Origin of the sequence: Psychrobacillus sp. INOP01, assembly GCF_018140925.1 — a bacterium.
Taxonomy (GTDB): Bacteria; Bacillota; Bacilli; order Bacillales_A; family Planococcaceae; genus Psychrobacillus.
This window is the reverse complement of record NZ_CP073315.1, coordinates 4,093,897-4,151,567: the sequence shown is the minus strand read 5'-3', so window position 1 is coordinate 4,151,567 and position 57,671 is coordinate 4,093,897. Positions and strand designations below refer to the sequence as shown.

Here is a 57,671-nt window from a genome sequence, read left to right as displayed (position 1 = left end):
CCATACCAATATTTACTTGTTTTGTTTTTGTTTTGTCTGATTGACGAACTAACTCATCCATTAATACAACTAAAGAATCTAAACCTTCAATTGAGAAGCGTTTTGCTCCCACAAAAGTACGATGAATGAATTTCTCAAATCCTTCTACTTGCGTTAAACGTTTAAGTAATTGTTTTTTGTCTTCGGCAGATAGTTTTTCCTTCACAGCACCTTTTTCAATCTTTTCTTGTAACCAAGCACGTTCTTCTGAATTGACAATATGAGCAATTTCAAATGCAATTTTATCAGTATACATCGAACGTAAATGTTCGATTGCTTGTAAACCATTCGCAATATTTGCTGGTGCATTGCTAATTAGGAAAGAAACAGGTACTTCTTTCAAATCTTGCTCTGTTAAACCATAAGTATCAAGATTTATCTTAGAATCTTCTTTTGGACCATCATTTAATGGATAAATATTAGCAGTTAAGTGACCATGAGTACGAATAGCATCTGCAAGCTGAATTGCATGAAGCACTTTCTCAAAATTATTCGGCTCTACTACAGGTGTATCAGAGCTGTAAGATGAGACTGAAGCCGGAATCTTAGGTGCCCCGTACTGCTGAAATAACGTTACTAATTCAGGATCCACATCGTCAGGAGTCTGTAAAAACACATCATACTGCTCCATCACATAACCAAGGTTAGGACCAGAAAAAGCTGACCAAGGTGTTCGATTGTTCGACATTTAGAAAAACCTCCAACATTTTGTGCCTTCTAGGCATTTATCAAAAATACAAATTAATGGATAAAAAAGTTCCAGTTATACATGAAAAAAATACACGCAGATACATATATAGTTTACCACTCTTTTATATAGTCTCAAACTATCCTTATATAAGAACAATTTTTCCATCTCAATCTTACTACTATAGGAAAAAAATACAATGGTTTTTTTCAAAAAAAATAGGAAATTATCTAATTTATTATACTTTTACACTGAATGATTATTCACTTGTTAATTTAGGGAATAAAATGTAAAATTTTGTCCATTCTCCTTTTTCACTTGCTACAGAAATAGTACCACCGTATTCAACTACCAAGCTTTTGACTATACTTAATCCCAAACCTGAACCGCCTTTATTTTTAGTTCTAGCTTCATCAACAACAAAAAAGCGTTCGAAAATTTTGGGAAACATGGATTCTTTGATGCCAACTCCATTATCTTCCAATGTAATCTGCACTTGATCTGCGTTATTTACGACTGTCGCTTTAATATACGGTCTTTTATCATTATATTTTATCGCATTTTCTATTAGATTACGCAGTATTTGTTCTAGGGCTGTAGGCGGAACAAGTACTTTTGCTTCTTCATCTCCTTGAATTACGATTGTTGTCTCTGGTGATAGTTGTAAATAATTTTGCTGTAGCTGATGAAAGATAGATATGACAGAAGTAGCTTCTCTCATATTATTATGCTCATTTTTAGCTAGTTTTAACATTTCTTCGATTAATAACTTCATTTTTTGTATTTCCGTGAGGGATATTTCCAGAGACTCATCTAATATGGAGCGATCCTCTTTTCCCCAGCGATTCAATAGCGATAAATGCCCCTCCACTACCTGCACAGGGGTACGCAATTCATGAGATACATTATGGATAAAGTCGTCTTGTCTCGTAATCGTTTTGGATACTTCACCCATCAATTCCTTGTAAATTTTTAGTAGCTCTCCGATTTCATCTTCATTATCATATTGAAAACTCACTTTTTTAGAAAACTTAGTCTGTTTTGCAAGCTGCATCTCATCCCTCAGTTCTTTAATAGGTTTCAGTAAAATAGAGGATAACATAAAGGCTATTAACGCCGATAGAACAAGAGCTATGAGTGCGAATATGCCCATGGCTATTAATATATAATTCATGAGCTGAGTAAAGCTTTCTAAACTGTGCGAGATTTGTACATATCCTTTAAACAAACCAAAGTCTATTTCCGCTACCTTATGAAAAACTACTTTTCCATCTATTTCTTCTCTAACAAATTCATCCGTTTGAAGTGAAAAGGATTTTGGGAAATCGCTAGCATCATTGATTCTAAGAATTTCGATACCATCTTCATTCAATACACGAATTGATTGTTTTTGATTGACCAATTGATTGAGTAGTGTTCTATTTTTTTGAATATCCTGAATTGAGATGATGGGACCATTAGATTTGAAAAAATGAGTTACCTCATCCAAAGTATTTTGAGCAGTTTTTTTCTCGGAAATTTGCAGCCAATTGAAGAGCGAAAAATATAATATAATACACATCATAAGGAAACTTAAAAATATGGAAATCGCTGAAGCATACGTCCATTTACGTTGTAAAGTCCATTTTTTGATCATCTCATCACATACCCTACGCCTCTAACTGTCTCAATAATGGCTGCAATTTCCGCAGGAAGTTTTTTTCTAAGATGCCTTATGTATACATCTACTACATTTGTTTCAACCTCTACATCATATCCCCAAACTTTTTCCAAAATGGCATCTCTAGACAACACCATATTATAATTTTCCATTAAATAGACAAGCATATCGTATTCAGTTTTCGTTAGTTCAATCTCTTTCCCTTTATAGAAAACCTGATGAGCTTTCTGTTCAACTGTTAACCCTTGGATAGTCAATTCACTTTTTACGTTTTCTAAAGAGGGCTCTACCCTTCTTAGAACTGCTCGTATTCTTGCTAACAACTCCTCAATAGCAAAAGGTTTCACTACGTAGTCATCAGCCCCTGACTCAAGACCTGATACGCGATCTATAATCGCATCTCTTGCAGTAATTAGAATAATTGGTGTATTTTTCTTTTTGCGTACTCTTCGACATATTTCCAGTCCGTTTAGATTTGGCAACATGACATCGATTAGCATCAGGTCATAAGCATGATTTAATGCTAAATCTGCTCCTTCGCGTCCATCATGAGAAACGGAAACTTGAAAGTTTTCATGCTTTAACTCTAACTCCACAAACTTCGCAATATTTACTTCATCTTCTATTAGTAGAATATGCTGCATCATCTCTTCCATCCTTTCCATTATGGTCCCAACAATAAAATATAGCATAGCCTAAATGAAAGAAAAAGCCGTTCCATTAAGTATGAACGGCATTGGAATATATGTAATTGTTCTTTCCATTTTTCTTAGCCGTATAAAGCGCTTGATCTGCATTATCTAATAGCTCGTCGATAGAAGACCCATCATTCGGGAACATAGCAATCCCAATAGACGAAGTTGGCGAAAAGTAAAATTCATCTATGGCCCAACCTTTACGTAAATTTCGCTGAATTGTTTGAACGATCCCTTCAACTGTATTGCTCCTACCATTCACATAATCTGCAATTTGATCAATGATTATGACAAATTCATCGCCACCAATACGGTATACATTATACTTATAGTGTAAACTAATCTGAAGCGTTTCAGCAAAATGGGTTAAAAATTGATCTCCAACATCATGTCCATATCGATCATTAATCGCTTTAAAATTATCGCCATCAATATACAATAAGCCAACATTTGGAAAAGCTGAACTAACAGAAGAAATATAATCTAGAAAATCTTCATTAAAGGAACGACGATTAGGTAGGCTAGTTAAGCTATCATGAAAAGCCATAAACTTCAGCTGATCTTCTAAAGCTCTTTTTTCTGTAATTTCACGAGATACAATAACGAACCATTTTTCTTCCTCATCATCTACTGTGCTCTTTACTGTAGTAACAGACGTATCTGTCCAAATAGAGTTTCCATCCTTTGTTTGTAGGGGAAGTTCTACTCGGAACTTATCTAACATTTTTAACTTAGAGAAACTTACTAGGTCAGTTTGATCAGTTATCAATTTAAAATAATAACTACCAAGCAACTCTTCTTTATCATATTTTAATATTGTTTCGTGACTTGGTGATGAATAGAGTAAGTAACCTTCTGCATCAGTTATCGCTATTAAATCATTTGAATGTTCCGTTATCAAATTAAAGGAGCGTTCAATATTTCGTAGCTCGTTCAACATACGTTTCTTTTCCGTGTCATCAAATTGTATTGTTAAAAATTTTTCAATTTGCCCTAAATCATTTTTAATAGGCACAATAGTTGCGCTTACCCAAAAAAAGGAGCCATCTTTAGTTCGATTACGCATTTGACCATTCCAAATATCCCCATTATATATCGTTTCCCACATATTGGAGAAAAAGGTTTCATCATGATAATTCGAATTTATCATATGAAATGTTTTTCCTATTACTTCCTCCTTTAAAAACTTGGTTGTAGTTTCAAATAATTCGTTTACTACTTCAATTATTCCATCTTGATTTGTCATTGCAACCAATGCAACTTCATTAATAGCTTTACGATAATTTTCTAAAACATAGGTAGATTCTTTCAAATGCTGTGAACGAGAAACTTCTTTAGTTGTAGCTAAAATATAAGTAGATCCATTTTCATAAATGGGGATAGCAATTGTTTCATTAATAAGTGTTTCACTTTGTACACAATAATGATCCTGGTAGCAAATAGATTTTTTTTGCAAGCATGCACGATTATAATTTTGAATAATAGTTTTATTATGAAATTCACTGAAGCATTCTTCCAATGATTTCCCTATAGGATTTTCCGAGAAAAGCTCCTCGGCTTTTTTGTTGATAAACTCATACACATAAGAAGAATCTTCTTTACGCATAAAGAACACATATTCATCAGCTAAATCATATAATAAGTGGAATTGATTATGGTTTAAGAAGGATTGAGACATCTATTTAAAAACTCCTGTCAAGTTCTATACTAAGTTAATTTAATCATATGTATTTAAGGAGAAACATACAAGCATTTAACATTTATATTTTGAAATATCTTTTAAAAAAGTTTAATAATTTTTAAAAAACTTTCTACTATGCAAAACAGAAAAAACGAAGTATATTATTAATGCAAATAATTTTATAAGGCAAAGTTCGCTTTGCCGAGGGAAGGCAAATGGTGCGCCACCAGTTTTGAGCTGGTCCTAGTAGGTTCGATTCCTACCCCGAAATTTTTTATGCACTATGAAGTGAAAAATTTCAGGGGAACTAGGATGACTCAGCTCATTTATTGGTTCTTTTTAGGGGGCGCTTTTTTTGATAAAAAAACGAGATTTATTCGAATGTACATCTCTTTATGAACTAATGTCTGAACCAACTATTTTGCCTTTTGTACGTCAAAAAGCAAGTTCGGCTGATGAGTATTGGTTTATTACGAAACAGTTAATGGAAGAAGAAGAAAAAGGAACCGTTATTTCTCGAACAATTGTTAGCGACTTTGGGCAACCAATCGGAACAATTAATCTGTTTGATGTAGAAGATGGAGCAGGATTTTTAGGCACTTGGATCGGCTGTCCATTTCAAGGTCTAGGATACAATAAAAAGGCAAAAGAACAATTTTTGCAGGAACTTTTCTTTGAATTAGATATTCATACTGTATTTTTACGAATTCGCAAAAACAATAGTAAAAGTATTCGTGCCACGGAAAAACTTAGATATGCATTGAAAGCTAATGAATCACATCCTTCTATCTACGCAGAAATCAATGCTGCAAATGAAGTATTTGATCTATACTATATACCAAAAGACTTGTTCCACTTAGTACTGATGCAACAAGAGAACGAAGAGGAACAGGCAATGTAAAAAAACTCCCGTCACAACGCAATAGTGACGGGAGTTTGTTATTTTTGGTAGGTTAATAATAGATCTACAAACTGCTCTGGCGTTCTAGAAGAGTTAGCCTCGAACATACGATCGATCATTTCTTCCTTTTCCCCAACAATGCGATTTAAAGAATCCATAAAAGTAGTAGCAGTAAGGTTTTCTTCTTCAAGTACATATGCAAATCCTTTTTTCTCAAAGTATTTTGCGTTCAACACCTGATCCCCTCTACTTGCGTGGATTGATAACGGAATAAGTAACATGGGTTTTTTTAATTCGAGAAACTCGAAAATAGAGTTTGAGCCAGCTCGGCTAATTACATAATCAGACATTTTCATCAAATGAGGTAATTCATTTGTAACATATTCAAATGCTATATAATTTGGTTTCCCAACTAATGATTCATCTTTGTTTCCCTTACCACATAGATGAATCAGTTGAAATCTGCGTGTAAGTTGCTCGATATTTTCTTTGATGACATCATTTATCTTCGCAGAGCCTTGACTTCCACCCATAATGATAATCGTTTCTTTCATTGCATCAAAACCGGTTAATTGTTCTGCAATTTTTTCATCACCATGAAATAAATCTGGGCGTAATATCGCTCCAATAGATGAGGCCTTATTATCCGGTAAGTGTCTTAATGTCTCCTCAAAAACAGTAAAAATATGCTCAGCAAACGACGAGGCAATTTTGTTAGCTAGACCAGGCGTTAAATCTGATTCATGAATCACTACTGGTATATTCGAAAGTTTTGCTGCAAGCACTACAGGAACAGAGACAAAACCTCCTTTTGAAAATACGATAGAAGGTTTCACTTTTTTCAGTACGGATAAAGCTTGTAATGTACCATACAATACTTTAAATGGATCGGAAAGGTTTTTCAGTGAAAAGTATCTTCTTAACTTCCCATTTGAAATAGGATGATAAGGAATTTCAGGAAATCTCTCCCCAATGATTGTTTTTTCTATACCATTATACGATCCAATATAATGGATATTATATTTTTTCTCTATTAACTCGGGTATTATAGCTTCGTTTAACGAAACATGACCAGCCGTTCCCCCACCAGTTAATACAATTGTGTTATTATTCATTAATAATCTCCTAACTAATTTTATAACTTTAAAGGATGTATGCCAACATGCACGAAATGAGAACTCTACCAGAAAAAAGTAAGTATATGATTAAAATCGTATTGCCCATATTAATCACACAAATTGCACTCTATTTAATGACCTTCTTTGATATTTTAATGACAAGTAAATATAGTATTAACCATTTAGCTGGTGTTTCTATAGGTTCTTCTTTATGGGTACCTGTATATACCGCCTTAACCGGTATATTAATAGGCATTACGCCCATTGTAGCACAATTAATAGGAGCAAAAAAGAAGAAAGATGTACGTACCTTTGTACAACAGGGATTTTATATTGGAATTGTACTAGCTATAATTGTTTTTTTAGGAATTTTCCTGCTCATTGACCCAGTATTAAATTTAATACCTCTTGAAGATAGTGTACGCATCGTAGCAAAGAATTATTTGTTAATGCTGAGTATTGGACTGATTCCATTATTTTTATATAGTGTCTTACGGTCTTTTATCGACGCTTTAGGGAAGACAAGAGTTTCTATGTTCATCACTCTATTATCTGCGCCTATTAATATTGTCTTAAATTACTTGCTTATATACGGAAAATTGGGCTTTCCAGAGTTAGGTGGAGTCGGAGCAGGACTAGCTTCTGCAATTACCTACTGGGTTATATTGCTTATCGCAATTATTATCGTCCTTCGGAGTAATCCCTTTGCAAATTTAAAAATCTTTCACAGCTGGACCAAGCCATCTATAGTGAGAATACGCACACTTATGAAAATTGGAGTTCCCATAGGGATATCTCTTTTTGCAGAAACAACTATATTTTCGGCTGTCACAATACTGATGAGTGTATATTCAACCGAAGTAATTTCCGCTCATCAAATAGCCATGAATTTCACTTCTCTGTTATATATGGTGCCACTGAGCATTGCAATGGGTGCTACTATTTTAGTAGGGCATGAAATTGGTGCAAAACGATTCGCAGATGCGCGAGACTATAGCTGGTTGAGTGTGGTAACAGCTATATGCTTTAGTTTACTTTCAATTTCTATTTTGTTGTTATTTAGAGAGCAAATTGCCTCTATATATACGGACGATCGTTATGTAATCGAATTGACGGTTCAATTTTTCTTCTTCGCTGCCTTGTTCCAATTATCTGATGCAGTTCAAGCGCCAGTTCAAGGAGCATTGCGTGGTTATAAAGATGTGACGATGACATTTATCATGGCTATCATTTCCTATTGGATAATCGGTTTACCTACTGGGTATATCTTAGCCAACTATACTTCGTTTGAGCGCTTTGGCTATTGGATTGGATTGATCGTAGGGTTGTCTATAGGGGCAATCACTCTTACCTCTAGACTTATTTATTTACAGAAGAAAATGAAGAAGCAGTGATACTACATTCGAAACTTCTACTTCATGTAGAATATGGTGTTTTCTACACGGATGTGCACTGCCGCGCGCTACTCATGAGCCTTCAAGGATAATCGCTAGCGCTTCTTCATCCTTTATGAAGCCTCATTCTTCGCGCTCCTGCGGCTTTGGAGGCGCACATCCTAGAGATCGCTTGTAAACAGAATTCACTTTCTAGAATGACGCATTATTGCATTGGATGTTAATAAAACCCGCAAGTAAGTCATATCTAAGCGCAAGTAAATGATCAATAATCGCTAGTAACGTGTTGGGCAACGCAAGTATCCGCCGATTCTGAGTAAATAAATGTCAATTAAGGAGAAGATGCTTTCTACACGGATGTGCGCTGCCGAACGCTACGCATGAGCCTGCAAGTAATATCAAATAGGGCTACTTACTACTTCTCTCAAGCTAGTGAGCTTTTACTAATTTACTATTATTAAATGTTATTTATCATCGTTTTTATAACACTTACTCTGCTCAATCTTAAAGTTAAGATATAATATCCATTGATTGGAGTGCAACGCGGCGACTCGAGCGGGAACAGCACGAGCTGAAAGCCCCGCAGGAACGGAGTGACGAGGAGATTGAAGCCGTGCCCGGGGAAAGCGTCCGCGTGAAACGGAAATCTTAGGATTACTATCGCTTCTCTATTGATATACCTTCTTCCATCTGATTAATGAACACAAAAAAACGACGCACAATGCGTCGTTTTTGTTTTCATTATTTACCGATGAATTGTTGTGTCCAATAATAACCACTATCAGATAGACCTACTCCGATATGAGTATATGAACCATTCATAATGTTAGCTTTATGTCCTGGAGATTTCATCCATGCATCTACTACTTCTGCTGGGCTACGTTGACCCATTGCGATGTTTTCTGCTGCAGATTTATAGGTAACTCCAAATGACTTCATTTGATCAAATGGTGATCCGTAAGTTGGGCTTGTATGAGAAAAATAATTTTTATTTTTCATATCTTGAGATTTTGCTTGTGCTGACTGAGTAAGTTTTGTATCAATCTGAAGTGCTTTTAGTCCAGCCTTAGCACGTTCTTTGTTAGTTAAATCGACAACTTGTTGGATTTCAGAAGTAACTTTAACCTCTTCTTTCGCTTCTTCCGTTGGCTCTTTTACTACTGGTTCTGCTGGTTTTTCTTCAGCTGGCTTAGCTGGAGTTACCACCTCTGGTTTTTTTACTGGTTCCGCTGGTTTCTCAACTTCAGGAACCGGAGCTTTTTCTTCTTGTGGCTTTTCATTTTCTTTATCTATAACTACTGGTTTTTTATCAACTTGATTAATATTTATCTTAGATACATCCTTAAGATTTAGGAGCTTTGCAAATGATAATTGCAAATTGTTATTCCATTTCACTTTATAGGAAAGGCTTTTTGGAGCTTCCCAATTGTATTCAACGGATGTCTTTGCCTCAGAAGTAGTCGGTGAAAACCCAGTATTCATAGATGCGCTAGCTGTATTGGCAGAGATTAATAATCCACTAGCTATAATTCCAGCCATAATCGTATGTTTTTTATTCATGTTTCATTTCCTCCTTCTTTTGTGCTCCCCTATTGTAAACACAAAATAGAATGAAATTTTCCCATAAAATATTCCACCGATACCAATTGAATATTCCTTTCTTTAGAATCTACAAGTCTAGCAAAGATTTTTGGATAACATAACCACTTTGCTATAATATTTGCAATTATCTTCGGTTGACAGTTTTTAAATTCTTCATTTTAATTGAAGTGCAACGCTGCGACTACAGCGGGAACAACCCTAAACTAAATATATGTATATAAAAAACGACGCAAAGTGCGTCGTTTTTGTTTTCATTATTTACCGATGAATTGTTGTGTCCAATAATAACCACTATCAGATAAACCTACTCCGATGTGAGTATATGAAGCATTCATAATGTTAGCTTTGTGCCCTGGAGATTTCATCCATGCATCTACTACTTCTGCTGGTGTACGTTGACCCATTGCGATGTTTTCTGCTGCAGATTTATACGTAACTCCAAATGACTTCATTTGATCAAATGGTGATCCGTAAGTTGGGCTTGTATGAGAAAAATAGTTTTTATTTTTCATATCTTGTGATTTTGCTTGTGCTGACTGAGTAAGTTTTGTATCAATTTGAAGTGCTTTTAGTCCAGCCTTAGCACGTTCTTTGTTAGTTAAATCGACAACTTGTTGGATTTCAGAAGTAACTTTAACCTCTTCTTTCGCTTCTTCCGTTGGCTCTTTTACTACTGGTTCTTTTACTACATTTTCTTCAACTGGTTCTGCTGGTTTTTCTTCAGCTGGCTTAGCTGGAGTTTCTACTTCTGTATCTTTTACTGGTTCTGCTGGTTTCTCAACTTCAGGAACCGGAGCTTTTTCTTCTTCTATTGGCTTTTCATTTTCTTCATCTATAACTACTGGTTTTTTATCAACTTGATTAATATTAATCTTAGATACATCTTTAAGATTTAGAAGCTTTGCAAATGTTAATTGCGTATTGTAATTCCATTTTACATTAAAGGAATAGCTTTTTGGAGCGTCCAAGTTGTAAGTAATGGATGTCTTTGCCTCGGAAGTAGTTGGTGAAAACCCAGTATTCATAGATGCACTAGCTGTATTGGCAGAGATTAATAATCCACTAGCTAAAATTCCAGCCATAATCGTATGTTTTTTATTCATGTTTCATTTCCTCCTTCTTTTGTGCTCCCCTATTGTAAACACAAAATAGAATGAAATTTTCACATAAAATATTCCAATGAAACCAATTGAATCTTCTTTTCTTTATAATCTACAACTCTAGCAGATATTTTTGGGAAACTTAACCACTTCGCTAAAATATTAGCTATCATCTTCTGTTGACAATTTTTTTAATTCATCATTATATAGTTCAAACATCATTTTCTGCTGATTGTCTGATAGCTTACTGTTTTTAATACGATCAATTGCTAGACTATACTTTTTTTGAACCGATAACCTAGCTCTTGGGTGAGTATATTCATCTAATAACTCAGAATGAATGATACCTCTGATCTCTTCTTCCGTTTGAATTGTACTAACTGACTGACGGTTTTGATAAAGTAATTGAAACGCTTTAATCATGTGGAGTATTTCCTATCACAACGATAGATTCTACACTATCTCCAATAATAACAATCTGCGGCTGCATTTTAATGTATTCAGGAAGCCATTGCACCATACCGTAAGCATACTGAAACAGATAAGGATTTTTATGTCCTTTTAATGGCACATACCCCTTCATACGATATATAGTGTCTGGAAGTTCTCTAACCCATTGTTCAAATTGATCCTTATCGACTGGCTCTGAAAAGGTGTGCAAACGTGAAGATAAGGAAAGCTGTTTTCCTAATGCCGCTTGTTGGACCTCTTGACCATGAAATGTAGCTTCTAGGTTTGTTATCATTTTTAAAGGCAGTTTAGCATTGGATGTTTGAATGATAGGAGCATGACTATTTAAACCTTGAATTTGCATTGTCACCATAGCTATTTCATCATCAGAAAGCAGATCTATCTTATTTGCTACTATTAAATGCGCATGTTTAATCTGTTCCAAAAATAACATGCGTGTCTGAGGGGTCATTTTGTCTCTATCTATCCATCGTTTACAGTCTGCCACTGTAATAATACCTTTCATATTTAATCTACTTGCAAAATAAGGTGATAAAACCGCATCCATAGCTTCGACAGGGTGAGCTGCACCTGTTGTTTCTATTAATAGGATATCGAACTCTTCCCCTTCTAATAACATTTGTAGTTGTGCTTCCATTTTTTCAGCACCAGTGCAGCAAATACAACCCTCCAGCATTTCCTTTATCGGTACATCATCGTCCACTGATCTACTATCAAAAGGTAATTTCCCTAATTCATTCATAATAACTGCAGGCTTTAGCCCTTCCGCTTTCAATTGTTCGATTAAATGAGATAATAAAGAAGTTTTCCCACTTCCTAAAAATCCACTTAGCAGATAGACATCCTTCATATTGTTTAACTCCCTTAATATCGTTGAAAAAGCTGACCATAAAGGCCAGCTCCCATTCAACTCTTTATTTGTCCAACAAATCTTTTGCAATTTCTTGTGCTTTTAATAACTGTGGATCCTCTTCTAAGATTTTAGCTCTTAGTTTATCCATCAATTGAAAAGAGGTTTCTCCATCAATATCTCCTGATACAACAAGTTTGTTATCGGATTGGAACTTCTTCACTGCAGTATTCATCTGTTCATCAAAGTTACCATCCACTACACCTACATCATATCCTACCGCTTGAAGCATTTCTTCTGCAGTTTTAACTGCTTCAGATGATTGGTTTGTTTTCAATGTAACAGTAGTGTCTAAAGGAGGTAACATAGCATACGATGGATATTCAACAACATGATCTGGAAGAATCCCTACATCATGAATCCAGTTTCCATCTGGCGTTAACCATTTAGCTGTTGTGATTTTAATATTTGACCCATCTGGTAAATCATTCACTGTTTGAACAGTTCCTTTACCAAAGGAATTTAAGCCTACTAATGGAACATTTGCTGATTCACTCAAAGCACCAGCTAGAATTTCTGATGCCGATGCACTACCTTCATCAATGATTAGTGTAACAGGTACATCGACGCGAGTACCAGGTGTAGCTACTGTAACCTCTTTATTATTTTGAATTTCAATTTGCAGTAGGTTTTTTCCTTCTTCCACAAAAAGATTAGAAATATCTATTGCAGAAGATAGAAGACCTCCAGGATTTTGACGAACATCAAGTACTAATGCTTTCATACCCTCTTTCTCCATTGAGTCGATTGCTGTTAGTAATTCTTCATACGTGTTTGTAGAAAAACTGGATATTATAATATGTGCCACTTGATCATCTAACATCTCAGCATAAACCGTTTCAATCGGAATATCGTCACGTACTATCGTTACTTCCATTAGAGCATTGGTACCTCGTTGGATAGATAGCGTTACTTCAGTTCCTTTATTTCCACGAATAAGTAATACTGCTTCGGAAGCACTATACCCTTTAATATCCTTACCATCTACTGCCATGATTTTGTCATTTGGCATCAATCCAGCTTTTTCAGCGGGTGAGTTTTTGATAGGAGAAACGATGTTAATAACACCATCTCTTTCTTGAATCTCTGCACCTATACCTTGAAAACTAGAAGATATATTCTCATTAAATTGGGAAGCCTCATCCTGGTTCATATAATCGGAATATGGATCCTCTAATGCATCGATCATCCCGTTAATAGCGCCATTAATCACTGCTTCTTCATCTACTTCTTTATAGTATTCTTCCTCTAATTTATCATATGCCAAATACAATTTAGAGAACTCAGAACGCTCTTTCTGATTAACTGGATTTACGTTTACAACCTTTTCGTCACCCCATGTTAAGGCAATCATGGTAACTGCTGCAGTTGCAACTACTAGGGCAAAAATACTTAATAGGAAAACAAATGGTTTCATTTTTATATATTTTGATGCTGGTTTTAATTCCGTAATCTCTTCTTCATTATTATGTTTTTGTTCGTCCAAATTCCTTCACCCTTTTCAAAAAAAACTTCCCTTAATACTATATGTAGTATTTAATACTTTAAGTCATTGCTACATTTTAAAAATAGACTGTCATATATATGACAGTCTATTTATGATTGTTATCTAATTCAAAGCCAAAAATATTATTAGTCTTGAATTGCTGCTTCTAATGCAACAACAATCATATCATTAAACGTTGTTTGACGTTCCTCAGAAGTAGTTGCTTCTCCTGTGATAATATGATCACTAACTGTTAATACAGACAATGCTTGACGACCGAATTTAGCAGCAAGTGTATATAAAGCCGCGGATTCCATTTCTACAGCAAGAACTCCATAGTCAGCCCACTTCTCATTTTGAGCGTTTTCATTGTAAAATAAATCAGCTGTAAATACATTACCAACTTTTAAATTAAGTCCAGCTTCTTTACCTGCGTTATACGCTTTGTATAACAAGTCAAAGTCAGCAGTTGGAGCATAACTAACATCATCTAATAACACTTTATTTAAAGTAGAGTCAGTTGATGCACTTTGAGCAAGAATTACGTCACGAACTTTTACATCTTTTTGGATTGCTCCACATGTTCCAACACGGATTAATTTTTGTACATCATAGTCATTCATTAATTCATGAATATAAATAGATATAGAAGGAACGCCCATTCCTGTACCTTGTACAGAAATTCTTTTTCCTTTATATGTCCCAGTATATCCGAACATATTACGAACCTCATTATATTGAACAACATCCTCTAAGAATGTTTCCGCAATATACTTTGCACGTAATGGATCTCCTGGAAGTAAGATTGTGTCTGCAATTTCACCTTTTTTTGCGCTAATATGAATACTCATTTAAATAACCTCATTTCTAATACGTTTCGGCTTAATGATACCGTTTTTTTTCTTCAAATGCAATGAACTTGCTACTTTGAATCTTCTATATAATACTCCCATATTTTATCAAAGACAGTTGCGGGCATATTTGGATCTGCAAGCTCTTCAATATATAACGAAATTATATCAAAAGAAGTTTCTGCTTTTGGGAAATCGTGATGGTCAAACATACTGTTGGCAAATTTTGACTTTTCATCTTCCTTTTGACCCCCACGAAATTTTAAAGCAAACAAATAAAACGATTGTCTCATAAAAATAATCCTCCTTTAGTCATGAAGACTTATGAAAACGAAAAAATTGTAGATAATTCAAACTAAAACAAGTAAACTTAAAAATGTTAATAGTTTGACATATTGAAAGGGTTGGTATGGTTGAGAAATAACATTACAAAGAAACTAAAATCAATGAAATTCCCCAAAATAAAAGCTGATAGAAAGAAAGATGGGAAAACTAAAATAAGTAAAGCTATTTCCCTATTCAAAAAATCTAGGAAGGAGGATAAAAGGATAAACCCAAACCATGCAATCAAAGCCAATTTTCTTCAGTCCATCCGTGGTAGAGTTCTTATAATCTTCACAGTACTTATTATAGTTTTAATATCAATGCTTGTCCTTACATCTACAAAAATGTTTTCCGCTCAACAAGCATTAGAGAAATTTACAAATGTCGACATTAAAGAACAGATGATGGTAAACCAAATCGCAACGGAGATTGCACAACTTGCGAATGCAGAGCAAAGTTATATAATAACCGGTAAAAATAATTATATGGCAAGCTATAGAAAATATAAAGATTCAACTATTACTAATATCAAAGAACTGTATAAAACGTACGAAAATCGTCCAGAAGAACTTCAAAAAATCCAGTCTATTGACCAGTTTTTCACAACTTATTTACAATACTCAGATCGTGTTATCAAAATTCGTGATGAAAAAGGTATAGAATCTGCCCAAAAGTTAGTCAATACTGGAAACGGTAAAGCTGCAATGGATTATGTGAATGTACATATCGCAGCAATAAACGAACTTCTTGAAAAGAATAATGCAAATCAGATTGCTCTATTGAAAAAAGAAAATAATACTTCACTTATTATTTTTATTGCACTAACTGTTTTCTCTGTAGTACTTACCCTATCCTTCGGTATTTTCTTGTTCTATTCTATTAAGCGCAATACTTATGCTATTAACCGTTCTATTTTGGATATTGCACAAGCTGGTGGAGATTTAACTCGTCGAGTAAAAGTGAGATCAAAAGATGAATTTTCAGAGATAGCAATTAGTACAAATGTATTAATAGCATCAATAGCTGACTTAGTAAGAAGAGTTAGAGAACTTACAGTAAATGTTTCTGCAAGTGGACAAGAATTGATGGCTTCATCAGATGAGACCGCTTTAACAATTCAATCTATCGCTGATTCTACGAATGAAATCGCTGCCGGCAGTGATCAAACATTGAGAAGCATGACAGAGGCAATTCAAAAAATGAATTCATTAGAAGAAGCAACAAGATATTTGAACAATGACGCACGGTTAGTAAAAGAAGCTACTGACCAAATGATGCAAGCTGCTCATAAAGGCGGAGAATCCGTACAACATTCGTCTAATGTAATGATGAGTATAGAAGAAACAATGGCAAATACGACTCAAACTGTTGAATCACTTGGCACAAAATCAAATGAAATCACTTCTATTATCAAAACAATTACAGCTATTGCAGAGCAAACGAATTTACTAGCATTGAATGCTGCTATCGAAGCTGCTCGTGCTGGTGAACATGGTAGAGGGTTTGCTGTAGTTGCAGATGAGGTAAGAAAGCTGGCAGAACAATCTCAGAAAGCTGCAAAAGAGGTTACAGGAATTGTTACTTCTATACAATTAGAGGTTACGTCAATCGTTAAACAAAATCATGAGGGTGTTGAAAGTGTGATTCGGGGGGTTGAAGTAGCTAATGAAACGAATGCATCACTTGACCAAATCATGAAACAAACAAATGAAACGATTTCTATTATTGATAAAATGGTGAAACAAATCGAAGAAACACTTAACTTCAGTCAAGAAGTTGCTGCATCGTTTATAGAAGTAACTCAAATTGCAGAAAATACAGCATCTAACACGGAAACTTCCGCTGCTGCAGCTGAACAAGGATCTGCTGCCATGGAAGAAATTAATGCATCTGCTGTAGAATTATCACACCAAGCAGATGAATTGAGTAAAGTAGTAAATGAATTTAAACTTTAAAATCCTACATCATTTGAAAAGCTTAAGTGCCATTTGAAGTCAAAACCTTTTTCTATCGTTTTTCGGTGGGCTTTGGACAGACTTGTTGCTTATATTATTACCGACTGATTTTTTAGAGAGGTTGGTCGTGACTGACGTCACGACCAACCTCTCTTTTCACGGTAACTTTATGGCGTTCGCCTGTCCGTCACCCTCCTACAATTTTGAAAATAGGTTTAAAATATTTTTGGGGAGAAGGGAAAAAATGCTTTCCTCCACATAGGGATGACAGTATAAGAACGCGACATCGTGTCGCAACGACTGCCTGACCCTCATCCTGCGGGCCTCCGAAGATACAATAGAAAGTGCGTTGAAACGGAAATCAGCGGTATTATTAAATAGAACTTAAGCTTTATTATAATAGGAACACTGGATTCATAAGAAGGCAAAATATAAAAAAGGAAGTGGATTGTCCACTTCCTTTTGCTTATTCATCCATTAAAATAACTTGCTATATTCTTCATAGCCTTCTTCAGCTAATTTATCTTTCGGTACAAAACGGAGTGCTGCGGAATTGATACAGTAGCGTAGACCTGTTTCTTCTTTAGGACCATCCGGGAACACATGACCTAGATGAGAATCTGCTGTTTTGCTTCGAACTTCTACTCGTCTCATACCATGGCTGTCATCAAATTTTTCTAAAACCTCATGTTCTTCAATGGGACGAGTAAAACTTGGCCAACCACAACCTGCATCATATTTATCTTTTGAATGGAATAAAGGCTTGCCAGATACTACATCTACATATATTCCTTCATCAAAATGCTTATCATATTCACCTTGAAATGGTGGTTCTGTACCATTTTGTTGCGTAACATAATATTGCATTTCTGTTAAGTTCTCTTTCATTTATAGCCCCTCCTTCATTCTTTCAACAAATGCAGCTCTGCCTGATCCAGTAAAATATCGATTATAGTGACCAGGATTTTTCTTATAGTAGTCTTGATGATAATCCTCTGCTGGATAAAACTCAGCTGCAGGAAGTATTTTCACCGCAATTTTCACATTAAATTTCCCAGATGCATCTAAAGCATCCCTAGACGCGATTGCTTTTTCTTTTTGCTCTTCTGTATGATAAAAAATAGCTGTTTGATAGGAGGAGCCACGATCAAAAAATTGACCATTATCATCGGTTGGATCAATATTGAGCCAAAAAATTTCTAATAAACGATCATATGAAAATACAGTAGGGTCAAAAGTAATTTGTACTGCTTCATAATGTCCAGTTGCATTGGAACAAACCTGTTCGTATGTTGGGTTAGATACATGTCCACCCGTATATCCAGAGACCACTTTTTCAATTCCATCGTACGAATCAAAAGGCTTCACCATACACCAAAAACAGCCTCCCGCAAAAGTTGCTTTTTCCATTGTTTCGCCCCCTATTCTTTTGGTATTACAATTTCAAGCGTAATGATATCCTCGGCTAAATTCAACTCTTTTGCTCGGACACGAACACCTGAGGTCATCGGAATATCTGACAACTGGATGAGTACCTCCTCTTCTTCTGGATTCACAACCATCCATTCTGGTAGTTCAACTGAATCCCTTAATAGCTTTAAAATCGTTTCAGGATCTAGTTTAAGTCGTCCAATTTCAACAGAAGATTGCTCTAATCGAATATTTCCATTCTCTTCTACATATGGTTCAAAAAACATTCTTACTGGCAAATTAATAGAAAAAGCAGTAAATTCTGATGATAAAACAACTTGATCATCTACTGATATCTGAAGTGGTAAAGGCTTTCCGCCTATCGCTTTTTCAAGATATGTATTTGCAATAGCTTGAAAATCCTCTTTTGTTGCATTTACAGTTAATACATTTCCTTCTGGAGGTATGCTAGCTTCCTCAATCAATACGGATTCAACAGGAGTTGTTATCCAGTAAATGAAGGTTCCAATACTGCCGATGATAATTATTACTAATAAAAAAAATGCAATTTTCCACTTATTCATCCCATCAACTCCTTAAAACAACAATTCCCAATTATCCACATCTATTAAATCACATTCTTGCATCGTGTTAACTATTTTTTCAATGACAAGTTGATATCCTTTACTGTTCGGATGGAAAAAATCCGTATGATAAACCAAATTAGCATTTGTCACGAAAAGATGGTCGATAGGTACATAACAAGCATTACTATCGCTAGAAGCCGTCTCCTGAATTGCTTCATTCCAATCGTTTAAAATTAGGTCAAACTCACTTTTTTCATCTGTGACAATCGTAATAGGATTATATAAACCTATTATGATTATCGGAGCAGTACTATTAATCTCCCTAATCTCATGAATAATTTGATCGTAATTCCTTTCAAACTTCTCTAGTTCCTTTTCAAATGCTTCGACTTTTAGATTAAACAAGTCTTTCTTAACAACTTTCATGATGTCATTTCCACCAATGGTTAATGTAATTATATTGGCTTTTCGAATTTGGTGGTCAATTTCTCCACCCTTTAACATCTTTAAAAGTTGATCGCTTCTACGACCTCTTTTTGCAGTATTGGTTAATAGAACGTCTTCTATTCCTTTATATTGTGAAAAATGTTGTTGGAGACGTCCTAAATACCCCTCTCTCTTTAATTCATCTCCTACTCCTTGTGTCAAAGAATCCCCAAGGCCAACCACTTCTATCGTTCTCGGAAAAAATTGAAAGGGGATAACATAATCTTCAAAAAGAACTTCCTGTTTTTCTGAAAAACTAACTTCTACAAGATCATTGGAATTACATCCTATAAGAAAAATAACACAAATAATCATTATTAAATATTTCATTAGAAACCCCTTTTTTTTAAAAGTAAAACTTTAATCAGTGTGGAGATTTTCATACTCACTGATGAAACATGAAATTTAGCCAAAAACAGCCACTTCCTGTGGCATTGCCTGAGAATCCAACATCCTGTTGTTCCGAAGCATTCGGGATAAAACAAAAGCAGGGATAAGTGCTCATCCCTGCCTTTTATCTATTCAGTCATATACATAAATCCAATGGCACCGGGCCCTGTGTGTGTACTTATGACAGGTGATGTAAATGAAACTTTGATATCTAGGAATCCCGATTCTTTTATAAGGTTCATCAAAGGAGTAGCCATAGAAAATCCATTTGCATGAGAAATACCAACCGCTTTGACAACTTTTCCTTTTGTATCTGCAATATATCGATCAAATAAGTAATTGACAACTTGTTTGTGGCTTCTTACTTTTGCAATTGGTGTATACTCTCCACCTGCTAAGCTTGCAATTGGCTTAATAGAGAGTAAAGAACCAAGCATTGCCTTTCCTTTCCCAATTCGCCCACCTTTAACGAGGTTATCCAACGTATCAACGACGACGAACAAATCAGACTTACTGCGAATATCTTCTACTTTTTGAATGATAGCTTCTTTTGTTTCGCCATTTGAAGCCATCTTAGCCGCTTCCTCAACTTGGAACAATAATGCAAAGGAAATAAATTTCGAATCAATTACTGTAACATCTGATTCTGACATTTCGGCAGCAGCTTGAGCTGATTTTACAGTTCCACTCATGCCACCAGTCATATGTATAGAGATTACATGATCACCATCTTTACCAAGCTCGTCGTATAATTCCTTAAAGACCCCTGCTGATGGCTGTGAAGATTTTGGCAAATTCTTTGAGGTCGCCATTTTTTCTAGAAATTCTTCTGCATTAATATCCAATCCGTCAATAAATGATTCGCCATCAATTTGAATTGTCAAAGGTACGACATGTATATTATATTGCTCAATTAGTTCTGTTGTTAAGTCCGCTGTGGAATCAGTTACAATGTGAACTTTCGGCATGTGCTATCCCTTCCTTCCTACTTAATACTATTATAAGAAGAATACCGGTGTTCTGTAAACTATTTGCTTGTGGATCTTATCAATTCCATTGTTCCAGCATAAATAGAATGTAAATCATCTAAAAACTTTTTCGTATCATTTCGTGCAATTCTTTTAATAGTGTATGAAGGGAAAATGCTAATTTGAACGCTTACAAGAGATTTAATTATTTATTTTCCATTATATTTAAAATACAGCTTATTCCCTAACTTTTCTTTCATATACCAAATAAACATAAGTAATACCTTCTGGAGTTTTCATATCTTCAGTTGTTTCTACTAGCACCCATTCATCACTGTATGGTGGGAAAAAGGTATCCCCTTCAAAAGTTTGTTGAATAAATGTTATATAAAGTCTATCTGCTTTAGGCAAGATCGCACGAAAAATTTGTTCGCCACCAATCACCATTACTTCATCGTGGTGTTCAGAGGCTAGTTCAATGGCTTTTACCAAGTCGGTAACTACCTCTGCACCTGCTACCTGATAATCTGCGTTTCTTGTCACAATAATATTCTTACGACCAGGCAATACTCGTCCTATGGATTCGAACGTTTTTCTACCCATTACCATTGCTTTATCCATCGTCTTTTCTTTAAAATAAGCAAGGTCCCCTGGAATATGCCAAGGCATTTTGTTTTCAAATCCGATTACTCTGTTAGCATCATGCGCAACAATAAGTGATATCATTTGCTTCCTCCATAAACTTATTTAAACAGCAATTGGTGCTTTAATTCGTGGATGTGGATCATAACCCTCTATTCTAATGTCTTCTATTTCAAAATCAAATATAGACTCTTTCTGGTCATTTAATAACAGTTGTGGCAACGCACGAGGATCTCTTTCCAATTGCGTATTAACTTGATCCATATGATTTAAATATAAATGAGCGTCTCCTAAAGTATGGACAAATTCTCCGACTTCTAACTGGCACTCTTTTGCTATTAGATGGGTTAATAATGCATAAGAGGCAATGTTAAAGGGTACACCTAAAAACACATCAGCACTACGCTGATAAAGCTGACAAGATAATTTCCCATTTGCCACATAAAATTGCATGAAGGCGTGACATGGAGGTAAAGCCATTTCATCTACCTCTGCTGGGTTCCAGGCAGTAATAATATGTCTTCTAGAGTCAGGATTTTTCTTAATCTGATCTATGACATTTCGTAATTGATCTATAGTTTGCCCATCCTGAGAGGGCCAGGATCTCCATTGACGCCCATAAACGGGACCTAAATCACCAAACTCTTCTGAAAAAGCATCATCCGTTAAGATTTTTTCACAAAATATATCCATTTGCTGCTGCACAACATTGTTAAATTCAGGGTCCTTTGCTGCTCGAACTCCAAAATTTGTCATGTCAGGACCTGTATAATCCGTACTATTCACCCATTTTTCAAATGCCCACTCATCCCAAATATGATTATTAGCTTGAATAAGTGTCTTAACATTTGTATCACCCTTTAAAAACCATAGTAGCTCGCTTGCCACTAAACGGAATGCCGTCTTTTTCGTTGTAAGAAGTGGGAAACCCTCAGAAAGGTCAAATCGCATTTGATAGCCAAAGACACTTTTCGTGCCAGTTCCAGTCCGATCTCCTTTTTCGACTCCATTATCAATAATATGCTTACACAAAGTAAGGTACTGCTCCATATCATATCCCTCTTTTCTTTTTTTCATGCAAAAAAGCCCTCAACTAAGAGAGCCATTTTGGTGGTGTATTTTTTGACCAAAACACAATCCGTTTAGCAATGTATGCTTTTTTAATAACTAGCCCTAGAAAAATCAACGTTTTCTATCTATTGAATATTTATTATTTTATAACTTTAGTATATTATAGCATATCGTTTTGGGGTACGTTTGGGGTAAAAGTTATTTTTTTATTTGCTATAAGATTGCTCGTTCAGTTATACAGCTTTTAATTTTGGAAGGCTATGTTAAAGGCTTGGGTTGATTTTTGTGAGGTGGTTTTGTTTTTAAAATGTTACACTTAAACTAACGCGACAGTTTAATAAAAAAAATTGGGGTGAATTTTTGAAAAGAAACAAAGTAATAATTTTCATTATATCTGTGATTTTTTTATTGTGCTTAATGTGGATTTTATTTCCAAATAAAAATGCAGAAGTAAAAAGTTTCACCTATGAAATAGAGGAAAACAATGACGAACTTATTATTGAAGTTAACTATCAATTCTTTAACAATACAGGCAATTTTAGTTATGTAACTATTGTTTTAGACAGTTTTTTTTATGAACGACTTAAGAATCCAGAATCTATTGAACCCATTTTTTTAAATGGTGTAGTATCTGGTTCTACAAGAATAATTATTAATAAAGAGGACTTAACTTCAGACTTTATTGAATCGTTAAAATCAAAGGAAAGAAATCCTTTTCGTGCTATAAGTATAGGTGAAGAAATTAATTTGTAATAACTTAACTAACGGATGCGTTAGAAAAAACAATATCAAAGTAAAATGAGCAAGGAAAAAATTCCTAGCTCATTTTTATGCGTATTCAAAATCAACCTTTCCCTTTAACATAGCCTTTTGGAAAAACAACAAAACCACCTTCCATTAATCTGATTGGTGGTTTTTAGCTTCTTCTGCTCTATTCATGATTTCACATACCTTACCTAAAGCAATCAACTCATTCTTGACATTTGATCCAATGCACCTAGTATTAATTCTGAATCATATTTATCAAGCATTTCATTAAACAGTTCTTCAGTTCTATCCATCATTTCACAACCTTAATCCATAATAGTTACATCAACTATCTAATCTGATTGATAACAAATAAAAAGGATCTTGCATTTCTAATGTTCTTCTTTGGATATCGATACTCTCAATCGTTCCTCTGTTGTAGTAAAACTGACCATCCCTCCACAATTTTATTATAGTATCAGCTTTTTGTAACATAGATAAATCCAAACACTCCTGTATGGCTTCTAGATCCCATTCGTTCAAATCAGGACGTTCGTCTCTTTTGATTTCCACTGCGTACTCACGAATCATTTTCACATGCTCTGGTAACATCATTGCTACCCATTTTTTAGAACCACGATCAAGGTATTTAGCTGAATCGTAAACTTCTCTAAACTGTTTTTCAAATTCTGCACCTGATAATAAATTCATACCACAGCACGCTCCTTATGTATTATGGGAACAAATGCGAGTACATTTTCAATGATAAAAGTACGTTTGGCATTCCGTTTAAAACAAAACCCCTGGAATGTATCACCTTGAATCCTCAGGACTTTCACTCGCCTTTGGCTTATATTACCCTTTGAATCCATATACATTAACTCAACCATCTGATTACGTTTCATACATTTCATTAAATTCATACGCACACTTGTTCCCTCCTTTAGCTTTTTATTATACGAACATTCGTTTGATTTTACAACAAGTAAATTTTGGACAAATAAAAAAAGCACCTCATAAGAGATGCTCGAAAACTAACCCTCTATATTTACGGTTTTAGTACAACTTTTATACAGTCTTCCATTTTGGTGTCAAATACTTCATATCCATGCTTAGCTTGATCTAAAGGAAGTACATGAGTGACAATATCACTTGGATCAACCTTACCTTCTGCAATTAAATTATATATATGCTGCATGTAGTGAATAACTGGAGCTTGACCTGTCCTAATATTCACATTTCTTTGGAAGATGTCACCTAATGGGAATGCATTATAACGTGCCCCGTAAACTCCTGTAATTTGAATTGTTCCACCTTTGCGAACTGCTTGACTTGCAATTACTAGAGCTCCCATTGCTCCTCCTTGTAATTTCAGACCAGATGCAAGAAATTCCAGTGGAGTCATTTTTCCACTCATTCCTACGCAGTCAATGACTACATCTGCTCCCCCCTGTGTTATTTCTTTTAAATATTCACCACAATTTTCATGATCTTCAAAGTTAACAATCTCCACGTTATTCGTACGTTTTGCATGTTTTAAACGATAACCAACGTAATCAACTGCAATAACTCTTTTTGCACCTTTTAACCAAGCGAATTTTTGTGCTAACAGACCAACTGGACCGCATCCTAAAATTACGACCGTATCCCCTGCTTTCACTCCCGCATTGTCTACACTCCAAAATGCTGTAGACGCAGCATCTGCAAGTAGCACTAAACTTTCATCCGCTACTTCACTGTTTTCTGGAATCTTAAAAGGGGTAAAATTAGCATATGGAACTCGCATAAATTCAGCTTGACCACCTGGGAATCCTCCCGTCGTGTCTGAGTAGCCAAAATATGCACCCATTTCTCCATTTTCATTCGCATTGTCACATTGACTTTCTAATTCATGATTACAGTACCAACATTGACCACATGCTATATTAAATGGGATTATAACGCGATCCCCTTTTTTAACTTTCGTTACATCCTTACCGACTTCTTCTACAATTCCCATAGGTTCATGTCCAATAACATAATCCTCGCCAAGGTTTGGGATCATCCCATGAATTAAGTGTAAGTCTGATCCGCAAATTGCAGTAGTAGTCAGTTTAACAATGATATCATCCGCTTTTTGGATGCTTGGGTCTTTCACGTTTTTTACTTGAACATTTTTAACACCTTGAAAAGTAACAGCTTTCATTAATTAAATCTCCTTCTATATTCATTATTTCTTCGGTGGGCTTGGAAACATTCCTTTCCGATTTGTAACGCCCGGAAAGAGATTTAAATTAGCTATATCTACTGCATTTTGAGCGGATTTAATATCCAATTGTTTTTGAAGTTCCAAATCATATGGGTTTAACCATTGTTTTTTCATCATGAGATCTGCAATTTCGAAATATAAGGCAATGGTTACATCAAGTTGTTCCTGTAATAACTTTCTAATTGTAGGTGTTGCTGTTTCTGTCAATGCAATTGAAAGATTTCTAACCCCAGTTTTTGTTGATAACAAAAATTCAAGGGCAATACCTGAATCAGTAAGTTCGGGCATTCCAACAGAATTTATAGGATCTAAATAATCATTCATACGAACCGACCTCCGATTATTTTAACTCAGAATTTGAATATAGTTTTATCATTGCAGTTAAAGCTGGGATAGATTGTTTTACGTCCTTCTCCATTAGCGCTTTTAGATCTTGGTCAAAAACGATACCTTGCATCATTTTAGATTTAAGTAAACATACTGTCTTAAAATTTATTACTTCATGAAATTCCAGAGTTTCATGAAGTGCTAATTTTTTTTCAAACATTCCTGCACCTCCGAATATTTTCATCCATTGAAGATTGCCCCAAAAATGAAGCTTATATTCATTTGAGATCCTTAAATGGTGTGTGATGAAAAAAGTTTTAAAATCTTCATGAGAAATCTCCCATTTGACTTTTATTCATGACTAATCTTTAAACAGGTGCAAAATAACACCCCGAAATGACACTCCATTACAGCCTTATTTCCTTTATTCTTATTCAACTAACCTGCTGCGTTAGTTTAAGTGATAACTTTCACAATATCAGCGGTATTTTAAAAAATCAAATAATTCAGAAAAAAATCCTTTAGTTATATCTCCAAAGATATAATGCGGCATAGGTCCATTAACTGTGCACCTAAAAAGTGTGGAAGGAAGTTATTCAGGAAGTGTTCAAATAGGTTTACAAAAGAAGTTAAAGAAAAGTTATTTTCAAAGACTCCGCCGTATAATTGCAAAGTGAAATCTAGAGGATGGACTAGCGCAGGAAATTTATGAATACCCCTAATAGTTTCTATAGAATAAAAAAAGCGATCAACTCAATTAAGAGAAGGTCGCTATTTTTAAGCAATTTATTATTCTGTTCCTGCGATTTATTTGTAACTTTTAGTGAATTTTTTTGTTTGTTCCTTATTCACCTAAAGCACCTGCTAGTTCAATAAGAAATAAGAGTTGCCTAATTCCTTGCTCTTCTTAGGGTATGTCTGCGTTCCTTAAGGAAGCAACTTCCTTTGAGAGAATTCTTAGTTCAACGCTCAGGCTAACACTAACATTAATTGCGTAATTTTTTTATAAAAGTGTAACGATCCTCAGTTACAAAACTACAGTCAGGAACTAAAGGGGCATTGCGAAGCTTTAAAGCAAGTTTATTTAAAATTGGTGTAATCTCAGCACGTTCACTCTCATCGATGGCATATTCTAAGCCATATTGATAAATATAGGGTTTAATTTCATTCATCCAGACAATAGAGCCTAGTAGTTTAATAGTCTCTCCAAATAAGTAAGTCTCAAACTCAAAAATGATATTAGGATTTACTGTAAGCTTTAAATCTGTTATAAAGCGAAGACCACCTAATCCAATATCCTCGATTAATACTACTGTTTTTCCTACGGCCACCGTACGGCCATTGATTCGTGTAAGTGTCATTGAACCACTGAGCGGGAAATGAAGAGGGACTCTGAAAAACTCTCTTTTTTCCTCTAATGTTCGATTTCCTAATTTGAGGTCATTAGGTATATCAATTGTTCCAATCTTTAATAATTCTTCAAATTCAGTAGCTGGTAGAGGCTTTGAAAAAAAATATCCCTGAACAATCTTACATCCCATTTTCTTTAAAAGATTGTACTGCTCATAAGTTTCTACTCCTTCAGCTACAACGTTCATCTTCATTCTTTCTGCAAGTTTAATCATGGTTTGAGTGATGAAGTTCGATTCATTCTCTTCATCTGTACTCAATTCGGTAATAAAAGACCGATCAATTTTCAATGTATCGATATATTTTTTAAACTTTGTTAAATAAGAAAGTGATGAATATCCTGTACCAAAGTCATCTAAGGAAATAGTTATTCCTGTTCTAATGAGATCATTTAAAGTAGTCAACACTACTTTCTCATTTTCTAACATAGAAGTCTCAACAATTTCTATTTCGATAAACTCAGGATCAAGTTTGGTGTCTGCCAAAATCTCCTGAAAGTTACTAACAAGGTTTTTATCCAAAAATAGTTTTGCTGATAAATTCACAGATATAGGTATACGTGGTAAGCCCATTTCTTGCCAAGCTTTAATTTGCTTGGCTACCTTCCAATTCATTTTTTTGCCCACTTCAGCTATTAACCCATTTTCTTCAATAATCGGAAGGAACTCGTTTGGAGTTAATATCCCCCATTCTGGATGATTCCATCTAATTAGCGCTTCTGCCCCTATTATTTCATTATTCTCTGTGCTTACCTTTGGCTGAAAATAATACTCTAATTGATTCTTATCAAGTGCTAAACGGATGTCAGAACCTAACTTAAAAGCCCTAAATGTTCGAATATCCATTGTAGAAGAATATACTTTAAAAGTATTTTTCCCTTCCTGTTTTGCGTTATGTAAGGCTGCATCTGCATTTTTCATAAGGGAGATTGTATCCTCTCCATCATTTGGGAAAAGACTGATACCAATGCTTGTCGTCATAAATAGTCTATATTGACCCACGACAAATTGTTCTTCCATTGAACTGATAATTTGGTATGCTACGTCAATTATCATGTTGATAGTTTTACAGTCAGGTGAAATGATTGCATACTCATCTCCGCTCATCCTAAATAGTTGGTGTTCATCTCCAAGTACTATCTGGAGGCGTTTAGAAATAGCTATCAATAGTTCATCCCCAACACGATGTCCAAGCGTATCATTTGTATATTTAAATCTATCCAAATCAAGATACATAATTGCCAGCTTCTGATTCAATGTTTTAGCGATTACTAATTCCTTTTCCAAAGTTTCTTCAAAGGACTTTCGGTTTGGTAACTTTGTCAATTGGTCATAATAGGCAAGAAAATTGATCTTCTCCCAAGATTTTTCTCTCTCTGTTATATCTATAATTGTACCCAAAATTATCGGGTCCCTATTTATATAAATTAATTTGGAATGTGCTTCTATTCTTATCTCAGACCCCTCTTTACGAATTACACGACAATAATGTGTTATTCCGTCTTCTCCGTCTATTAACGAATCAAAGGTGGATTGGAGTTCATTAATATCTTCAGGATGAATATAATTAATAATATTGAAATTGACGTCAGGGTACTTAGTTCCTAGTAGTTGATGATAGTATGGATTACCATATAAGAGATGTTTGTCCTTTAAGATATAAACACCTACCAATGCTTCTTCCACAATAGCTCTAAATTTTGACTCCGACTCAAGTAAACTATTTTCAATTTTTCGAGCTTCAGATTTATCTATTATAATCCCAAAAGCACCGGTTACTTTACCATCTACAATCGCAGGAAGGAGTATAATATGAATCGGTATGCTCTTCCCGTTGTTGTTTATAAAGAAAGAGTCCATACTTTTTGGTTCTCCGTTAAGGACTTCTAAGAAGTTATTCTGATAATTTTCCTGTTCATTCTTTTCTAAATATTTGGTAAGTGGGGTAAGCGAAACTTCCTCAACCGAATAACCTATCACTTTAGAAAGATTTTGATTTGCATTAGCAATAACACTTTCTGTATCTAAAAAAAGTATTATATCTGGGCCATGCTCAAAGAAGGAATTGTAAAAAGTATCTTTATCTATATGCTTCGTCATGGAATAAACTCCTTACTTTTTGTTTATTTTTATATGAATATTCAAATAATTTTATTGTGATAACTGCTATTTTACCAAAAATAATAATACATAAGATAATTTCGCAAAACTTATAGTATAATCCGAAAATCTATTATGAAGCTACTCCGTATTGAGATACATTAAATTAGTTCTTATTTTTCAAATGTATAAATGCTTCTTCAACTAACCTGCATTAGTTGAAGTACATTCCTTCAAAATTTCTATAAATATATTAACATATATATCCGATAAAAAACATCTGAATTATAAGGAATATACAGGTATTATATTAATATTGTTGTATATGAAAAGGCAAATAAAAAAGCCCCACTCGAATGAGCAGGGCTACGATAGGTTCACTATTTTTATTTTACTCTCAACACTTGTCCGATATAAATTGTGTAATTGGCATCAAGTCCATTCCAGTCCTTAATCTGTTGTGCGTTACTACCGTATTTTTGACTTAATGAATACACAGTATCGCCACTCACTACCGTATGGTATACTGCCGTACTTTTCTTAGGAAGATTGAAACACTTAACAATTCCATTTACATGACCTCTCGCTAGAGATTCTATGAATGAAGCTGTTTTCAATTTTGCTGCATCAGTTGCATTATCGATAAACCCATTTTCCGTCAAAAGAGCTGGCATATTGGATTCACGAAGCACATGGAAGTTTTGTTGTTTCTTGCCACGATCAGTAAAGTTCACAAGCTTCAAAATTTCTGAATGGATATTGCTTTGATATGTCGTTGTTGGTGCTCCTGAGCCTGGATAAATGAAATCTTCATAACCAGTTCCACCACCGGCATTAATATGAACAGATAGGAAGAAATCAGCGCCCCATGAGTTAGCTTGGTTTGTACGAGCTGCAAGTGATGGGAATGTATCCCCTGTTCTACTCATTAATACAGATACGTTATTGTATTCAGCTAGCAAAATATCTCGAATCCTTGTAGAAATTTGTAGAGTTAAATTCTTTTCTTGTAAACCATTTCCTACTGCACCTGAATCTGTTCCGCCATGTCCTGGATCAATAAATACTTTTACCATTAATAATCACCTCATATTAGTTTTTGTATTGCTATTTACAAATGCTTGTACCCTTTTATAACAAATTTGAATTTCACATGACAATCACCTCCTTCAAAATAAAAAGCCACCCAGAAGGCAGCTTATTTTAAATGTCATCTATTTTTCGCTTTCCCTCGCCGCTTCCAATTGTGCGTCAACCTTACTTCCTGTTAATTCTTCACTTATTATTTTTTTAAATGTTTCAGCTTCGACTTTTTGTGATTCCACGACTTTTAATTTCGCCGCAAGTTTGCCGGTACTAATACTCCAAGTTCGGCACAGTTTTCAAGATGCGATATAAAAAAGAACGGTAGCATATGTAATCGCTCCGTTCATTCCAAGTATTTGATCCATTACGTTAGCTAACACAATGACTAAGAGTTAAAAAGAGCACCCATATAGGAGCGCTCTTTTTCAAAGGAGAAAACTTAAAAGAACATTTATCGTCGGTTCTTTATACTCTTACTATAATTAGTGTTTACATCCGGCTTTGATGTATCCGTCTGCAATACCTACTATCATTCCGAAAAATCTAAAGAATTTATGAATAATCTTGAACATAGGCATCACCACCTTTTATGTATAAAAAAAAGCCATATCATGATGACGTGACTAAGATTTTTATTTTATTAATTCCTTCTGAATTTTATTGATATGCCGATTAAATTGTGCTTCAAAGAGTTTAAAATCCCTTTTCTTTACCGATTGCCTTAAATCTTCTAAAGAAAGTGATTTATGTTCTATTGGTAAATGAGTGAATCCAATAATTTCAATATACATGTTGTTTATTTGTCTACTAAAGTTTAGAAAGTCAATATTATGATCATTCCGTAATATATCATCATTGATTTTATCCACTTTATTAACTATATATCGTAAATCATATTCTCTAACTTTTAATATTACATCAATGTCATCGATATCTAGTTTAATAAATTCACTTTCAAGATGTTCAACAAAATTTATTATGTCTTCATTTAATATTTTTAGTTTTTTTAAGGTATGCAAGATTTGCTCTTTGCTTTGTTTTTCTTCTTTTCTCTTCTCGTGTTGAAATTGTTTATTCATTTGATTTGAAGCAACAAAATAGGCACCTAAAGCCCCAGCAAATCCACCCACCATACTTAAGATTCCGCTTATAATAGTAGCTTTATCTCCACTCTGAATTCCAAATGCTTGCATTAGCAATGCATATATCGCTATTAAGAATCCAATTACTGATAGTAATAAAATTGTGACTACAAATTTGTTATACAATTAATTCGCCTCCTCACTAATCATAATGTGAATGGAAATGATTGTATGTAACAAAAATTTGATTTAATAAAAAGCCACACCTATTCAGATGTGACTTCAATATTTATTTCTCTTCTTTAAACTTGCTCTGATGAAATTTACTAATTTCTATTTCAAAGTAAGTATATAAATCAAGTGCTTCTTTCTTTGTAATATTATATTTTTCAGAAATGTATTCAGAGACAGGTTCATTGTATTCTTCTAGAAATATTTTTTCCACATCACCTTTAATATCATCATACTTAGCTCTCATATCTCTATAAACATAAGCATGTTGAAAAGTATCGATAAAAACTTCAGTTTCAGGATCTCTTTGATTTTCAATGCTCATGTTTACATCTCCTCCATATTTAATAATATTTATAATAATGCGAATTTATATAATTGTCACTAATATTTTAAAATAATTAAAGCATCTGAACAATTAAGTCCAGATGCTTTGTCATATACATATAACTCTTCTGCCACCCTACATTCCTCCCCTGTCATTTTAATGTTTCTAAAATATAGAAAATATTACAAAAAATATAAATTTTCCTATTGCACGTGAGTGCCATAATTTAATATTTGCCTGTCTTCATAAACGTTCGTGTTTCTTTTATTTCTTCTTTTAATCTTTCGGTCGCAGTATCTAAAGATTGTTGATTATCCACTTTGCTAATGAGACTATCCATTAACGTGTCCAGTAATCGTTCATCATCACTTAATTCACCATCAACTAGCTTTGAATCATACTTTGCTTGGTATTCAATAAGAATGTCCCATTCTTCGATTGTCGGCTCTCTATCCCTCTCTATTGAGGTTTCAATAGTAGTAAGAACCTGTTCAACGTCCTTATGCATTTCTATTGTAATGTTCTCATTAACTGATCCACATGCTCCTAATAGTAAAGTTATTGTAAGAAGTATTAATAATCGTTTAATGTAACTTCCTCCTTGATTCGTATATTGTTATCATACAATTCGGATTTGGTAAATAGAATGATGATAAATAAAATATGGTGTAAGAATCAGATAATTAAAAAAGCACCTAGACCATTTGCCTAAGTGCCTCTTTTCAAAGGGATAAAACTTTAAAGAACTTTTTTTGTCGGTTCTTTATACTCTTATAGTAATTGATTTTTTCAATTTCTCATATTCTATATCACCAGGTTTCAAGTTGCCCCTTTGATTATATGGCGCTGGTGTTAGATCGATAATTTTCTTTTTTTCTATCTTAAATGTATTTTCCCTCCTGATTTTGCACGAAAAAAAAGCCCCCACTATACGTGAGCGTCTTATATAAATATATTAAGTTAGTATAACTACCACACCACCACTAGCGTGCACATGGTCTCTTTGTTTCAATTATAATTATGTTTTCTTATTTTGCAACTCGATTGTCATGTAAGTGTCATTTTATTTAAAAATGTAATACTATTACTTTAATTTCTTCTGTCTAAATTTCTCCATATTTCGTATTAACTCTTCTGTAAAGCTGCCCATTATTTCATTCGTTTTCCCCATATTAATATCATCTTCACTATCAACCGACAATAATAAGGATAATGAAATCAGATATTTCGAGAATGTAACAGCATATGTGAAAAGAGGTGTGGGGATGGCTCGTGAAAAAATGACTAAAACCAAATTAGATAGCATTTACTGGTATAAGTATGAAAATAAGAAGAAGTTTGCATATCGCTATAAGTATTATGACAAACACGGTATCCGACGAGAAAAGACTAAACAAGGCTTTGATACGATTGAAAAGGCTGAACGCATGCTACTTGAGATCAAGGCCGCTATATTAGATGGCAATATCAGTCTAGTAGAAAATGATAATTTAACAGTGGATCAATTGAATCATATTTACGTTGATGCTATGAAATCGAACTGGAAACCGACAACTGCTCGAAACCATGAGTATATCATGGAAAAGTATATCCTAAAGTTGATTGGTAATCATAAGATCAAGAACGTCACTACACTCATTTTACAAAAGGAAATATTTGACCCGCTGATGAAACAAGGCTTTACTGTAGGCACGCTTGTAGCGATTTACCGACGGATTAGTTCAATATTTAATTTTGCTGTCAAAAATGAAATATTGGGTAAAAAAAGATTTGCTACCCCCAATATTAAAAATGCTGCTGAAGGAATTAAGCGTGAAGCTATTCCTGTTGAAGATATAGATAAAATATTAGAAATTATTCGAACTAAATATAAAATTTCTCATTTTACCTGTATTTGTATTTTAGTATTAACCGGAATGCGTATTGGAGAATTGAGGGCTTTAAAATGGTCTGATGTAGATTTCGTGAATAATGTACTTTACATCACTGAAACGAAAGACCGTTATGGTACAAGGGATCCTAAGACGAAAAATAGTATTAGAAAATTTCCGATGAACAAAGGCATTAAAAAGGTATTGCTCGAATACAAAGTTTGGTTTGATGAAAAGATGGAACGATTTGAATTTCGATACCCTGAAGGATACGTCATTGTAAACTATGCCGGAAACCCTGTCGGTGAACGTTTTTTAAAACGAATTATCGATTTAGTTTGTGAAAGGGAAAAAATCAGCCACTTTACCCCCCACTATCTTCGACATACCTTTGTATCGATTCAATTATCAAATAATGTTCCGATAACAACTGTTGCAGCTTTGGTCGGTGACACACCTGAAACTGTTTACAAAACTTATACACACTCGTTTGAGAAAGATGGAATAGCAGCTTCGCATATTATGGACGGGATTATTACACTCAATCCATTTGATGAAAACGAAGAATAAGCAATTTTGGGGTACAATTTGGGGTACAGTGTCTTATTCATAATTTCTATATATCCTTAACTAAAATTTCAAATACAAATTCACCTATTAGAAACACTGATATATCAACGTTTCCAAACAAAAAAACACTCATTTTTCACATGAGTGTTTTGGCTTTTTTAAGATAACCATTTTGGTGGTGTGTTTTTTGACCAATATATGTCACCTAGCACATAATGTTTAGAGTACTTATCTTCCGCCAAGTGATAATGGAAATTGAAATAATATCCTTCTTGCGGTTTTTTATCCGTTCTTACGTGAAAACGAATCAGATCTTTTTTAGTTGAATCATTAAAAATATTAAAAATCTTTTCGTGGTAATCTCCAGATGGTTGCTCGGAGATAGCTAAACGAGTTATTTCTTGATCGGTTGCTTTAGCAATAGTCATATCAATTGCTTCTTGCATCTTCGGAAAGATAACATCGTCAAACTCATGTTGAATCACTGGCCCTATTCGATTACCGAACTTTATGTAAGCTTGTTCCCTGGCAGCATCCGTCATGTTTTCATAAACGGAGGATTCATCTGTTATTGTTACTTGTTCATAATCATGTACATCAGAAGAAATAGCCCTAGAAGGACTTTTTGTGTCTAATATTTGCTCCCATATGAAATGGCTAGGAGATATTAGACCAAATGTTAGCAATGCAACAGTTATAATTATTGACTTTTGGAACCATTTTTTCATCCTATTCACCTTCAATATTGGACAATTTTAGTAAAACTCTTCATTCTATTAAACGTTTTGACGAACTAAAGGTTTCATCTTCTTACTATTCATTGTACAATAAAATGTGTAAACATACCACAGAGCTTTTTGAACAAAGGAGGAAAATCACGATGGACGCAGGATTAGTTATAGGTATCGGATTTTTATTTTTATTAGCATATTTAACATCACTTAACTTTACAGATTGATTTGATTGTTAGTTACACCTTATTATTGAATGTTTCTTTGAGAGTCGTGGCTATTGCCATGGCTCTCTTTTCTTTTTGATAATATGGTGAGGGTTGTCTATTCATCGTATGCTACTTAGGTTACTTCTAAATCTATAATTCCATAATGAAATTTAGAAGTTAATCTAATTTCTCGTTTAAAATCAAATTGATCAAATAGTGGTGATTTGAAATGTGCTTTTAATACAACTTTTTTTCTTGCAAGTCGCTTTGCCTCAGCCACCCACTCATCGCTCAAAGAATCATGGGCACCAGCTTCTCTTAAAGCATGGAAATTGGAAGACTCTTCAATAACATCTTCGAACATTGGATCTATATAAACTACATCATAGGAATTGGAAGCTGCTCCTTTCATATAAGCAACTGCATCTTGATGGATTAGGTGTATATTACGCATACTTTTTAGTAATGACTCATTATTCGTTGCGTAATTTTTTAAACCAACATCCACAATAAAGGCAATAGTCTGTTCCTTTTCACATGCATGTACAATTCCTGAGTCCCCTACAGCATATGAAGCAATTATGCTATCTGAGCAAAGGCCAGCTGTCGTATCTAAAAAATGATCGCCCTCTTTTAATCCTACTACTTCTAAAAATGAATCTTCCTCTCCATTTAATAGCCTTTTAATACGAAACGCAGCAGAATTAGGATGAAAGAAAAAAGGAGAAGTGGAACCGTATGTATACAGTTCCAATCTCTCTTTGCTCACAACGAGCACATTTGCATGCTGTTCTTTTTGTATGGTAGAAACGGATTTCTTTTGACGTTTTATATACGGTAAATTTAATAATTTAGAAATCTCGTTTGCTTTTAACATATATTCTTCATTAGTTCTTCCAGCTGTTGTTACAACAGTGTTCATGAAGAAACGACTTGTGAAAGTACGCCAGATAGATGATCTTTGATAGTCTCCATCGAGTTACTTTCAATTTGTTCACGTGGGATAAAATAAGCTAACTCATCATCTTTCCAAATGGCAATAGATGGTGAACTTGGCGGCACATCCTCAAAATAACCTCGCATTGCCGCAGTAGCCTCTTGATCTTGTCCAGCAAAAACAGTAACTAAGTTTTCAGGTTTAACCTCTAACTCATTTAATGCATTAACAACAGCCGGTCTAGCTAATCCAGCAGCACATCCACACACAGAATTTATAACGATTAAGGAAACGCCACTTGCAGTAGACATATGTTCTTGTACATCCTCAGGTGTAATAAGTTCTTTAAATCCCGCCCCCGTTAATTCACTTCTCATCGGCCCTACAATACCTCGCATATACTCATCGTAAGCATTCATGTTTTCGCCCTCTTTCTTTTATATTCACATATCCTATTATAACAACATTTTTACCGCATAAGCTAATACCCTGTTTTCGTCTTTTTACATACTCTTTCGGGATTTTTGTGACTTTTTGGTGATTTTCTTGTTCAAGCAATTTTTTTTTGCACCATTTTAAACAAAATTTGCATGTTACCCTAATCTTTCTAATTACATAATTAAAAAACCACCTTCCTTTTTACGGTAAGTGGTTTTCTACTATTACCATTTTGGATTTATTATCGCTCTCTAAACCTTTCCAGCCTGAAGTTGTATGTCGTATTTTTTCATGATTTCATCTCAAAATATCTATACTTTCGATGGTTCCACTTTTATAGATAAACCTAGCATCCCTCCATAATTAAATTTTAAAATTGACTTTGCTCAAAAAAGCTAAATTTAAGCAATCCTGTATTGCTTCTAAATCCCATCCATTTAATTCAGGACGTGGGTCTCTCTCTTTGAATCTACACTGAATTCACGTAACAATTTCACATGTTCAGGTAACACCATTGCTACCCATTTTTTAGCACCACGGTCTAGTCTAGAAACTTAGCAGATTCAAATACCTCTAAAAAGTGCTCATTAAAATATTACTCATCACCCATACCACTGCACGCTCCTTGTTAACGACTGGAACAAATGCAAGTACATTATCTATTTTAAAAGTCCTTTTTGTTCCCCTCAAAAAACAATAAGCTTGGAAAAAAACGTGAAATGCTCATAACCTTTACTTTTCGTTACTGATTACCCCATTATTTTTCATATAAATCATATAAACAATTTGGTTCTGTTGCATGGACTTCGAAAATTCCTTTGTAGTATACGAACATTTATTTGGTTTTACAATAAATAAATTTCGTACAAATAAAAAAAGCGACCAACTCAATTAAGAGAAGGTCACTTTTTTAGAAGGGAAGATACTAAATGGGAAGCATCTATCATTTTAATTAAATTCGTTAGGTACAGCGGACAAAATTTACCCAATGACAAAATAGTGATGATTACTTGGCTAAACTTCCTCTCTTAATCTCGAAAGTATTAGTATTAATAAATAAAACTTGCTCCTACAATAATTAGTAAGATAAACAACACTACAATCAACACGAAGCTCGATCCTTTATTTCCATATCCACTGTATTCAGACATCATATATCCCCTCCTTTCATATTACTATTTTTATATTATGAAAAAATTTTGTTAAGGATAAGGTAACTTAGCTTACATTTAAGAAATTAATGCGTAGGTTTATTTAATGCCTCTTTCAAATAAGAGCAGAACTCAGAGAAGCTGATTTTAGACCAGTAGGTTGAAGCTTAAAAAGCCCCGCACACAATAGTGAGCAGGGCAATATATTTTTTAATTTAATCTCAACACTTGTCCAATAAAAATTGTGTAATTGGCATCAAGACCATTCCAATCTTTAATCTGTTGCGCTGTTCCGCCATATCTTTGACTTAATGAATACACAGTATCACCACTCACTACCGTATGGTATACAGTCCTACTTTTCTTAGGAAGATTGAAACACTTAACAATTCCATTTACATGACCTCTTGCTAGAGATTCACTGAATGAAGCTGTTTTCACTTTTGCAGCATCAGTTGCATTATCGATAAACCCATTTTCCGTTAAAAGAGCTGGCATATTGGATTCACGTAACATGTGGAAGTTCTCCTGTTTCTCTCCACGATCTGCATAATTAACAAGCTTTAAGATTTCTGCATGAATAGTATATTGATAAGTAGTAGTAGGCGTACCTATTCCTGGGTAAATGAAATCCTCATATCCTGTTAGAAGTAGTCTCATCCATCAACTCGTTGATGCAGCAGATTATTTAGGAAATGTAAACATTTCTACTCAATCGGCTTTCGGTGTGACGTATAATGAAAACTTCTTAAAAAAATGTGGTATTAATGCACGGTGATATCCCACACGGTACTGTTTATTCAACGCCAGCAGACAACCTAGTGACCGCTTATGCGTTAACGCCCAGTTTTTAGCATTGCCATCTTGTAATCCTTCGCCTATTGCTGTACCTGTTTTTAATTGAGCAAGCAATTTAGAACGTACACCTTTTGAATTTCGTTGTTCAAATTGGATTCTGTCATCGTAATGCTTTTTCGAATCCATAATTCTGGATATCCTCCATCGGAACAGCTTTACTTTTTTTATCCCACGTTAATTCTAGTGTTGGTCCATCTTCCATTACTTCTTCAGGCAAAGGAATGATGGCACCTGGTTCGTTTTTAACGTGTAACGACACGATATAGGTAATATAAAAAAGCCTGTTTAACGTCTATTGCTCAAAGACAAGGTTTTGTTTAATCTTCAATTGGCTTATTAGGTTAAAAGAGGAAACGGAAATTCATGCAATCTACTCTATAATAAGAATATAAGGTTCCGTTGGTTGGTAAGCCTTATTTTCTCCTTAAGCACTCACATATGTGGGTGTTTTTTCTATTTCTTCAGTTTTGTTGCTTCGCTATTTATCGATAGCTCGAAGATATGATTACCCAATCCTTTCTCGAATCTGACCTAAAGAAACGCAAGTTTAAGAGAATTTTTCGGAGTCAATCCACCATTCATGGAATTTTATTATGCCAAATCTTGTAATAGCGAGAATAGCAACAGAACTTCCTTACTAAAATATTGCTAAAGTATTCCTAGTCATTTCGGATTTTTTGTTAATCACCAGATATCCCATCCATTTGAATAAATTCAAGCAAAATGGTTAATGCTTCTAAAAAAGAAGAAGGTGAACACTATTACTAAATTCGAATTGACATTAAATGATTTTTATGTTGAAACACTCCACGAAATAGTTAGACAATTCAACGAGCTTGTTCCTGAATATGCTACTTATACATATTCAGCACAAGATGTTATTGAATTATTAATCATTCGTGAACATGTTAACAGTGAAATAAAAACTACTAGACCTTGAAAAGGGTCTATTTTTATAGTGACAATCTTTGGTCTGTATGCGCATCAACTTATTAGATTATCTTCTTTTTTCCTTATGATATAATAGATTAGATTTATTTCTTATAGAAAGGAAGATTAGATGTCCAAAATCTTAAATGTATACATACGACCGCTTGTTCATTCAGATGCTGTCGACCTACTAAATTTAGAAAAAAAAAATCGAGCTTTTTTTGAAAACTATTCTATAACTCAACCAGAAAATTACTGGACTTTAGAAACCCATAAAGAATTAATTGAAAAATGGGAACAAAATACAAAACAGGAGTTAGAATATCGATTTGGAATTTTTAAAATCGACGGGGATGTTCTTATTGGTACTATAGGTTTGTTTCAAGTTTTACGTGGACCTCGCCAAAGTGCGCTTTTGGGCTATTCTTTAGACAAAGAACATAATGGCAAAGGTTATACTACCGAAGCTACTAATCTAGTTGTTGATTATGCCTTTGAAAATCTAAACTTGCATCGAATTGAGGCAGGAGTGATGCCAGATAACATAGGTTCCATACGAGTTTTAGAAAAAGCTGGCTTTCATAAAGAAGGAGTAGCAAGAAAAAATGTTGAAATTAACGGACGTTGGGAAGATCATCAGATGTTAGCAATATTAAATCCAAATCACTAACTCTGCTAATTTCATTTGTTTAATTCACCCACTCGCATGTGATAACTACGAGTGGTTTTCCTTATAATTTAGTGAAACCCTACTGTCATACTTCTTTGAACACGGGACTTATGAAAAGAATAATTATATAATTTCTTATTATGAAAAAGAACGCCGATAATAGGCGTTCCTAGATAATTTATTAAAAATTATACAAGAATAAATTAGATAAGAAACTCTATCATTGCTCGTTCAACATTTGTTTTTACCTTTATTTCACTAATATCAATTCCAAGACCAATCATAGTTTGCGTAACTTCAGGTCGGACTCCAGTTAGTATTGTCTCAACACTTAATAGCTTGAACGCACTATTAGTTTGAAAGTCTGATCAAGAGGCTGGGAATCCTTCAAAACTGTTTAATCTATAATCATTTAGACAGTTCTTTATAAGCCAAAACTTTTAAAGCAAGCATCTCTTCTTCAGTCAGATTGCTTTCTAACTTATTAAAAATTTCCTGTTTTTCTTCTGCGGTCATTCCATTTTGTGCTTTTGATTGGATTTCTCGGATTTCACCAATGCCAAATTTTGTAATTAGGGCTCTTGTGGCTTCTTCTTTTGTTTGGTAAGGAAGCTTGCTACTATCTACATCCTTACCCTCTGCTATAAATTCCTGAAGCTCAGGATCATTTTCAATTTCCTCTTTTATCGTTTCAAGCTGCCCGCTATCCTGTAGTTCTATAGATACCTTTTCCATCACTTCATCTGCAACTAGCTTTGGTCCAAAATAAAAAGCTGCTACTACGATAATCCCCAAAAAAATGACAATGCCAAAAAGTACTTTGATAAACTTCAACGGTATACCTCCCAGATTATGATTACTAATATCATACTACAATCACGATAATAAAAAACCTTTTACATATCCAGCGCATTTACACGCTCTTAAGTAAAAGGTTTTTTGAGAACTTATTAGGAAGCAATCCACTCAACTTGATTGAGAAATTCGTATACATCTTCGCATACTTTGTCTTTCTCTTTTCCAACTGTAATTATATGGCCAGATTCTTTATACCAAATGATTTCTTTTTCATCTGTTTCTACTTGTTCATGAATGTAGGAAGCACTTTCTTTGTAGATATCATCATCTAAGGACCCCTGCATGACTAAAGTTGGTGAATTGATGAATTGTAATCCACTACAAGTAACTTCTGTTATTTCATGAACTCCGCTAAAAGATTCACTGTTAGTATTCTTCAATGTCGCTAGTTCCTCTATAATTTCTTCTTTTGATTTACCTTCAAATGATTTATAAATTTTAGCATAATTGTATAAACGGTCAAATAGCCCATCGGTGCCGTTTCGCTTAATAGGAGCACACATAGATACAACGGCTTTTACAGGGAACTCTTCTGCCACTTTCAAAGAGAAAACTCCTCCTAGTGAAATACCAGCAACAGCAATTTCTTCATATCCTAGGTTTTTTAAATGATTATACCCATCAACTACATCCTGCCACCAATCAGTTGGACTTGTTAATAACAATTCTTCTGGTGTAACTCCGTGTCCTCTGTACATAGGAGCATGACAAGTATAGCCTCTTTTTTGTAAATACTGCCCTAATCTTTTTACATCCTTCGTGCTCCCTGTAAATCCATGAAGCAATAATACTGCTCTTTTCCCGCCTTCTAATGTAAAAGCTTTAGGTGCTACAACTTTCATTTGAATATCCCCTTTGTTTCATTAAAGTATTAATCTGTTGAACTAATAGTAGCATTGACTATTCATAATGTATAATTTATTATTTTTATTAAATCAATACCTTTTATGCATGTATAAAACGGATAGGGAGTGATTCAAATGGAATGGCAACGATTAGAATATTTTCAAACACTTGCAAAGATTCAACATATGACAAAAGCCGCTGAAATACTCGCTATTTCTCAGCCCGCTTTAAGTAGATCTCTCGCAAGTTTGGAGCAAGAAATTGGTGTACCATTATTTGATCGACAAGGTCGCTCAATCATCTTAAATAAATACGGACAGCTGTTTTTAATGAGGGTCAATAGAATAATGAAAGAAATGGAGGATGGTTTAGAGGAAATCCAACATACTATTAACCCTCAACACGGAGAAGTTTCACTTGGATTTTTACATACATTAGGTACAAGTACTGTTCCTAATATTATTCGTGCTTTCCATAAGGAGCATCCTCATATCACCTTTCAATTTCAACAAAATCATACACACACACAGTTGAAAGAACTAAAACACGGTAACCTAGATCTATGTTTACTTGCGTCCATGGAAAACGAGAGTCCGATTGAATGGACGGAACTCTGGCGAGATGAATTATTTGTGATAGTGCAAGCAAACCACCCCCTCGCTTCACGTAAAAGCATTAAGCTAAAAGAAATAGCGAACGAATCATTTATAGGATTAAAAAAAGGCTATGCACTTCGAAAAACAACAGATGAAATCTTCGAGAATGAGGGGTTAAAACCTAATATTTCCTTTGAAGGAGATGAAGTCGCAACTGTTGCAGGATTCATCGCTGCAGGACTGGGGTATTCCATTTTACCATATGGAGGAGAAATGGATAGGATGACTAAATTAAGAATTGAAGATGCTACATACGAACGTGTAATAGGGATGGCAGTAGTTAAAAATCGCTACCTATCCCCCGCCGCTAGATTATTTCACCAATTCGTTTTAAATTATTTTTTAGCAAGGTAGCGTTTTAAATCTATTTACATCTTTCTGTTATTAAATACACAAAGGAATCGCTCTACTCCTGGGTATTTTTCACCAAGACTTGTTATTGTAAATCCAATAGAAGCATAGAAATTTACCGCATCCTTATCCGTTTCTGCAAAAATAGAATCTATTTGAAATTTCTCGATAATATAAAGTATCATACTCCTACCAATTTGTTGCTTTCTACTGATTGGGTTAACAGCTATATGTTTTATTTCACATTTACTTTCAGTATCAAATTCTATCCCGATACAGCCAACAATGTTATTTTTAATAATCATTCCATACAACATTCTATTAGCTGATAGAAGATAAGCATTATATTCAGCTTCAATTTTACCATCAGTAGTCGCATAAGAAAGCAATTCCCATACTTTTGGATTGATTATCTTTGATTCGATTAATTGCACAGTCTATCCTCTCCTTATTCCTTAATAGGGGTAATTTGACCATATTTCTTTTCTGATGACAACAGTTGATATCTTGACAGAAAATTAAATAATAAGTAGATTTAACCTATCGATATCTTACATATTAATAAGGGATTTCGTTAGCATTAGCAATCTATAGGATGTGCGCCTTGCTAGCCGCAAGAGCGAAGAATGAGACTTCGAAAAGGATGTAAAAGCGATAGCATGCAGTCGGCTTTTTTAATCAAAACGCAAAAAAGTTGTTCACATTAGCAAACAACTTTCTTGCGTTTTATATTTACTCTATCAGACGTTTATATAGCTTCTATTTTCTTGCTTCACTCATTTGTTTCCAAACAGATCCTTTAGCTTCCTCGCCACCTTCAATACGAGCAATAGCCATTAGCACTTGAAGCTTAACTTCGTATTCTTTATCATCCATAGCTTCTTTAAGGGCTGTAAGTGCATCTGTATTGCCTACTTCGTAAAAATACATTGCTGCTCTCCAGCGAACTAATTTGTTTTTATCAAATAGAGCAATCTTCATCGCATCTGCGAATTGTTCAAATCCTAAGTCACTCATCGCATCGCCAGCTGTTCTTCTAACTGCCGAACTCTTGTCCTTAAGAGCCAATTCTAAATAAGGTACAACCGCCTCATCTTCTATTAATCCAAGGTAAACTGTTGCCAATCGTCTAATAGAAACTTGCTCATCTTGTACTGCTCTTTCCAGTATAGGTAAATCCTCTATTTCTGGATTGATCAGGTTATTTAGTAATTGAAAACGCTCCTCCCATTCGCTGACCTCAAATTGCTCTAATGTAAATGGTACTCTTATTGGTTTTTTATCTTCTTCGTTTATATCTTTATCTGCAATAAGCTGTTGAAGTTTGCTTTCTGGAAAAGTTGCTTCTAGCTCTTTTACTAACTGTTCCCCTATTTCTTTCTGATCACCATAACGAACTCCATAATCTACCCATTTGCGTAACAATATATAGTTTTCTTTGTCGCCTTCCATCGCTTCATCTAATGCATTTATAAAACGTGCAGATAATCCAAATCTCGATTCGGATTCACTATCGAATACCTTTACCTGAAGAGGGATTCCTTTGTATTGCTGAACATGTACGTATACTTCTCCATAATGCTCTAATGGTTTATCCTCTGCTTCATTGGCTTCGTCATTTTCAGCTCCAAAAACATTTTCTACGCTAGCTAAAATTGTTTCCCACGTGAATTTTGCAATACGCTCAATAGCTAGGAAGTCTGCTACATGGTAAACACCCTTTACTCCTTCAATAGCAAAGATAGATTGAATTTCCTTTGGTGCATCGGCAATATTGTCTTTTTTATAATTATGGCTTTTACCAAAAGGGAGTTCCTGATCTATAACCACTTTCATCGTATTTGGGCTTGGTGTTGGCTCAATCGTTACTATTTTCATATTATAAATACCTCCAGTAATTAAAGTTAAGAAGATGCTATTTCTTCCAAATAGGACCATCTTTCAATTAGTTGCTCATATTTGGCGTTAGCTTCTGCTAACTCATTCGTTATATCCTGCAGTAAAGTAAAATCAGAACCAGCTGTTTGCATTTTACCTTCTAATTGCTCTATTAACTGTTCTGTTTGTTCAATTTCTTGTCCTATAGTTTCCCATTCTCTTTGCTCTTTATAGGAAAACTTTTTCTTTTCTTTCGCTACTTTTTCAGGTATTTCCACTTTCAGTGGTTCTACTATTTCCTTTGGAGTTTCTTTTGGTGCATCAAGCATATCGGAATATACTCCAAGCCATTCAGTTACTGTACCATCACCATTTAATAGCCATAGCTTTTTGGCAATGCGGTCTAAGAAGAATCGGTCATGGGAAATCGTAATAATTACACCTGGAAAAGATTCCATGAAATCTTCCAGTACCGATAATGTTTGAATATCTAAATCATTTGTAGGCTCATCTAGGAAAAGAACATTAGGCTGCTCCATTAACATTTTTAAAAGTACTAGACGTTTCTTTTCCCCACCAGACAGCTTTCCAATTTGGGTACCATGTGTGTTTAATGGGAACAAGAATCGTTCTAACATTTGAGCCGCAGAGAATTTTTCTCCGGAACCAGTTTCTATTAAATCGGATGATTCACGAACATATTCAATCATTCTTGTTTGTGGATTCAACTCTGGTAACTGTTGAGTAAAGTGCATTAACTTAACGGTGGAACCTTTTATTATTTCACCAGAATCCATCGTTACTTCCCCGGCAAGCATTTTAAGAAGCGTACTTTTCCCTACACCATTAGGTCCTACAATACCAATGCGATCTCCAGCTTGTAGCAAAAAGGAAAAGTCTTCAACAATTTTCTTCGTATCAAAGCTTTTGGTAATACCTTTTCCTTCTAACACTTGTTTTCCGAGTCTAGTTGTAACCATTTCCAATTCTAAATTTAAGGCTGAATTGTCTCGGTCGATACTTGCATCAATTTCTTCAAATCGATCTTTTCTTGCTTTTTGTTTTGTAGATCTTGCTTTGGCACCTCTACGAATCCATTTTAATTCATTACGATATAAATTTTGGAGCTTTTGCTGAGAAGCAGCATTCATTTCTTCACGCAATGCTTTTGACTCTAAATAATCTGCATAATTCCCTGTATGTGTATATAAGGTTTTATCTGCAAGCTCATAAATATGCGTTGCTACAGTATCTAAAAAGTATCGATCATGTGTAACAAAAATAATAGAGCCTTCTACTCTTTGTAGCATATCTTGTAGCCAGTCTGTAGACTCTTTATCTAAATGGTTTGTAGGCTCATCCAACAATAAAAGATCCGCTGGTTCGATCAACACTTTCGCAAGGGCGACTCTTTTTTGCTGACCTCCAGATAGATGAAGGATAGATTCCTCAAATTGAGTTATACCTAATTTAGTTAAAGCAGTTTTAGCCAATGAATTGACATCCCAAGCTTGTAGATCATCCATTTTCTGCTGCAGGTCCATCAATCTATTTTGAAGTTCAGTTGAATCTGAGTTATCCATTAATGCTATTAAAGCTTCCTCGTATTCTCGATTAATCTTTAATATAGGAGAATCTCCTCCAAATACGGTTTGTATAACTGTTTCATCCTTTTCAAAAGTTGGTTGTTGCTCCAAATAGGCAACGCGATATTTGTTCGGGTGATCTCGTTCAATAGAATCTGCTTCTAATTCACCTGCAATAATAGATAGAAAGGTAGATTTACCTGTACCGTTTATACCGATTAAACCCGCCCTATTTTGGTTGTTAATAGTAAAGGATATATTTTCAAATAAGGTTTTTTCACCGACTGTTTTTGTTAAATCAGAAATAATTAAATGACTCATATATGTTCACCTGTTTCTTTACGTAAGTTTTCTAAAAATAGTTCCATGAAGGCATGTCGCTCTATTGCAAGTTCTTTACCTTTTTTTGTTTGCATTCCTGTAGTTAGCTTTAATAATTTTTCATAAAAATGTGTAACCGAGGCTGTTTTTTTCGTACGATATTCTTCTACTGACATATTTTCTCTCGGTGTTTCATCGGCATTGTAAAGTAGTCTTCCTTTTGCACCACCAAAAGCAAATGTTCGCGCAATACCTACTGCACCAATAGCGTCTAATCTATCCGCATCTCGAACTATTTTAGCTTCAACAGTCTCTGCTTCGATTTCATGACCTCCATTAAACGATATAGCTTTAATCACTTCTTTAACTTGAGCTATTTTTTCTTCCGATAGGTTCAGTTGTTTAATAATTCTATCTTCCTCTTGCTTTTCTGCTGCATATTTCGGATCACTCACATCATGCAGTAATACTGCAAGTTCAATAATCTCTCTATCTGCAGTAGGTTCTGTATCTGCAATATCAAATGCATTTTTACGTACTCTTTCTATATGTTGAAAGTCGTGACTTGCATCAAAGTGCATGTACACTTGTTTGACTAAATTCTCACATTGCTTAATAGGATTCATCTTTTTCTTCTCCTCAACTTTGATTCATCCTCTCTATTATATACAATAAAGCTCTTTGACAGTAATATTTGCATTTATAGAATTGACCTTTCAGATGAAAAAGTGGATTATCTCGCAAGGTTTATTAGAGCAAATCTAAATTCCACGATGTTAAAACAAATACTTCTCTAACTTATTTGCATCAATCAAATATAAATAAAAGAAAGTAGGCATTCCAACACATATTTAAAATAGTTTTATTAGTCTAGTCAAATAGACTATATCCTTCTTTTACAAACTCATATGTTATATAAATCCGGTTGAAAAATAATTGCAACCTGGAAAACAATTGAGGAAGGAGATAATAAAATGAGTCATTGGAAATGCACGCATTGTAAGTATGTTTGTGAAGAACCTACTAAAAAATGCAAACGATGCAATAATCATCATTGGGAACAGGGGGAAAAAGATAGCGACTGGTCTTCCACGGGAAATAATGAGGATACTACAGTTTTTCAAGGTGGTGGTCAGTTTTCATCTGTCGACCAAGAGTCTGACGAATTAATCTGGATAAAAGATTCTTGTAACATAACCGTTCGATCAACAGATACACAAGCAGCAGTTTCACTACAAGTAGGCTTACAGCTTGCTATTGCGCTAGTAATTAGCATAGCAATCGGCGATACAATTCAAGGTCAAGCTGTATCCCAAGAATTGTTCCAACAATTTAATGATGAGCAAACGAACAAACAGAAAATTTATGTAGATAATTCAAAAGACGTCAACATTGTAACTACTGATACGGACTTATCAGTTAATATCGAAGCTATGTTACAAGTATTGGTAGCATTAGTTGCGAAATTAGATATTTTATAATCAAAAATAAAAGAGGTGAATATATACAATGGAGAAAAAAAAATGGAGAGCATTAGATCATTGCGATAATTCCAATCATAATGACAGTGATGTCCTACAAGACGGGAAACAAGTAGTATCTACAAAACAACAATCCTTTGAACGGATTATCGTAAAGGATTCGGAAGGTGTAGAAATACGATCAACAGATACACAAGCTGCAATATCCTTACAACTAGGAATACAAGCTGCAATTGCGGCTGTTATTAGTGTTACTATTGGTGATTCTGACCAAGGAAGAGCAGTAACTCAAGACCTAAACCAATTTATCAAAACAAAACAAAGAAACGCACAAACAACTATTGTCGAAGGCTCTAGAAATATTTCCGTGACAACTACTGATACCGACTTGGCAGTTAATATCCAGGCTTTGCTTCAAATCCTAGTAGCTATCGTTGCAAAATTAGATGTTCTATAGTTCTTTACACTGAGAACAAAGACCATTTGAAAAAAATTTAGTTGGATTTTTTCTGTGTAAAGAGAAAAGTATTACTTTGAACACTCAATAGAGTAACTTATCCTTAAATTTTAAAGAAGCAGCTACTCATTTAAACTGCTCATTTTTCCTATAGTTGCATATGTTAATATTGAGCGGATTTTAAGTGAAGGAGTGAACAATGTGAGTAATTTACCTGAAAAACCAAATGCTATTTCAAACAAGGTAATTGATCTTCTAGTGGATGATACTCTTAGAAGAAATGGTATAGATCCGGAAAACATCAAACAAAAGTTATCAGATCAACAGAAAAAACAATTAAAGGAATTAGTTGAAGATCTTACACAGCAAGTTAACACATTTACTGATCAACCTACTACGGATAAGAAGAATTCAAAATAAAATATATTTGACAGCCAAATATTTAAGGCTAGGAAAAAAGATTAATTTCATTCCTAGTCTTTTATATTTCGCAGTAGAGTCAAATAAGAAGCTTCCGCAATACTTAAAAGATAATAAGCACTAACCCTCACAGCCAATCAAAAAAGAGTTGAGGGGCTATGCTCTAGTAAATAACCACATCAAATTCCCTTATAAATTCGAAAAAGTTTTAAATGTTCAGAAGGATATTTTGTCATGGCCATTACTTTTATAAAGTGTTATTTTTAAAGTCATTTTTTAAAATTTCATTATTTAGCTCTACATATTATTACAGTGCACTGAGATAGGCTTATCATTGTAGTTTATCTTTCTACTTCCTGATCTTCTTCAAAACATCATATTGGTATTTGAAAAAAATAGTGGAAAAGCTAAAATTCGACATATTATTGACGAAGACTGACAATTCAAGTATAGTTTATGTATCCATTTATAGAATCTTTAGTGGATTAAGGGAGGAACGTTTATGCAACAGGGGAAAGTAAAATGGTTTAACAATGAAAAAGGGTATGGTTTCATCGAATACAACGATGGAGAAGATGTATTTGTCCATTTTACAGGAATTCAAGGTGATGGATTTCGAGCATTAGATGAAGGTCAACAAGTAACGTTCGAAATAGTTGAAGGAAACCGAGGACCTCAAGCTGCAAACGTGATAAAAAACGAATAGAAACGCTTCTTCCCGCGACAAATTAGTCGTGGGGCTTTTTTATTTTGAGCCCTTTAGTTTACTACCAATTTGTTTAATACTTTCACCAACTGTGCATTGTTCTATGCAAAATCTATACGCAATTGCTTTGCCGCTTTCTTTTCGTAATTGCTTCCTAACAAAGCAGCCATCACAATAAGTGTCTGATAAATAATCAATTTCATTTATTAGCTGTGTATTTTTCATACATTTCTACTCCTCACTATTTGCTAATTGTACTATTATGTTACTTTTGTTTGCAACTATCCCTTTAATCATTCAAACTAGATATATCCATTATATTAAAAAGGTGATTATATGTTAGAAGTTTATATTGACGGTTCGACCACTGGCAATCCAGGACCAAGTGGAATTGGTGTGTTCATAAAAGGTGAAGGACACCATGTAAAAATCAGTGAGTTTATCGGAGAATACTCCAATCACACGACGGAATTTATCGCATTACAAAGAGGTTTAGAAGAGGCCAAAAAACTATCACCTTCCATTGTTTCAGCACGAACCGATTCACAAATAGTTTGTGCAGCAGTAGAAAAAAGATATGCCAAAAATCCCGAATTTGCAGCTATACTGGAGAAGATTTTAGCTACTATAGACACATTTGACCTATTTTTTATCAAATGGATTCCAGACGACCAAAACAAAGCAGCACATGCTCTAGCACGAGAGGCTGTATTAAAACAACTGCCTAAAAAGTAAAAGGCAGTTGTTTTTAGCTCTATAAAGTTTATTTTTATGAATTTAAAGTACTTCATTATTTTGCGATTGTTCAAAATCCATCTCGATCGCTATTTTTGCTTTGTTTAAAAAATTCACAATGACCTCGTCACTGCCAAACAATTGAAAAATAGATAGCAGTGGATTTTTCGGTTTATTTATAGAAGTATAGATGAATTTTGTCATTTTGTCACTTTGACTTTCTAATTCATATTCCGTCGTCATTTTAAAACGGTTATTAAGAAGGAAGCTTTCCTGAATTGCTTTGTAGTTGGACTCATTCGTATATTTTTTTATCGTAATTTCATACTGCTCTGTCAAAGATCCAGTTTGATAGCTTTGACTAATAATTGTACCTATAATTCCTTCCGTTTGTTTAATGATTTCCTCACCCACTACTTTTGGAAATATTTTCTTCTTTTTTGATATGTCTCCGTAAAAGTAAGCCCAGGCAAATTCAATCGGTACGTTTAGTAGAATTTCTTTTTTCCATTTTTTCATTGGTTTTTCATCCTATTCTATCCTATCTTCGATAACATCTTTTGGAGTTTGACTTTCCACTCATCTGCTAACTCATTTACTTTAAGAACATTTTCTATTCCCTCTTTTGAGTCTTTTTGATAAAAATAAATGGAATGAGCATAGGAAACAGTAATTTTTTCCGGATGTTCGAAAATTCGTTCAATGCGATCAGTGTTAGTAATTCGACCTTCTTTAATAACACGACATAAATAACCAGTATGACCAGTTTCAATCATTCGTTTCATCAGTGGTTTTATACCAGTTCTTTTATTGATCGTATTGCATGGTATTCTTCCTTGAGTTACTTCTATAATTGCCTCCCCTATGGAAAAGCGATCTCCAATATGTATATTTTCTTCAAGCATATTTTCTACTAGTAAGTTCTCGCCAATTGCACTTATGGGAAAATTCATTTGAAATTCTTTTGACCAGCTTCTGTAATGTTCCATGCTATACATGCAAACCGCTCTGTCTAGACCACCGTGATGCTTTAAATCTGCCACCCCGTCGTTATTAAAGCCATCCTTTGTCAAATATGCTTCAGTTACCTGATTTTTGAATATTCCTGAATGAAGCTCTTCTCCTAACTCGTTCCGAACAGTTCTAGGTTTACCTATTGAAATTGCAATTAGTTTCATTTTCTCCAATTTTCAAACACCTCCAAAATATTACTATAATCATAGCATATTAATCGAAATATTCGGTTGCTTTAAATGCAAAAAAACAGACTCTCTAATGAGAGCCTGTTAAAGTTAAGTTTTAGGTTTAAAATTAAGCTTTAACTACGTTAGTAGCTTGAAGGCCACGTTGACCTTGCTCGATTTCAAAAGTTACTTCTTGACCTTCGTCAAGAGATTTGAAACCTTCGCTTTGAATAGCTGAGAAATGTACGAATACGTCGTCTCCGCCTTCACGTTCGATAAATCCGAATCCTTTTTCTGAGTTAAACCATTTTACTTTACCTTGTTCCATGTGTATTTCCTCCTCGTATGCAGCAGCTGCACACATTGTGTTACTATCCTTGCTCAACACTGTTAAGTAAAAGTGTTGCCACCTACTAACTAACCGAACAAAAATAATCCTCTTTAAATATAACATGCATTCTCTGAATATGCAACTATTATACCTAATATTTTTTAGTGTTTTCTAATAATGCACCTATTGCACCGCTATAACCATGTTTATCTAAAAAGATTGGTTTTTTTAGCTTTAGAATCGTATAGGATTCAATGATTTGCTGTAGTAATTCATTGTCCTCCAGTGTCGTGCCTATGTATATGATATCTTCCACTTGATGAGCATCTGCAACTTGGATACAAAGTGATGCAACTACTTCGCCAATTATCCCTTGGACACCAGCTAACAAATCTGAAGAGCTAGTATTGTTACCAGTATTCAATGAAATACCGCCAAAATTACTAGCTGTTAAGGTACCTTTTAAAGGAAGCTTATTATTTTTGTATATGTCGCTTACTAATACATCAATTTTAGTCCTGCTTCCTTCTCGAGATAGTTTTATGATTTCCTCATAATCGGATATACCTGTTAATGCCATGCCCAAACCAAGAAGAGTTCCACCTCCAATACCGGTACCGCCTAATCGTTTATGTATATTTTCTTGCATAATATGTATAGAGGTACCCGTACCAATATTCGCTATAATAGCAGCTTCAGGCTCTATCGACCCTAGCTTCATTTGATGCATGACACCATTCATAGTCGCATCAAACTCGACAATATATGGGATTTCCTCACTTGAGCTAAAATGTACTTTTAATTGCTCCGCACGACCACCAGTGACGCAGATAGAAGCATTCGGATGATTTGTTTCAATCCAATCCTTAACTTTTCGGAAATCTGATGAATGAAATCGTTCAAAGATCATCTCATTATGTTCATTCCAATAAGCTATTTTTGTTAATGTTCCACCTGCATCAATACCGATTCTAGTAGTCATTCTAATTCCCCTTTATGTTAAGACACTTACTTTATCCATGATCCTACAATAGGATAGTTAAAGGTGTCTCCTGTAATCGCTTTAACAATTCCAATAATCGGAACTACAAATGCCATTATACCAAAAATGATGAGCATCGGAATACCGATTAGAAGAAAAATTAAAAAGAAGGAAATAGTAAGAAGTACTGACATAACTAATTGAAATAATATAGCTTGAATGGAAAGCTTTTTAATTTCTTCGTCATTTACTACTAAAAATAATATAAATGGCACTAGAAAAGGGGCAAACCATGTACTTGCATGCAGCAAGATTTTAAAACCTGTATTTTCCATTTTCATCTCACTCCTCTTCTGCTTATATACGATTGTACTAGATGATTAGTTTCACTTTTTCTTTTCATACACTATTTCTCCCGCTACAACTGTCTTTACTACCGAAGTAGAAAGAATGTTTGTTTTATCTAGCACATTATCTAAAATAGTGAAATCTGCATCATATCCAGGTAATATTAATCCTCTATTGTTTTCTCTCCCTATTGCCTTTGCACTACCATTTGTGTATAAGGATACTGCTTCAAATACAGTTAACTCCTGTTCAGGCAAGTAGGAATTATTAATAGCAGCATCTATCCCAAGCAATGGGTCTGCTAGTTCAACTGGTGAGTCTGACCCCGCTGAACAATCGAAACCTTTCTTGAGTAGAGATTTCCAAGCATATGCCCATTGTAATCTGGCAGCTCCTAGCCTTTCTTTTACCCAAGGAAAATCGGAAGCGACGAATATTGGTTGTAGGTCCAGTACAAGTGGTAGCTTTTTCATGCGCTCGACAAGATCAGATCGTAATACATTTACATGTATTAATCGATCTTTCTTCCCCTCTGCTACAGGATATTTTTCTATTAAGTTTAATATTTTTTCAACAGCAAGATCACCAATTACATGAACTGCAATATTCTCGTTATATTTACGAGCCAACTTCACTAGTTCTTCTAGCTTTTCTGGGCTATGTACCTGCATGCCTTTATTTCCTGGCTCATCCGCATAGTCTTCTGATAATAACGCTGTCCTGCCTCCTAATGATCCATCAACAAATATTTTCATTGCTCCAAATTCAATAAAAGATGTCGCTTGTTCTCCCTGCATTTGTTCAAATACCTCATGATGTCGCAATAGATGAACTCTAAAGCCATTTTGTACAGCTTCTCGATATGCTTGTAAAGGAACTTCATATGGTCCGTAATAGGCCATATCCTCTGTGTGAACCCCGGTTATACCCTTTGACTTTAAGTCTTCAATACTAGAAGCAATAACTTTTTTCAAATGTTCAGTAGTATGCAATGGTATATGTTCTGTTATTAATTGCTGTGCTTCATCATAGAAAAGACCATTAAGCTCACCGTTCTCATCTTTGCCTATTACCCCTCCAATTGGGTCAGGGGTTTCTTTCGAAATACCTGCTAATTTCATTGCTGTTGTATTCGCTACTAAAACATGTCGACATACTCTTTTTAGCACTATTGCCGTTTCAGTTATGAAGTCAATATCCGTACAAGTTAGTGGTCTGCCTTCTGCCAGTTTATTGTCATTCCACCCTTCCGACACATACCATTTTTCGTTAGTAATATGAGAAGCTATAGTTTCTTTTATTTGTTTAATAGAAGTAAAGGTAGACAAGTCTATATAGGATAACTTCTCACCATGACCAATTAAGTGAATATGGCTATCAACAAAACCTGGATACATGGCACACCCATCCAGTGATTCCACATGATCTGCTAAAGGGAGAAGATCATTTTTTAGTCCGGTACTGATTATCACCCCATCTTCTACCAATACCGCTTCGACGATATTGCCCTCTGCTTCCATAGTTAAAATTTTTCCATTCGTCCATAATGTTCTCATCATTTTGTCCCCTTTCTTCGTTCCGTTAATTCGTCAACTAGTAATTCTGCCGCTTTTCGATAAGCATTACTCATATTCGAAAGCGAAGCAATTAGTAAAATTAGTTTGTCAATCTCCTCTGTTTCCTGATTTTCCACTTCAACTTCATGGCTCTTCATCTCTTCAAGAAAGTTCTGAGCATTTTTTTGTTGGAGTTTTACCCAGGAATTATAAAACTTTTCTAATGGAAAACCTTCATCTATTTTTTCATTTATCGGCTCTAACACGGATTTAATATCTTTAATAGAAAGTGCGCCTTTTAACTGATATATCAAACTTATCATCATTATATGGTCTTTGGAATATTTTTTATTTTTAATGGGTATAAACAATTTTCCTTTTGCATAATTATTGATCATCGTTTTGGTCAATACCTTTTCATCTTCATTACGTAAAGACTCATTATATGTCGCATCAAATAACTGAATCACTTGGTCCATATACAAGTCGATAGTTGGAATATCTGCTTCATGTATAGTGGACTCCAAACCCAATTTTTGTGTGATTTCCTCTGATTTGCTCACTAAAATACCTCCAGTTTATACATTACGTTTATCATAACTTATAATACTTCCGAGGTAAACCTTGACTAAGTGATGTAATAGTAATACATTTATATGTAGTTACTAAAACTACATGAAGAGGTGGAGATATTTACATGAATACATATATAAGAGAGCCGTTTAATAGTCTGTCACACTTATTTGGAGCTCTATTAGGGCTAGCAGGATTAATCCTAATGTTAATGAAAGGATTAGAAATTGATAGTCCTCCCCTAACTTTAACTGCTATTGTTGTTTTTGGTGTTAGCATGATTTTGCTTTATACGGCATCCGCTACTTATCATTGGTTGATAGGAGAAGCGCAAAATATACAATTTTTAAGACGCCTAGATCATTCGATGATATATATTTTAATCGCAGGTACTTACGCACCATTTTGCCTAATCACCTTAAATAACACTGCTGGATATGTCTTGTTTACTATCATTATAGTATTAGCGACTAGTGGTATTTTGTTTAAAATGATTTGGTTCAATTGTCCAAGATGGGTTTCTACTGCTATTTATATCGGCATGGGCTGGATGATTATTTTCTTAGCACCTTCACTAGCAGACTCTCTAGGTACTGTAGGATTATTTTATCTGATTTTGGGAGGAGTCTCTTATACTATTGGAGGAATCATATATGGGGTAAAGCCAAATATTCCATTTATAAAGAAATTAGGATTTCATGAAATATTTCATATATTTATATTGTTGGGGACATTATTTCACTTCATTTGTGTTTATGGATATGTATTGTAAAGGAAACTTTGACAGATCGTCGTTTGCATAAAGAATTAGAAAATTGAATTACTAATAGTTTAGCAGTTAAAAAGTTTAAAAAGTAAATTATCATGAACTAGTAAGTGTTTTTTCCTAATAGAGAAGGTTGGATGGATTCTTGACTTGAATTATAGGAAGCACACTTACATATTAGTACTTTTATTATTACCAGGAGGCAATGTATTAAGCTAAAATTTGCGTTGTTTAGAGAAGCGTCCGCTCGACTCTGCGGGAAAGAGGAGTAATTTAGATCCCACAGGAGCTTGCTACGAGGAGGCTAAATTCTTCGCCCGCGGAAAATGAGCGGTAAGCTTCGGAAAACAAACAGTGTTTCATTCCTTTACCTTAGATTTCTTTAATTTTTTTCAATTCCACCAACCTGTAGTGTAGGTTCGAGTACTATTTCTACATTACCTCTGAGAGCTTTACTGATCATACAAGTATCTTCGGCTTTCAATAGTAATCGAGTTGCCATTTTGGTATCTTTTTCATTAACTATTACTAACATTGGTCGATGTATTATTTTTTTGTATGTAAAAATACCATTCGTCACATCTACCGCAGCAGTGGATTCAACAACTAGCGATACCTTTTCTATATGACTTCTCTCTAGCATGGCAGCAAGTGTAATAATATAGCATGTCGTGGCTGCTCCAAGTAGCATTTCGTCTGGATTTGTACCTAACCCTGGACCATCCATTTCTTGTGGAATCGAAATCTTTGTTTGGAGATTCCGTGCATGAATAGTTCCTATATCATTGCGGTTACCTGGCCAATCTGCTTTTAAATGAAAATAATGTTCTGTCATTAATACCATTCCTCTCGTTTTCTGCATATTCTATTGGAAATATCGTAATTTTCCAGTATGATTAATTAATGAAAGAAGGCGAATTAATTGTTAAGGAATTACGGGAGAATTGCAATTTCAATTATTTTTATTTCGGTGTTTTTACTTATCTTAGGAGTTAGATATGTGCTTGGTCAAGACTTAGTTATTATGAACTTCCTTGCATTTGCTGCATTTTCAATAGTAATCGGTGTTTTAGCAGGTGCCATGCTTTTTTATAAGTTAAGTAAAGCGTTTTATATATTCGCTATTGGATTACTAATCGGTTTTTTTGAAATGTATCGTTCATTTATAGCTGGACCAGAAGAATTTGGAGACTTAGCAGGAATTCTCTCCTTGTTTATTTTCACTGCATTTGGATTTGTGATTGGGTTAATAGTTGAAGCTATATATTATTTACTAAGAAAGAA

The 57,671-nt window shown here is 34.5% G+C and carries 64 protein-coding genes (2 of these 64 only partly in view); 15 read left to right on the top strand and 49 right to left on the bottom strand.

Features of this window, described 5'->3' with window-relative positions:
* From KD050_RS20390 to KD050_RS20375, 4 genes are all read right to left on the bottom strand, one after another.
* A protein-coding gene (locus KD050_RS20390) for a 2-oxoglutarate dehydrogenase E1 component (RefSeq protein ID WP_211894114.1) crosses the window boundary here: on the bottom strand, positions 1-727 show its start. It extends 2,075 nt beyond the left edge of the window; 727 of the gene's 2,802 nt are visible here — the first part of the coding sequence; the start codon lies at positions 725-727; its stop codon lies beyond the left edge, outside the window.
* 259 nt (positions 728-986) lie between these two features.
* Positions 987-2,363 carry a HAMP domain-containing sensor histidine kinase gene (locus KD050_RS20385; protein WP_211894113.1) on the bottom strand — a complete coding sequence of 459 codons (1,377 nt, stop codon included), beginning with the start codon at positions 2,361-2,363 and terminating at the stop codon, positions 987-989.
* A complete protein-coding gene (locus KD050_RS20380) occupies positions 2,360-3,034 on the bottom strand; it encodes a response regulator transcription factor (RefSeq protein WP_211894112.1) in 675 nt (224 codons plus the stop codon). Before KD050_RS20380 ends, KD050_RS20385 begins: the two co-directional genes overlap by 4 nt.
* Before the next feature lie 73 nt (positions 3,035-3,107).
* The gene (locus KD050_RS20375) at positions 3,108-4,760 is read right to left on the bottom strand and encodes a sensor domain-containing protein (RefSeq protein WP_211894111.1); all 1,653 of its coding nucleotides are present in this window, start codon (positions 4,758-4,760) and stop codon (positions 3,108-3,110) included.
* 358 nt (positions 4,761-5,118) lie between these two features.
* Between KD050_RS20375 and KD050_RS20370 the strand changes: the two genes are divergently transcribed.
* Positions 5,119-5,664, top strand: coding sequence for a GNAT family N-acetyltransferase (locus KD050_RS20370; RefSeq protein WP_211894110.1), 546 nt, complete (start codon positions 5,119-5,121; stop codon positions 5,662-5,664).
* 38 nt (positions 5,665-5,702) lie between these two features.
* Here KD050_RS20370 and KD050_RS20365 read toward each other — a convergent pair whose 3' ends face one another.
* Positions 5,703-6,779 carry an undecaprenyldiphospho-muramoylpentapeptide beta-N-acetylglucosaminyltransferase gene (locus KD050_RS20365; protein WP_211894109.1) on the bottom strand — a complete coding sequence of 359 codons (1,077 nt, stop codon included), beginning with the start codon at positions 6,777-6,779 and terminating at the stop codon, positions 5,703-5,705.
* Positions 6,780-6,826: 47 nt separating this feature from the next.
* Between KD050_RS20365 and KD050_RS20360 the strand changes: the two genes are divergently transcribed.
* On the top strand, positions 6,827-8,176 hold the full coding sequence (locus KD050_RS20360; RefSeq protein WP_211894108.1) for an MATE family efflux transporter: 1,350 nt from the start codon (positions 6,827-6,829) through the stop codon (positions 8,174-8,176).
* Between the two features lie 741 nt (positions 8,177-8,917).
* Here the strand turns inward: KD050_RS20360 and KD050_RS20355 are convergent.
* The 7 genes from KD050_RS20355 to KD050_RS20325 all read right to left on the bottom strand — a co-directional run bounded on the left by KD050_RS20355 (position 8,918) and on the right by KD050_RS20325 (position 14,889).
* Positions 8,918-9,736: a CAP domain-containing protein gene (locus KD050_RS20355; RefSeq protein WP_211894107.1), complete on the bottom strand. Its 819-nt coding sequence runs from the start codon at positions 9,734-9,736 to the stop codon at positions 8,918-8,920.
* A gap of 296 nt (positions 9,737-10,032) precedes the next feature.
* Positions 10,033-10,881, bottom strand: coding sequence for a CAP domain-containing protein (locus tag KD050_RS20350; protein WP_235753864.1), 849 nt, complete (start codon positions 10,879-10,881; stop codon positions 10,033-10,035).
* Between the two features lie 159 nt (positions 10,882-11,040).
* A complete protein-coding gene (locus KD050_RS20345; protein ID WP_211894106.1) occupies positions 11,041-11,301 on the bottom strand; it encodes a hypothetical protein in 261 nt (86 codons plus the stop codon).
* Positions 11,294-12,199, bottom strand: coding sequence for a CobW family GTP-binding protein (locus KD050_RS20340; RefSeq protein WP_211894105.1), 906 nt, complete (start codon positions 12,197-12,199; stop codon positions 11,294-11,296). The genes KD050_RS20345 and KD050_RS20340 overlap by 8 nt, the downstream gene beginning before the upstream one ends.
* A gap of 64 nt (positions 12,200-12,263) precedes the next feature.
* The gene (locus tag KD050_RS20335; protein ID WP_211894104.1) at positions 12,264-13,745 is read right to left on the bottom strand and encodes a lmo1851 family serine protease; all 1,482 of its coding nucleotides are present in this window, start codon (positions 13,743-13,745) and stop codon (positions 12,264-12,266) included.
* Between the two features lie 146 nt (positions 13,746-13,891).
* On the bottom strand, positions 13,892-14,596 hold the full coding sequence (deoD, locus tag KD050_RS20330) for a purine-nucleoside phosphorylase (protein ID WP_211894103.1): 705 nt from the start codon (positions 14,594-14,596) through the stop codon (positions 13,892-13,894).
* Positions 14,597-14,667: 71 nt separating this feature from the next.
* Positions 14,668-14,889 carry a YozE family protein gene (locus tag KD050_RS20325; protein WP_211894102.1) on the bottom strand — a complete coding sequence of 74 codons (222 nt, stop codon included), beginning with the start codon at positions 14,887-14,889 and terminating at the stop codon, positions 14,668-14,670.
* Between the two features lie 120 nt (positions 14,890-15,009).
* On the opposite strand from KD050_RS20325, the gene KD050_RS20320 reads away from it, so the two are divergent.
* A complete protein-coding gene (locus KD050_RS20320) occupies positions 15,010-16,875 on the top strand; it encodes a methyl-accepting chemotaxis protein (protein ID WP_235753863.1) in 1,866 nt (621 codons plus the stop codon).
* A gap of 477 nt (positions 16,876-17,352) precedes the next feature.
* Here the strand turns inward: KD050_RS20320 and msrB are convergent, their stop codons facing one another.
* From msrB to KD050_RS20285, 7 genes are all read right to left on the bottom strand, one after another.
* On the bottom strand, positions 17,353-17,763 hold the full coding sequence (gene msrB / locus KD050_RS20315; protein WP_211894101.1) for a peptide-methionine (R)-S-oxide reductase MsrB: 411 nt from the start codon (positions 17,761-17,763) through the stop codon (positions 17,353-17,355).
* On the bottom strand, positions 17,764-18,285 hold the full coding sequence (msrA, locus tag KD050_RS20310) for a peptide-methionine (S)-S-oxide reductase MsrA (RefSeq protein ID WP_211894100.1): 522 nt from the start codon (positions 18,283-18,285) through the stop codon (positions 17,764-17,766). It lies immediately after the preceding gene.
* An 11-nt stretch (positions 18,286-18,296) separates the two neighbouring features.
* The gene (locus tag KD050_RS20305) at positions 18,297-18,869 is read right to left on the bottom strand and encodes a YpmS family protein (RefSeq protein WP_211894099.1); all 573 of its coding nucleotides are present in this window, start codon (positions 18,867-18,869) and stop codon (positions 18,297-18,299) included.
* Positions 18,870-18,881: 12 nt separating this feature from the next.
* Positions 18,882-19,688, bottom strand: a complete 807-nt coding sequence (locus tag KD050_RS20300; protein WP_235753862.1) for a GDSL-type esterase/lipase family protein — start codon at positions 19,686-19,688, stop codon at positions 18,882-18,884.
* Positions 19,689-19,876: 188 nt separating this feature from the next.
* Positions 19,877-20,716, bottom strand: a complete 840-nt coding sequence (locus KD050_RS20295; RefSeq protein ID WP_211894098.1) for a DegV family protein — start codon at positions 20,714-20,716, stop codon at positions 19,877-19,879.
* Between the two features lie 237 nt (positions 20,717-20,953).
* Positions 20,954-21,442, bottom strand: a complete 489-nt coding sequence (locus tag KD050_RS20290) for a dihydrofolate reductase (RefSeq protein WP_211894097.1) — start codon at positions 21,440-21,442, stop codon at positions 20,954-20,956.
* 21 nt (positions 21,443-21,463) lie between these two features.
* The gene (locus KD050_RS20285; protein ID WP_211896376.1) at positions 21,464-22,408 is read right to left on the bottom strand and encodes a thymidylate synthase; all 945 of its coding nucleotides are present in this window, start codon (positions 22,406-22,408) and stop codon (positions 21,464-21,466) included.
* A 381-nt stretch (positions 22,409-22,789) separates the two neighbouring features.
* On the opposite strand from KD050_RS20285, the gene KD050_RS20280 reads away from it, so the two are divergent.
* Entirely contained in the window at positions 22,790-23,182 is a 393-nt protein-coding gene (locus KD050_RS20280) for a hypothetical protein (protein ID WP_211894096.1), read from the top strand.
* A 339-nt stretch (positions 23,183-23,521) separates the two neighbouring features.
* Here the strand turns inward: KD050_RS20280 and KD050_RS20275 are convergent, their stop codons facing one another.
* From KD050_RS20275 to KD050_RS20235, 9 genes are all read right to left on the bottom strand, one after another.
* A complete protein-coding gene (locus tag KD050_RS20275) occupies positions 23,522-23,887 on the bottom strand; it encodes a YolD-like family protein (RefSeq protein ID WP_211894095.1) in 366 nt (121 codons plus the stop codon).
* 337 nt (positions 23,888-24,224) lie between these two features.
* Positions 24,225-25,361, bottom strand: coding sequence for a zinc-dependent alcohol dehydrogenase (locus tag KD050_RS20270; RefSeq protein ID WP_211894094.1), 1,137 nt, complete (start codon positions 25,359-25,361; stop codon positions 24,225-24,227).
* Positions 25,362-25,385: 24 nt separating this feature from the next.
* Positions 25,386-25,748, bottom strand: coding sequence for a spore coat protein (locus tag KD050_RS20265; RefSeq protein ID WP_211894093.1), 363 nt, complete (start codon positions 25,746-25,748; stop codon positions 25,386-25,388).
* A gap of 16 nt (positions 25,749-25,764) precedes the next feature.
* The gene (locus KD050_RS20260; protein ID WP_093061030.1) at positions 25,765-25,971 is read right to left on the bottom strand and encodes a spore coat protein; all 207 of its coding nucleotides are present in this window, start codon (positions 25,969-25,971) and stop codon (positions 25,765-25,767) included.
* Positions 25,972-26,737: 766 nt separating this feature from the next.
* Entirely contained in the window at positions 26,738-29,260 is a 2,523-nt protein-coding gene (locus KD050_RS20255) for an EAL domain-containing protein (RefSeq protein WP_211894092.1), read from the bottom strand.
* A gap of 386 nt (positions 29,261-29,646) precedes the next feature.
* Positions 29,647-30,336, bottom strand: coding sequence for an N-acetylmuramoyl-L-alanine amidase family protein (locus tag KD050_RS20250; protein WP_211894091.1), 690 nt, complete (start codon positions 30,334-30,336; stop codon positions 29,647-29,649).
* Between the two features lie 642 nt (positions 30,337-30,978).
* A complete protein-coding gene (locus KD050_RS20245) occupies positions 30,979-31,614 on the bottom strand; it encodes a hypothetical protein (RefSeq protein ID WP_211894090.1) in 636 nt (211 codons plus the stop codon).
* Positions 31,615-31,717: 103 nt separating this feature from the next.
* On the bottom strand, positions 31,718-31,984 hold the full coding sequence (locus KD050_RS20240; RefSeq protein ID WP_211894089.1) for a hypothetical protein: 267 nt from the start codon (positions 31,982-31,984) through the stop codon (positions 31,718-31,720).
* Positions 31,985-32,213: 229 nt separating this feature from the next.
* Positions 32,214-32,495: a hypothetical protein gene (locus KD050_RS20235; protein WP_211894088.1), complete on the bottom strand. Its 282-nt coding sequence runs from the start codon at positions 32,493-32,495 to the stop codon at positions 32,214-32,216.
* 757 nt (positions 32,496-33,252) lie between these two features.
* On the opposite strand from KD050_RS20235, the gene KD050_RS20230 reads away from it, so the two are divergent.
* Entirely contained in the window at positions 33,253-34,428 is a 1,176-nt protein-coding gene (locus KD050_RS20230; protein ID WP_211894087.1) for a tyrosine-type recombinase/integrase, read from the top strand.
* A gap of 158 nt (positions 34,429-34,586) precedes the next feature.
* Here KD050_RS20230 and KD050_RS20225 read toward each other — a convergent pair whose 3' ends face one another.
* The 6 genes from KD050_RS20225 to KD050_RS20200 form a co-directional block, all read right to left on the bottom strand.
* Positions 34,587-35,156: a YpjP family protein gene (locus tag KD050_RS20225; protein WP_211894086.1), complete on the bottom strand. Its 570-nt coding sequence runs from the start codon at positions 35,154-35,156 to the stop codon at positions 34,587-34,589.
* A 345-nt stretch (positions 35,157-35,501) separates the two neighbouring features.
* A complete protein-coding gene (locus KD050_RS20220) occupies positions 35,502-36,290 on the bottom strand; it encodes a class I SAM-dependent methyltransferase (RefSeq protein ID WP_211894085.1) in 789 nt (262 codons plus the stop codon).
* The gene (locus tag KD050_RS20215) at positions 36,287-36,724 is read right to left on the bottom strand and encodes a BrxA/BrxB family bacilliredoxin (RefSeq protein WP_211894084.1); all 438 of its coding nucleotides are present in this window, start codon (positions 36,722-36,724) and stop codon (positions 36,287-36,289) included. Before KD050_RS20215 ends, KD050_RS20220 begins: the two co-directional genes overlap by 4 nt.
* 1,068 nt (positions 36,725-37,792) lie before the next feature.
* A complete protein-coding gene (locus KD050_RS20210; RefSeq protein ID WP_211894083.1) occupies positions 37,793-37,894 on the bottom strand; it encodes a YjcZ family sporulation protein in 102 nt (33 codons plus the stop codon).
* Positions 37,895-38,104: 210 nt separating this feature from the next.
* The gene (locus KD050_RS20205; RefSeq protein ID WP_211894082.1) at positions 38,105-38,554 is read right to left on the bottom strand and encodes a LysM peptidoglycan-binding domain-containing protein; all 450 of its coding nucleotides are present in this window, start codon (positions 38,552-38,554) and stop codon (positions 38,105-38,107) included.
* A gap of 51 nt (positions 38,555-38,605) precedes the next feature.
* Positions 38,606-38,878 (bottom strand): hypothetical protein, encoded by a 273-nt coding sequence (locus tag KD050_RS20200; protein WP_211894081.1) that lies wholly within the window; start codon positions 38,876-38,878, stop codon positions 38,606-38,608.
* Positions 38,879-39,503: 625 nt separating this feature from the next.
* Between KD050_RS20200 and KD050_RS20195 the strand changes: the two genes are divergently transcribed.
* Together KD050_RS20195 and KD050_RS20190 are read left to right on the top strand one after the other, a co-directional pair.
* Complete coding sequence (locus KD050_RS20195) at positions 39,504-39,692, top strand: hypothetical protein (RefSeq protein ID WP_211894080.1); 189 nt, start codon at positions 39,504-39,506, stop codon at positions 39,690-39,692.
* Positions 39,693-39,812: 120 nt separating this feature from the next.
* The gene (locus KD050_RS20190) at positions 39,813-40,352 is read left to right on the top strand and encodes a GNAT family N-acetyltransferase (RefSeq protein ID WP_211894079.1); all 540 of its coding nucleotides are present in this window, start codon (positions 39,813-39,815) and stop codon (positions 40,350-40,352) included.
* Positions 40,353-40,760: 408 nt separating this feature from the next.
* On the opposite strand, the gene KD050_RS20185 is transcribed toward KD050_RS20190, so the two are convergent.
* Together KD050_RS20185 and KD050_RS20180 are read right to left on the bottom strand one after the other, a co-directional pair.
* Entirely contained in the window at positions 40,761-41,186 is a 426-nt protein-coding gene (locus KD050_RS20185) for a hypothetical protein (RefSeq protein WP_211894078.1), read from the bottom strand.
* Between the two features lie 116 nt (positions 41,187-41,302).
* Complete coding sequence (locus tag KD050_RS20180) at positions 41,303-42,052, bottom strand: alpha/beta hydrolase (protein ID WP_211894077.1); 750 nt, start codon at positions 42,050-42,052, stop codon at positions 41,303-41,305.
* 138 nt (positions 42,053-42,190) lie between these two features.
* Here KD050_RS20180 and KD050_RS20175 point away from each other — a divergent pair, with 138 nt between their 5' ends.
* Complete coding sequence (locus tag KD050_RS20175) at positions 42,191-43,066, top strand: LysR family transcriptional regulator (RefSeq protein ID WP_211894076.1); 876 nt, start codon at positions 42,191-42,193, stop codon at positions 43,064-43,066.
* Between the two features lie 14 nt (positions 43,067-43,080).
* Here the strand turns inward: KD050_RS20175 and KD050_RS20170 are convergent, their stop codons facing one another.
* The 4 genes from KD050_RS20170 to KD050_RS20155 form a co-directional block, all read right to left on the bottom strand.
* On the bottom strand, positions 43,081-43,497 hold the full coding sequence (locus KD050_RS20170) for a GNAT family N-acetyltransferase (RefSeq protein WP_211894075.1): 417 nt from the start codon (positions 43,495-43,497) through the stop codon (positions 43,081-43,083).
* A 325-nt stretch (positions 43,498-43,822) separates the two neighbouring features.
* A complete protein-coding gene (locus tag KD050_RS20165) occupies positions 43,823-44,941 on the bottom strand; it encodes a conserved virulence factor C family protein (RefSeq protein WP_211894074.1) in 1,119 nt (372 codons plus the stop codon).
* A 26-nt stretch (positions 44,942-44,967) separates the two neighbouring features.
* Positions 44,968-46,848, bottom strand: a complete 1,881-nt coding sequence (locus KD050_RS20160; protein WP_211894073.1) for an ABC-F family ATP-binding cassette domain-containing protein — start codon at positions 46,846-46,848, stop codon at positions 44,968-44,970.
* Positions 46,845-47,474, bottom strand: a complete 630-nt coding sequence (locus KD050_RS20155) for an HD domain-containing protein (protein ID WP_211894072.1) — start codon at positions 47,472-47,474, stop codon at positions 46,845-46,847. Before KD050_RS20155 ends, KD050_RS20160 begins: the two co-directional genes overlap by 4 nt.
* Before the next feature lie 348 nt (positions 47,475-47,822).
* Here KD050_RS20155 and KD050_RS20150 point away from each other — a divergent pair, with 348 nt between their 5' ends.
* The 4 genes from KD050_RS20150 to KD050_RS20135 all read left to right on the top strand — a co-directional run bounded on the left by KD050_RS20150 (position 47,823) and on the right by KD050_RS20135 (position 49,912).
* Positions 47,823-48,329 (top strand): spore coat protein, encoded by a 507-nt coding sequence (locus KD050_RS20150; protein ID WP_211894071.1) that lies wholly within the window; start codon positions 47,823-47,825, stop codon positions 48,327-48,329.
* 28 nt (positions 48,330-48,357) lie between these two features.
* The gene (locus tag KD050_RS20145; RefSeq protein ID WP_211894070.1) at positions 48,358-48,786 is read left to right on the top strand and encodes a spore coat protein; all 429 of its coding nucleotides are present in this window, start codon (positions 48,358-48,360) and stop codon (positions 48,784-48,786) included.
* Positions 48,787-48,987: 201 nt separating this feature from the next.
* On the top strand, positions 48,988-49,206 hold the full coding sequence (locus KD050_RS20140; protein WP_211894069.1) for a spore coat protein: 219 nt from the start codon (positions 48,988-48,990) through the stop codon (positions 49,204-49,206).
* 502 nt (positions 49,207-49,708) lie between these two features.
* Positions 49,709-49,912, top strand: a complete 204-nt coding sequence (locus tag KD050_RS20135; protein WP_090561500.1) for a cold-shock protein — start codon at positions 49,709-49,711, stop codon at positions 49,910-49,912.
* Between the two features lie 39 nt (positions 49,913-49,951).
* Here the strand turns inward: KD050_RS20135 and KD050_RS20130 are convergent, their stop codons facing one another.
* Positions 49,952-50,137, bottom strand: coding sequence for a zinc-finger domain-containing protein (locus KD050_RS20130; RefSeq protein WP_211894068.1), 186 nt, complete (start codon positions 50,135-50,137; stop codon positions 49,952-49,954).
* 111 nt (positions 50,138-50,248) lie between these two features.
* On the opposite strand from KD050_RS20130, the gene KD050_RS20125 reads away from it, so the two are divergent.
* Positions 50,249-50,647, top strand: a complete 399-nt coding sequence (locus KD050_RS20125; protein ID WP_211894067.1) for a reverse transcriptase-like protein — start codon at positions 50,249-50,251, stop codon at positions 50,645-50,647.
* A 42-nt stretch (positions 50,648-50,689) separates the two neighbouring features.
* On the opposite strand, the gene KD050_RS20120 is transcribed toward KD050_RS20125, so the two are convergent.
* From KD050_RS20120 to KD050_RS20090, 7 genes are all read right to left on the bottom strand, one after another.
* Complete coding sequence (locus KD050_RS20120; protein WP_211894066.1) at positions 50,690-51,166, bottom strand: SRPBCC family protein; 477 nt, start codon at positions 51,164-51,166, stop codon at positions 50,690-50,692.
* Between the two features lie 17 nt (positions 51,167-51,183).
* Positions 51,184-51,825: an MOSC domain-containing protein gene (locus KD050_RS20115; protein WP_211896375.1), complete on the bottom strand. Its 642-nt coding sequence runs from the start codon at positions 51,823-51,825 to the stop codon at positions 51,184-51,186.
* 133 nt (positions 51,826-51,958) lie between these two features.
* The gene (locus tag KD050_RS20110) at positions 51,959-52,159 is read right to left on the bottom strand and encodes a cold-shock protein (RefSeq protein ID WP_053589685.1); all 201 of its coding nucleotides are present in this window, start codon (positions 52,157-52,159) and stop codon (positions 51,959-51,961) included.
* A 154-nt stretch (positions 52,160-52,313) separates the two neighbouring features.
* Positions 52,314-53,144 (bottom strand): type II pantothenate kinase, encoded by an 831-nt coding sequence (gene coaW, locus KD050_RS20105; RefSeq protein ID WP_211894065.1) that lies wholly within the window; start codon positions 53,142-53,144, stop codon positions 52,314-52,316.
* 26 nt (positions 53,145-53,170) lie between these two features.
* The gene (locus tag KD050_RS20100) at positions 53,171-53,485 is read right to left on the bottom strand and encodes a magnetosome magnetite crystal formation protein family (RefSeq protein ID WP_370627149.1); all 315 of its coding nucleotides are present in this window, start codon (positions 53,483-53,485) and stop codon (positions 53,171-53,173) included.
* Between the two features lie 45 nt (positions 53,486-53,530).
* Positions 53,531-55,048: an amidohydrolase gene (locus tag KD050_RS20095; protein WP_211894064.1), complete on the bottom strand. Its 1,518-nt coding sequence runs from the start codon at positions 55,046-55,048 to the stop codon at positions 53,531-53,533.
* Complete coding sequence (locus KD050_RS20090) at positions 55,048-55,611, bottom strand: DUF1836 domain-containing protein (RefSeq protein ID WP_211894063.1); 564 nt, start codon at positions 55,609-55,611, stop codon at positions 55,048-55,050. Before KD050_RS20090 ends, KD050_RS20095 begins: the two co-directional genes overlap by 1 nt.
* A 134-nt stretch (positions 55,612-55,745) precedes the next feature.
* On the opposite strand from KD050_RS20090, the gene KD050_RS20085 reads away from it, so the two are divergent.
* Positions 55,746-56,393 carry a PAQR family membrane homeostasis protein TrhA gene (locus KD050_RS20085; protein WP_211894062.1) on the top strand — a complete coding sequence of 216 codons (648 nt, stop codon included), beginning with the start codon at positions 55,746-55,748 and terminating at the stop codon, positions 56,391-56,393.
* 376 nt (positions 56,394-56,769) lie between these two features.
* Here KD050_RS20085 and KD050_RS20080 read toward each other — a convergent pair whose 3' ends face one another.
* Entirely contained in the window at positions 56,770-57,222 is a 453-nt protein-coding gene (locus KD050_RS20080) for an OsmC family protein (protein WP_211894061.1), read from the bottom strand.
* Positions 57,223-57,309: 87 nt separating this feature from the next.
* On the opposite strand from KD050_RS20080, the gene KD050_RS20075 reads away from it, so the two are divergent.
* Positions 57,310-57,671: the 5' portion of a hypothetical protein gene (locus tag KD050_RS20075; protein ID WP_211894060.1), read on the top strand. Its footprint extends 16 nt past the window's final position; 362 of the gene's 378 nt are visible here — the first part of the coding sequence; its start codon is at positions 57,310-57,312; the stop codon falls past the right edge of the window.

Coding starts and splice junctions, on each gene's coding strand:
- KD050_RS20230 (WP_211894087.1), top strand. CDS start 33,253: ATGGCTCGTGAAAAAATGACTAAAACCAAATTAGATAGCATTTACTGG.
- KD050_RS20380 (WP_211894112.1), bottom strand. CDS start 3,034: ATGATGCAGCATATTCTACTAATAGAAGATGAAGTAAATATTGCGAAG.
- KD050_RS20095 (WP_211894064.1), bottom strand. CDS start 55,048: ATGAGAACATTATGGACGAATGGAAAAATTTTAACTATGGAAGCAGAG.
- KD050_RS20300 (WP_235753862.1), bottom strand. CDS start 19,688: ATGAAATATTTAATAATGATTATTTGTGTTATTTTTCTTATAGGATGT.
- KD050_RS20100 (WP_370627149.1), bottom strand. CDS start 53,485: ATGAAAATGGAAAATACAGGTTTTAAAATCTTGCTGCATGCAAGTACA.
- KD050_RS20110 (WP_053589685.1), bottom strand. CDS start 52,159: ATGGAACAAGGTAAAGTAAAATGGTTTAACTCAGAAAAAGGATTCGGA.
- KD050_RS20125 (WP_211894067.1), top strand. CDS start 50,249: ATGTTAGAAGTTTATATTGACGGTTCGACCACTGGCAATCCAGGACCA.
- KD050_RS20160 (WP_211894073.1), bottom strand. CDS start 46,848: ATGAGTCATTTAATTATTTCTGATTTAACAAAAACAGTCGGTGAAAAA.
- KD050_RS20355 (WP_211894107.1), bottom strand. CDS start 9,736: ATGAATAAAAAACATACGATTATGGCTGGAATTATAGCTAGTGGATTA.
- KD050_RS20180 (WP_211894077.1), bottom strand. CDS start 42,052: ATGAAAGTTGTAGCACCTAAAGCTTTTACATTAGAAGGCGGGAAAAGA.
- KD050_RS20375 (WP_211894111.1), bottom strand. CDS start 4,760: ATGTCTCAATCCTTCTTAAACCATAATCAATTCCACTTATTATATGAT.
- KD050_RS20145 (WP_211894070.1), top strand. CDS start 48,358: ATGGAGAAAAAAAAATGGAGAGCATTAGATCATTGCGATAATTCCAAT.
- KD050_RS20235 (WP_211894088.1), bottom strand. CDS start 32,495: ATGCATAAGGACGTTGAACAGGTTCTTACTACTATTGAAACCTCAATA.
- KD050_RS20135 (WP_090561500.1), top strand. CDS start 49,709: ATGCAACAGGGGAAAGTAAAATGGTTTAACAATGAAAAAGGGTATGGT.
- KD050_RS20250 (WP_211894091.1), bottom strand. CDS start 30,336: ATGGTAAAAGTATTTATTGATCCAGGACATGGCGGAACAGATTCAGGT.
- KD050_RS20345 (WP_211894106.1), bottom strand. CDS start 11,301: ATGATTAAAGCGTTTCAATTACTTTATCAAAACCGTCAGTCAGTTAGT.
- KD050_RS20130 (WP_211894068.1), bottom strand. CDS start 50,137: ATGAAAAATACACAGCTAATAAATGAAATTGATTATTTATCAGACACT.
- KD050_RS20225 (WP_211894086.1), bottom strand. CDS start 35,156: ATGAAAAAATGGTTCCAAAAGTCAATAATTATAACTGTTGCATTGCTA.
- KD050_RS20175 (WP_211894076.1), top strand. CDS start 42,191: ATGGAATGGCAACGATTAGAATATTTTCAAACACTTGCAAAGATTCAA.
- KD050_RS20295 (WP_211894098.1), bottom strand. CDS start 20,716: ATGCCGAAAGTTCACATTGTAACTGATTCCACAGCGGACTTAACAACA.
- KD050_RS20260 (WP_093061030.1), bottom strand. CDS start 25,971: ATGTTTGAAAAAAAATTAGCACTTCATGAAACTCTGGAATTTCATGAA.
- KD050_RS20205 (WP_211894082.1), bottom strand. CDS start 38,554: ATGAGACTACTTCTAACAGGATATGAGGATTTCATTTACCCAGGAATA.
- msrA (WP_211894100.1), bottom strand. CDS start 18,285: ATGGAAAAAGCAACTTTTGCGGGAGGCTGTTTTTGGTGTATGGTGAAG.
- KD050_RS20115 (WP_211896375.1), bottom strand. CDS start 51,825: ATGAAACTAATTGCAATTTCAATAGGTAAACCTAGAACTGTTCGGAAC.
- KD050_RS20285 (WP_211896376.1), bottom strand. CDS start 22,408: ATGGAGCAGTACCTTACTTTGTGTAAGCATATTATTGATAATGGAGTC.
- KD050_RS20165 (WP_211894074.1), bottom strand. CDS start 44,941: ATGAAAATAGTAACGATTGAGCCAACACCAAGCCCAAATACGATGAAA.
- KD050_RS20240 (WP_211894089.1), bottom strand. CDS start 31,984: ATGAGCATTGAAAATCAAAGAGATCCTGAAACTGAAGTTTTTATCGAT.
- KD050_RS20305 (WP_211894099.1), bottom strand. CDS start 18,869: ATGAATAAGTGGAAAATTGCATTTTTTTTATTAGTAATAATTATCATC.
- KD050_RS20325 (WP_211894102.1), bottom strand. CDS start 14,889: ATGAGACAATCGTTTTATTTGTTTGCTTTAAAATTTCGTGGGGGTCAA.
- KD050_RS20150 (WP_211894071.1), top strand. CDS start 47,823: ATGAGTCATTGGAAATGCACGCATTGTAAGTATGTTTGTGAAGAACCT.
- KD050_RS20340 (WP_211894105.1), bottom strand. CDS start 12,199: ATGAAGGATGTCTATCTGCTAAGTGGATTTTTAGGAAGTGGGAAAACT.
- KD050_RS20190 (WP_211894079.1), top strand. CDS start 39,813: ATGTCCAAAATCTTAAATGTATACATACGACCGCTTGTTCATTCAGAT.
- deoD (WP_211894103.1), bottom strand. CDS start 14,596: ATGAGTATTCATATTAGCGCAAAAAAAGGTGAAATTGCAGACACAATC.
- KD050_RS20200 (WP_211894081.1), bottom strand. CDS start 38,878: ATGGATTCGAAAAAGCATTACGATGACAGAATCCAATTTGAACAACGA.
- KD050_RS20385 (WP_211894113.1), bottom strand. CDS start 2,363: ATGATCAAAAAATGGACTTTACAACGTAAATGGACGTATGCTTCAGCG.
- KD050_RS20290 (WP_211894097.1), bottom strand. CDS start 21,442: ATGATATCACTTATTGTTGCGCATGATGCTAACAGAGTAATCGGATTT.
- KD050_RS20085 (WP_211894062.1), top strand. CDS start 55,746: ATGAATACATATATAAGAGAGCCGTTTAATAGTCTGTCACACTTATTT.
- KD050_RS20220 (WP_211894085.1), bottom strand. CDS start 36,290: ATGAACACTGTTGTAACAACAGCTGGAAGAACTAATGAAGAATATATG.
- KD050_RS20255 (WP_211894092.1), bottom strand. CDS start 29,260: ATGACGAAGCATATAGATAAAGATACTTTTTACAATTCCTTCTTTGAG.
- KD050_RS20120 (WP_211894066.1), bottom strand. CDS start 51,166: ATGAAAAAATGGAAAAAAGAAATTCTACTAAACGTACCGATTGAATTT.
- msrB (WP_211894101.1), bottom strand. CDS start 17,763: ATGAAAGAGAACTTAACAGAAATGCAATATTATGTTACGCAACAAAAT.
- KD050_RS20215 (WP_211894084.1), bottom strand. CDS start 36,724: ATGAATGCTTACGATGAGTATATGCGAGGTATTGTAGGGCCGATGAGA.
- KD050_RS20350 (WP_235753864.1), bottom strand. CDS start 10,881: ATGAATAAAAAACATACGATTATGGCTGGAATTTTAGCTAGTGGATTA.
- KD050_RS20210 (WP_211894083.1), bottom strand. CDS start 37,894: ATGTCTGAATACAGTGGATATGGAAATAAAGGATCGAGCTTCGTGTTG.
- KD050_RS20155 (WP_211894072.1), bottom strand. CDS start 47,474: ATGAATCCTATTAAGCAATGTGAGAATTTAGTCAAACAAGTGTACATG.
- KD050_RS20275 (WP_211894095.1), bottom strand. CDS start 23,887: ATGAATTTATTATCAGGTGCAGAATTTGAAAAACAGTTTAGAGAAGTT.
- KD050_RS20360 (WP_211894108.1), top strand. CDS start 6,827: ATGCACGAAATGAGAACTCTACCAGAAAAAAGTAAGTATATGATTAAA.
- KD050_RS20365 (WP_211894109.1), bottom strand. CDS start 6,779: ATGAATAATAACACAATTGTATTAACTGGTGGGGGAACGGCTGGTCAT.
- coaW (WP_211894065.1), bottom strand. CDS start 53,144: ATGACTACTAGAATCGGTATTGATGCAGGTGGAACATTAACAAAAATA.
- KD050_RS20080 (WP_211894061.1), bottom strand. CDS start 57,222: ATGACAGAACATTATTTTCATTTAAAAGCAGATTGGCCAGGTAACCGC.
- KD050_RS20270 (WP_211894094.1), bottom strand. CDS start 25,361: ATGAAAGCTGTTACTTTTCAAGGTGTTAAAAATGTTCAAGTAAAAAAC.
- KD050_RS20265 (WP_211894093.1), bottom strand. CDS start 25,748: ATGAATGATTATTTAGATCCTATAAATTCTGTTGGAATGCCCGAACTT.